This is a genomic window from Rhizobium sp. LARHSG275 (assembly GCF_052871115.1).
The window spans coordinates 286,836-334,715 of record NZ_JBIXJN010000004.1; the positions used below are offsets into that span (position 1 = coordinate 286,836).

The 47,880-nt window shown below is 58.8% G+C and carries 46 protein-coding genes and 2 pseudogenes (1 of these 48 cut by a window edge); 19 read left to right on the forward strand and 29 right to left on the reverse strand.

Annotated elements, in window-relative coordinates:
- The 7 genes in view from ACIPSK_RS06950 to ACIPSK_RS06980 are tightly spaced (at most 33 nt apart) and all read left to right on the forward strand, a layout consistent with a single transcriptional unit that may run on beyond the window.
- Positions 1 to 1,234, forward strand: partial view of an NAD-dependent epimerase/dehydratase family protein gene (locus ACIPSK_RS06950; RefSeq protein WP_017967238.1) — the 3' portion only. Its footprint begins 809 nt before the window's first position; 1,234 of the gene's 2,043 nt are visible here — the last part of the coding sequence; its start codon lies off the left edge, out of view; its stop codon occupies positions 1,232 to 1,234.
- A 23-nt stretch (positions 1,235 to 1,257) separates the two neighbouring features.
- Positions 1,258 to 2,337 (forward strand): glycosyltransferase family 4 protein, encoded by a 1,080-nt coding sequence (locus ACIPSK_RS06955; RefSeq protein ID WP_017967237.1) that lies wholly within the window; start codon positions 1,258 to 1,260, stop codon positions 2,335 to 2,337.
- Positions 2,334 to 3,464: a CgeB family protein gene (locus ACIPSK_RS06960; protein ID WP_017967236.1), complete on the forward strand. Its 1,131-nt coding sequence runs from the start codon at positions 2,334 to 2,336 to the stop codon at positions 3,462 to 3,464. Before ACIPSK_RS06955 ends, ACIPSK_RS06960 begins: the two co-directional genes overlap by 4 nt.
- The gene (locus ACIPSK_RS06965; RefSeq protein WP_017967235.1) at positions 3,461 to 4,549 is read left to right on the forward strand and encodes a CgeB family protein; all 1,089 of its coding nucleotides are present in this window, start codon (positions 3,461 to 3,463) and stop codon (positions 4,547 to 4,549) included. The genes ACIPSK_RS06960 and ACIPSK_RS06965 overlap by 4 nt, the downstream gene beginning before the upstream one ends.
- The gene (locus ACIPSK_RS06970) at positions 4,546 to 5,664 is read left to right on the forward strand and encodes a CgeB family protein (RefSeq protein ID WP_017967234.1); all 1,119 of its coding nucleotides are present in this window, start codon (positions 4,546 to 4,548) and stop codon (positions 5,662 to 5,664) included. The genes ACIPSK_RS06965 and ACIPSK_RS06970 overlap by 4 nt, the downstream gene beginning before the upstream one ends.
- A gap of 10 nt (positions 5,665 to 5,674) precedes the next feature.
- Entirely contained in the window at positions 5,675 to 6,730 is a 1,056-nt protein-coding gene (locus tag ACIPSK_RS06975; RefSeq protein ID WP_170258603.1) for a UDP-glucuronic acid decarboxylase family protein, read from the forward strand.
- A 33-nt stretch (positions 6,731 to 6,763) separates the two neighbouring features.
- The gene (locus tag ACIPSK_RS06980) at positions 6,764 to 7,525 is read left to right on the forward strand and encodes a TIGR04290 family methyltransferase (RefSeq protein ID WP_017967232.1); all 762 of its coding nucleotides are present in this window, start codon (positions 6,764 to 6,766) and stop codon (positions 7,523 to 7,525) included.
- Positions 7,526 to 7,569: 44 nt separating this feature from the next.
- On the opposite strand, the gene ACIPSK_RS06985 is transcribed toward ACIPSK_RS06980, so the two are convergent.
- The gene (locus tag ACIPSK_RS06985; RefSeq protein WP_446532717.1) at positions 7,570 to 8,967 is read right to left on the reverse strand and encodes a cytochrome P450; all 1,398 of its coding nucleotides are present in this window, start codon (positions 8,965 to 8,967) and stop codon (positions 7,570 to 7,572) included.
- 175 nt (positions 8,968 to 9,142) lie between these two features.
- Between ACIPSK_RS06985 and ACIPSK_RS06990 the strand changes: the two genes are divergently transcribed.
- Positions 9,143 to 10,243 (forward strand): flavodoxin family protein, encoded by a 1,101-nt coding sequence (locus ACIPSK_RS06990; protein WP_017967230.1) that lies wholly within the window; start codon positions 9,143 to 9,145, stop codon positions 10,241 to 10,243.
- Between the two features lie 58 nt (positions 10,244 to 10,301).
- Here ACIPSK_RS06990 and ACIPSK_RS06995 read toward each other — a convergent pair whose 3' ends face one another.
- Together ACIPSK_RS06995 and ACIPSK_RS07000 are read right to left on the reverse strand one after the other, a co-directional pair.
- The gene (locus tag ACIPSK_RS06995) at positions 10,302 to 11,102 is read right to left on the reverse strand and encodes an SDR family NAD(P)-dependent oxidoreductase (protein ID WP_017967229.1); all 801 of its coding nucleotides are present in this window, start codon (positions 11,100 to 11,102) and stop codon (positions 10,302 to 10,304) included.
- Positions 11,103 to 11,297: 195 nt separating this feature from the next.
- Complete coding sequence (locus ACIPSK_RS07000) at positions 11,298 to 11,825, reverse strand: sigma-70 family RNA polymerase sigma factor (protein ID WP_017967228.1); 528 nt, start codon at positions 11,823 to 11,825, stop codon at positions 11,298 to 11,300.
- A 471-nt stretch (positions 11,826 to 12,296) separates the two neighbouring features.
- Between ACIPSK_RS07000 and ACIPSK_RS07005 the strand changes: the two genes are divergently transcribed.
- Positions 12,297 to 12,797, forward strand: coding sequence for a YciE/YciF ferroxidase family protein (locus tag ACIPSK_RS07005; protein WP_017967227.1), 501 nt, complete (start codon positions 12,297 to 12,299; stop codon positions 12,795 to 12,797).
- Between the two features lie 944 nt (positions 12,798 to 13,741).
- Here the strand turns inward: ACIPSK_RS07005 and ACIPSK_RS07010 are convergent.
- Both ACIPSK_RS07010 and ACIPSK_RS07015 read right to left on the reverse strand, forming a co-directional pair.
- Positions 13,742 to 14,107 carry a hypothetical protein gene (locus ACIPSK_RS07010; RefSeq protein WP_017967225.1) on the reverse strand — a complete coding sequence of 122 codons (366 nt, stop codon included), beginning with the start codon at positions 14,105 to 14,107 and terminating at the stop codon, positions 13,742 to 13,744.
- Between the two features lie 422 nt (positions 14,108 to 14,529).
- Positions 14,530 to 14,838, reverse strand: a pseudogene (locus ACIPSK_RS07015) (ISAzo13-like element transposase-related protein); the annotation flags it as partial.
- Between the two features lie 290 nt (positions 14,839 to 15,128).
- On the opposite strand from ACIPSK_RS07015, the gene ACIPSK_RS07020 reads away from it, so the two are divergent.
- The gene (locus ACIPSK_RS07020) at positions 15,129 to 15,365 is read left to right on the forward strand and encodes a DUF6894 family protein (RefSeq protein ID WP_020486201.1); all 237 of its coding nucleotides are present in this window, start codon (positions 15,129 to 15,131) and stop codon (positions 15,363 to 15,365) included.
- A gap of 221 nt (positions 15,366 to 15,586) precedes the next feature.
- On the opposite strand, the gene ACIPSK_RS07025 is transcribed toward ACIPSK_RS07020, so the two are convergent.
- The 11 genes from ACIPSK_RS07025 to ACIPSK_RS07075 all read right to left on the reverse strand — a co-directional run bounded on the left by ACIPSK_RS07025 (position 15,587) and on the right by ACIPSK_RS07075 (position 27,509).
- Entirely contained in the window at positions 15,587 to 16,330 is a 744-nt protein-coding gene (locus tag ACIPSK_RS07025) for a hypothetical protein (RefSeq protein WP_446532718.1), read from the reverse strand.
- A complete protein-coding gene (locus ACIPSK_RS07030; RefSeq protein ID WP_446532719.1) occupies positions 16,327 to 17,886 on the reverse strand; it encodes a hypothetical protein in 1,560 nt (519 codons plus the stop codon). Before ACIPSK_RS07030 ends, ACIPSK_RS07025 begins: the two co-directional genes overlap by 4 nt.
- Before the next feature lie 127 nt (positions 17,887 to 18,013).
- Positions 18,014 to 18,763, reverse strand: a complete 750-nt coding sequence (locus ACIPSK_RS07035) for an SDR family oxidoreductase (RefSeq protein ID WP_170258897.1) — start codon at positions 18,761 to 18,763, stop codon at positions 18,014 to 18,016.
- On the reverse strand, positions 18,760 to 20,082 hold the full coding sequence (locus ACIPSK_RS07040) for an FAD-binding protein (protein ID WP_446532720.1): 1,323 nt from the start codon (positions 20,080 to 20,082) through the stop codon (positions 18,760 to 18,762). Before ACIPSK_RS07040 ends, ACIPSK_RS07035 begins: the two co-directional genes overlap by 4 nt.
- Before the next feature lie 7 nt (positions 20,083 to 20,089).
- A complete protein-coding gene (locus ACIPSK_RS07045) occupies positions 20,090 to 20,521 on the reverse strand; it encodes a GtrA family protein (protein WP_170258902.1) in 432 nt (143 codons plus the stop codon).
- Between the two features lie 10 nt (positions 20,522 to 20,531).
- Complete coding sequence (locus ACIPSK_RS07050) at positions 20,532 to 21,986, reverse strand: UbiA family prenyltransferase (protein WP_446532736.1); 1,455 nt, start codon at positions 21,984 to 21,986, stop codon at positions 20,532 to 20,534.
- 734 nt (positions 21,987 to 22,720) lie between these two features.
- A complete protein-coding gene (locus ACIPSK_RS07055; RefSeq protein ID WP_170258906.1) occupies positions 22,721 to 23,062 on the reverse strand; it encodes a hypothetical protein in 342 nt (113 codons plus the stop codon).
- Between the two features lie 630 nt (positions 23,063 to 23,692).
- Positions 23,693 to 25,219 carry a SulP family inorganic anion transporter gene (locus ACIPSK_RS07060; protein ID WP_446532721.1) on the reverse strand — a complete coding sequence of 509 codons (1,527 nt, stop codon included), beginning with the start codon at positions 25,217 to 25,219 and terminating at the stop codon, positions 23,693 to 23,695.
- A gap of 4 nt (positions 25,220 to 25,223) precedes the next feature.
- Positions 25,224 to 25,928, reverse strand: a complete 705-nt coding sequence (locus ACIPSK_RS07065; protein ID WP_026154458.1) for a carbonic anhydrase — start codon at positions 25,926 to 25,928, stop codon at positions 25,224 to 25,226.
- A gap of 190 nt (positions 25,929 to 26,118) precedes the next feature.
- On the reverse strand, positions 26,119 to 26,421 hold the full coding sequence (locus ACIPSK_RS07070) for a putative quinol monooxygenase (RefSeq protein ID WP_170276244.1): 303 nt from the start codon (positions 26,419 to 26,421) through the stop codon (positions 26,119 to 26,121).
- A gap of 71 nt (positions 26,422 to 26,492) precedes the next feature.
- Positions 26,493 to 27,509 (reverse strand): NADP-dependent oxidoreductase, encoded by a 1,017-nt coding sequence (locus tag ACIPSK_RS07075; RefSeq protein WP_446532722.1) that lies wholly within the window; start codon positions 27,507 to 27,509, stop codon positions 26,493 to 26,495.
- Between the two features lie 104 nt (positions 27,510 to 27,613).
- Here ACIPSK_RS07075 and ACIPSK_RS07080 point away from each other — a divergent pair, with 104 nt between their 5' ends.
- Positions 27,614 to 28,504 carry a LysR substrate-binding domain-containing protein gene (locus ACIPSK_RS07080; protein WP_446532723.1) on the forward strand — a complete coding sequence of 297 codons (891 nt, stop codon included), beginning with the start codon at positions 27,614 to 27,616 and terminating at the stop codon, positions 28,502 to 28,504.
- A gap of 313 nt (positions 28,505 to 28,817) precedes the next feature.
- Here ACIPSK_RS07080 and ACIPSK_RS07085 read toward each other — a convergent pair whose 3' ends face one another.
- The 4 genes from ACIPSK_RS07085 to ACIPSK_RS07100 all read right to left on the reverse strand — a co-directional run bounded on the left by ACIPSK_RS07085 (position 28,818) and on the right by ACIPSK_RS07100 (position 31,046).
- Positions 28,818 to 29,630, reverse strand: a complete 813-nt coding sequence (locus ACIPSK_RS07085) for a hypothetical protein (RefSeq protein WP_446532724.1) — start codon at positions 29,628 to 29,630, stop codon at positions 28,818 to 28,820.
- A 140-nt stretch (positions 29,631 to 29,770) separates the two neighbouring features.
- Positions 29,771 to 30,556 carry an aminoglycoside phosphotransferase family protein gene (locus ACIPSK_RS07090; RefSeq protein WP_446532725.1) on the reverse strand — a complete coding sequence of 262 codons (786 nt, stop codon included), beginning with the start codon at positions 30,554 to 30,556 and terminating at the stop codon, positions 29,771 to 29,773.
- A gap of 20 nt (positions 30,557 to 30,576) precedes the next feature.
- Complete coding sequence (locus ACIPSK_RS07095; RefSeq protein ID WP_170276241.1) at positions 30,577 to 30,807, reverse strand: hypothetical protein; 231 nt, start codon at positions 30,805 to 30,807, stop codon at positions 30,577 to 30,579.
- Positions 30,808 to 30,827: 20 nt separating this feature from the next.
- Positions 30,828 to 31,046, reverse strand: coding sequence for a DUF982 domain-containing protein (locus ACIPSK_RS07100; RefSeq protein WP_017967204.1), 219 nt, complete (start codon positions 31,044 to 31,046; stop codon positions 30,828 to 30,830).
- A gap of 396 nt (positions 31,047 to 31,442) precedes the next feature.
- Between ACIPSK_RS07100 and ACIPSK_RS07105 the strand changes: the two genes are divergently transcribed.
- Both ACIPSK_RS07105 and ACIPSK_RS07110 read left to right on the forward strand, forming a co-directional pair.
- Positions 31,443 to 31,748, forward strand: a complete 306-nt coding sequence (locus ACIPSK_RS07105) for a DUF982 domain-containing protein (protein WP_017967203.1) — start codon at positions 31,443 to 31,445, stop codon at positions 31,746 to 31,748.
- A 734-nt stretch (positions 31,749 to 32,482) separates the two neighbouring features.
- Positions 32,483 to 32,631 (forward strand): annotated as a pseudogene (locus ACIPSK_RS07110) (transposase); the annotation flags it as partial.
- A 500-nt stretch (positions 32,632 to 33,131) separates the two neighbouring features.
- On the opposite strand, the gene ACIPSK_RS07115 reads toward ACIPSK_RS07110, so the two are convergent.
- The 3 genes from ACIPSK_RS07115 to ACIPSK_RS07125 all read right to left on the reverse strand — a co-directional run bounded on the left by ACIPSK_RS07115 (position 33,132) and on the right by ACIPSK_RS07125 (position 35,881).
- Complete coding sequence (locus tag ACIPSK_RS07115; RefSeq protein ID WP_446532726.1) at positions 33,132 to 33,716, reverse strand: nuclear transport factor 2 family protein; 585 nt, start codon at positions 33,714 to 33,716, stop codon at positions 33,132 to 33,134.
- A gap of 128 nt (positions 33,717 to 33,844) precedes the next feature.
- Positions 33,845 to 34,729 carry a helix-turn-helix domain-containing protein gene (locus ACIPSK_RS07120; protein WP_446532727.1) on the reverse strand — a complete coding sequence of 295 codons (885 nt, stop codon included), beginning with the start codon at positions 34,727 to 34,729 and terminating at the stop codon, positions 33,845 to 33,847.
- A gap of 243 nt (positions 34,730 to 34,972) precedes the next feature.
- The gene (locus tag ACIPSK_RS07125; RefSeq protein WP_170255462.1) at positions 34,973 to 35,881 is read right to left on the reverse strand and encodes a LysR family transcriptional regulator; all 909 of its coding nucleotides are present in this window, start codon (positions 35,879 to 35,881) and stop codon (positions 34,973 to 34,975) included.
- 103 nt (positions 35,882 to 35,984) lie between these two features.
- Between ACIPSK_RS07125 and ACIPSK_RS07130 the strand changes: the two genes are divergently transcribed.
- On the forward strand, positions 35,985 to 37,445 hold the full coding sequence (locus ACIPSK_RS07130) for an LVIVD repeat-containing protein (protein WP_446532728.1): 1,461 nt from the start codon (positions 35,985 to 35,987) through the stop codon (positions 37,443 to 37,445).
- Between the two features lie 83 nt (positions 37,446 to 37,528).
- On the opposite strand, the gene ACIPSK_RS07135 is transcribed toward ACIPSK_RS07130, so the two are convergent.
- The 4 genes from ACIPSK_RS07135 to ACIPSK_RS07150 all read right to left on the reverse strand — a co-directional run bounded on the left by ACIPSK_RS07135 (position 37,529) and on the right by ACIPSK_RS07150 (position 41,154).
- Positions 37,529 to 38,056 (reverse strand): nuclear transport factor 2 family protein, encoded by a 528-nt coding sequence (locus ACIPSK_RS07135; RefSeq protein WP_017967198.1) that lies wholly within the window; start codon positions 38,054 to 38,056, stop codon positions 37,529 to 37,531.
- 18 nt (positions 38,057 to 38,074) lie between these two features.
- The gene (locus tag ACIPSK_RS07140; protein WP_446532729.1) at positions 38,075 to 39,022 is read right to left on the reverse strand and encodes an alpha/beta hydrolase; all 948 of its coding nucleotides are present in this window, start codon (positions 39,020 to 39,022) and stop codon (positions 38,075 to 38,077) included.
- A 138-nt stretch (positions 39,023 to 39,160) separates the two neighbouring features.
- Positions 39,161 to 39,937, reverse strand: coding sequence for an AraC family transcriptional regulator (locus tag ACIPSK_RS07145; protein WP_017967196.1), 777 nt, complete (start codon positions 39,935 to 39,937; stop codon positions 39,161 to 39,163).
- 131 nt (positions 39,938 to 40,068) lie between these two features.
- Positions 40,069 to 41,154, reverse strand: coding sequence for an alpha/beta fold hydrolase (locus ACIPSK_RS07150; protein ID WP_026154453.1), 1,086 nt, complete (start codon positions 41,152 to 41,154; stop codon positions 40,069 to 40,071).
- Positions 41,155 to 41,298: 144 nt separating this feature from the next.
- Between ACIPSK_RS07150 and ACIPSK_RS07155 the strand changes: the two genes are divergently transcribed.
- Positions 41,299 to 42,120, forward strand: coding sequence for a LysR family transcriptional regulator (locus ACIPSK_RS07155; RefSeq protein ID WP_017967194.1), 822 nt, complete (start codon positions 41,299 to 41,301; stop codon positions 42,118 to 42,120).
- A 101-nt stretch (positions 42,121 to 42,221) separates the two neighbouring features.
- Here ACIPSK_RS07155 and ACIPSK_RS07160 read toward each other — a convergent pair whose 3' ends face one another.
- A complete protein-coding gene (locus ACIPSK_RS07160; RefSeq protein WP_017967193.1) occupies positions 42,222 to 43,577 on the reverse strand; it encodes a hypothetical protein in 1,356 nt (451 codons plus the stop codon).
- On the opposite strand from ACIPSK_RS07160, the gene ACIPSK_RS07165 reads away from it, so the two are divergent.
- The 3 genes from ACIPSK_RS07165 to ACIPSK_RS07175 all read left to right on the forward strand — a co-directional run bounded on the left by ACIPSK_RS07165 (position 43,572) and on the right by ACIPSK_RS07175 (position 45,925).
- Complete coding sequence (locus ACIPSK_RS07165; protein ID WP_245268421.1) at positions 43,572 to 44,591, forward strand: LysR substrate-binding domain-containing protein; 1,020 nt, start codon at positions 43,572 to 43,574, stop codon at positions 44,589 to 44,591. The genes ACIPSK_RS07160 and ACIPSK_RS07165 overlap by 6 nt on opposite strands.
- Before the next feature lie 327 nt (positions 44,592 to 44,918).
- Positions 44,919 to 45,551: a DUF433 domain-containing protein gene (locus ACIPSK_RS07170; RefSeq protein WP_017967191.1), complete on the forward strand. Its 633-nt coding sequence runs from the start codon at positions 44,919 to 44,921 to the stop codon at positions 45,549 to 45,551.
- Positions 45,548 to 45,925, forward strand: coding sequence for a DUF5615 family PIN-like protein (locus ACIPSK_RS07175; RefSeq protein ID WP_017967190.1), 378 nt, complete (start codon positions 45,548 to 45,550; stop codon positions 45,923 to 45,925). Before ACIPSK_RS07170 ends, ACIPSK_RS07175 begins: the two co-directional genes overlap by 4 nt.
- A 580-nt stretch (positions 45,926 to 46,505) precedes the next feature.
- On the opposite strand, the gene ACIPSK_RS07180 is transcribed toward ACIPSK_RS07175, so the two are convergent.
- Positions 46,506 to 47,465, reverse strand: a complete 960-nt coding sequence (locus ACIPSK_RS07180; protein ID WP_446532730.1) for a LysR family transcriptional regulator — start codon at positions 47,463 to 47,465, stop codon at positions 46,506 to 46,508.
- A 107-nt stretch (positions 47,466 to 47,572) separates the two neighbouring features.
- Between ACIPSK_RS07180 and ACIPSK_RS07185 the strand changes: the two genes are divergently transcribed.
- Positions 47,573 to 47,880: cupin domain-containing protein (locus tag ACIPSK_RS07185; RefSeq protein WP_446532731.1), on the forward strand; the 308-nt coding region annotated here is incomplete at its 3' end.

Sequence of the window (47,880 nt, forward strand, 5' to 3'; positions counted from 1 at the left end):
GCCGCCGGACGTGCCGGTGCAGGAGGGCCTGTGGTTCGATCCGCGGCACTATCATCTTGGTGCCGTCACCCACGAGAATCAGCCGAAGCTGCTCGCGCGTTTGCTGATGGAAGGCGGCGTCGATCGGCTCGAGCAGGTCGCGCGGCTCGCCACGCCCAACCTCGACAAGGGAGCCGCCCCGATCGTCATCACCGGAGGCTGCGGCTTCATCGGCTCGAACCTCGCCGACAGCTACCTCCAGGACGGCGAAGATGTCGTCGTGCTCGACAATCTCGGGCGGCCCGGCGTCGACCAAAACCTCGGCTGGCTGACCGAGAGGCATGGGTCAAGGCTACATCCGGTGCTTGCCGACGTGCGCGACGCCAGAAGCATCGAGGCAGCCTTCGCCGACGCCAAAGCAGTCTTTCATTTCGCCGCCCAGACCGCGGTCACCACCAGCCTCATTCACCCGATCAATGACTTCGAGGCCAATGCGCGCGGCACGATCAATGTGCTGGAATCGGTGCGAAAGGCCGGTCGCCAGGCTCCGGTGATCTTTGCCAGCACCAACAAAGTGTATGGCGGGCTCGACGACCTTGCCATGCGGGAGGCCGAGGACCGCTACATGCCGGTCGATGAGACCGTCCGATCATACGGGATCGGCGAAGACAGGCCGCTTGATTTCTGCACCCCCTATGGCTGCTCGAAAGGCGTGGCCGACCAATATGTGCTGGACTATGCGAAATCCTTCTCCATCCCGACGGCCGTGCTGCGCATGAGCTGCATCTACGGCCCGCGCCAATTCGGCACCGAGGACCAGGGTTGGGTGGCGCATTTCCTGATCCGGGCGCTCGCCGGCGAACCGGTCTCAATTTACGGCGACGGCAAGCAGGTTCGCGATATTCTTCACGTCGCGGATGCGATTGCCGCCTATCGCGGCGTTCTCGATGGCATTGACGGGATCAAAGGCCGCGTCTTCAATCTGGGCGGCGGTCCGGCGAATGCCGTCAGCGTGCTTGCAGTCCTGCGCGCGATCGGCAGGCTGATTGGGCACCCGGTCGAAACCTCCTTCGACGACTGGCGATCAGGCGATCAGTATTTCTTCGTCGCCGACACCCGCAAGCTGCAACAGACTCTCGGCTGGAGTGCGCGTGTCGGCTGGGAAAGCGGACTGCAGCACCTCGCGGAGTGGCTTGTCGAAAATCGTTTCGGCGGCCGACCGCTCCTGCGCCGCGATCGGAGGGCCTCCGCATGATCCGTCGACGAGTCCGGATTTTGATGACCCTGGATGCGGTTGGCGGCGTCTGGCGCTATGCGATGGATCTCGCCGCCGGGCTTCGGCGCCAGGGGATGGAAATCGTCTTTGCCGGTCTCGGCCCCGCACCGTCGGTAACGCAGACCGCAGAGGCGAAAGCGCTGGGACAGCTGGTATGGCTCGATGCCCCTCTCGACTGGATGGCGTCGAGCAGGACCGAAATATCAGCCGCGCCTACCGAAATCTCCCGCATCGCCAGGGATTATCACGTCGATCTGCTGCATCTCAACCTGCCGTCCCAGGCCGCCGGGATCGACACGCCGCTGCCCGTAGTCGTCGTGTCCCATTCCTGCGTCGTCACCTGGTTTGCCGCGGTGCGCCGGACGCTGGTGCCGCCGGATTGGGGATGGCAGCGCGATGCAAACAAAGAAGGTTTCGACCGCGCCGATGCCGTCCTTGCGCCAAGCATGAGCCATGCGGATGCACTGCAAGCCGCCTATGGTCCGCTCTCGCGGCTGAGGGTGATCTACAATGCGAGCCGCGTCGGATCCGACCAGCGTCCAAAGAAGACTTTCGTCTTCGCGGCCGGGCGCTGGTGGGATGACGGCAAGAACGGGGTCGTCCTCGACAGGGCGGCAGCAGCAATGCCCTTGCCCGTCGTCATGGCAGGCTCTTGCTCAGGTGCCAATGGGCAGCGATTGCAGCTCAATGACGCCGACGATCGTGGGCCGCTCCCCTATCCGAAGACCATCGCCTTGATGCAGAGCGCGCAAATTGTCGTATCGCCGTCCGTTTACGAGCCCTTCGGCCTGACCGCTCTCGAGGCGGCGCGATGCGGCGCGGCTCTGGTGCTGTCTGATATCCCAACCTATCGCGAGCTGTGGGATGGGTGCGCGCTGTTCTTCGATCCGCATGATCCTCAGTCCCTTGCAGCAGCGTGCATGCGCCTCTGCGAAGACGAGCAATTGCTCGCCGAACTCGTGGTGCGATCGCTGGAGCGCTCGCGAGCCTTCAGTTTGGAACGCCAGGCGGCATCGATGCTCGAAACATACGCGCGACTGATGAACGACATTTTCACCCCGGCAACGGCGGAGCAATCATGAAATTCCTGTTTTACACCCATTCGCTTGTTTCGGATTGGAACCACGGCAACGCTCACTTCCTGCGCGGCATCATGCGGGAGCTGACACGCCGCGATCACCAGGCGCTAGCGCTCGAACCCGAGGAATCCTGGAGCCGGAGCAACCTGCTCAGCGATCAAGGGCCGAGGGCGGTCGAGAAATTTCACGAGACGTTCCCGCAGCTTCGTTCGCAAATGTACGGACCGCATTTCGATCACGAGGCGGCGATCGCCGAGGCGGACGTCGTAGTCGTCCATGAATGGACGGAGCCGGCTCTGGTGGAACGGATCGGCCAAGCCCGGCGCAGCGGCGCCGATTTCACCCTGTTGTTCCACGACACACATCACCGCGCCGTGTCGGCAAAGAGCGACATCGCCGGACTGACGCTTGAGGATTATGACGGCGTGCTCGCCTTCGGCGAGACGCTGCGGCAGCGCTATCTGCAGGCCGGTTGGGGCAGATCGGTCTTCACCTGGCATGAGGCGGCTGACGACGCGCTGTTTTATCCGAGGCCGGAGATCGAAAAGACAGGCGATCTCATCTGGATCGGCAATTGGGGCGATGACGAGCGCTCCGCCGAGCTGATGGAATTCCTCGTCCGCCCCGCGCGTGAGCTCGGGTTGAAGACGACCGTTCGCGGGGTGCGCTATCCCAAACAGGCGTTTGACGCTCTTGAGGATGCAGGCATCGACTATGGCGGCTGGATCGCCAATGCAGAGGCGCCGCTCGCTTTCGCCGGCCACAAAGCGACCGTGCATATTCCGCGGCGCCCCTATGTCGAAAACCTCCCCGGCATTCCGACGATCCGTGTCTTCGAAGCGCTGGCCTGCGGCATCCCGCTGATCTCAGCACCCTGGCAAGATGCCGAGGCGCTTTTCAGGCCGGGCAGAGATTATCTCGTCGCCGAGAATGGCCGGGAGATGATGCACCGGTTGCGTGAGGTGCTGGCGGACGATGCTCTCGCGGCTGCGCTGGTCACATCCGGTCTCGAGACGATCCGGGCGCGGCACACCTGCCGGCATCGCGTCGATGAACTCTTCTCCATTCTGGAACAATGCGGCACGGCGGGCGTCGTCGGCCAGCTGCCAGCCAAGGAGGCTGCCGAATGAAAATCGCCTTTTACGGATCAAGCCTGGTTTCCGCCTACTGGAACGGTGCCGCCACTTACTATCGCGGCCTGCTGCGCGCTCTGGCGCAGAAGGGCTACGACATCAGCTTCTACGAGCCCGACGTCTACGAGCGGCAGAAAAACCGTGATATCGATCCGCCCGAATGGTGCAAGGTCGTCGTCTACCAAGGCACCGTCGAGGCGCTGAAGGAGGTGACGGCGGCTGCGGTCGAGGCCGATATCGTCGTCAAGGCCAGCGGCGTCGGTTTCGAGGACGATCTCCTGCTGCAGGAAGTCCTTCGCCATGCCAGACAAGGGGCTCTGAAAATCTTTTGGGATGTGGATGCGCCGGCAACGCTCTCAGAGCTGCGGCAGAGTCCCGAGCACCCGCTTCGCAAATCCCTGGGCCGGATCGACCTCGTCCTCACCTATGGCGGCGGCAACCCCGTGGTGGACGCCTATCGCAGCCTCGGGGCAGCCGACTGTGTGCCGATCTATAACGCGCTCGATCCTCAAACCCATTATCCGGTGCAGGAGGAGGCGCGGTTCACCGCGGATCTTGCTTTTCTCGGAAACCGTCTGCCTGACCGCGAAGCGCGGGTCGAGCAATTTTTCCTCGAGCCGGCTGCCCGCTTGCCACAGCAAAATTTCCTGCTCGGCGGGTCCGGCTGGAGCGACAAATCCATGTCTTCGAATACCGTTCACATTGGGCATGTCCCGACCCGTGACCACAATGCTTTCAATGCGACGCCGAAAGCCGTGCTCAATATTTCCCGCGCCAGCATGGCCGAAAACGGCTTTTCGCCGGCAACCCGCGTTTTCGAAGCCGCCGGCGCCGGCGCCTGCCTGATCACCGACTACTGGCAGGGCATAGACCTGTTTCTCAAGCCCGGTGACGAAATCCTGGTGGCGCGGGACGGCAAGGATGTCACCGATCTTCTGACCGGCCTGACATGGCCGCAGGCCAAGGCGATCGGACAGCGGGCGCTGAGACGCGTGCTTGCCGAACATACCTATAGCAATCGCGCCGAGACCGCCGATGCCATCTTCCGCGCCCGCGCCACGCGAGCGGAGGCTGCCGAATGACCAGTCCTCTTGATATCGTCATCCTCGGCCTCTCCTTGTCGTCGTCCTGGGGCAATGGTCACGCAACGACCTATCGCGCCCTCATCGGCGGCTTGCGCGCTGAGGGGCACCGGGTGCTGTTCCTGGAACACGATGTGCCCTGGTATGCAGCGCATCGAGATCTTCCCGACCCTGACTTCTGCCAGCTCGTCCACTACAGCGACATCGATGAGATGATCGAAAAACATGCCGATCGTATCAAGGCGGCGGACGCGGTCGTCATCGGGTCTTATGTGCCCTCTGGCGTGACAGTCATCGACAGGATCGCCGCCCTGAAGCCGCGGCGCCTTTGCTTTTATGACATCGATACGCCGGTCACGCTGGCGAAACTCGACCGTGGCGACGAGGAGTATCTGGCGCGCCGACAGCTTGCGACCTTCGACGGCTACTTCTCGTTTTCCGGCGGTGACGTGTTGGCTAGGCTCGAACGCAGATACGGCGCGCGCAAAGCGATCGCTCTCTACTGCTCCGTCGATGCGAGCCGATACAAATCGACCGGCGAAGCCTTCCGCTGGGATTTCGGCTATCTCGGCACCTATAGCCCCGACCGGCAGCCAACGCTGGAGCGGCTGCTGATCGAGCCTGCCCGGCAGCTGCCGCATCTAAGCTTCGTGGTTGCCGGTCCTCAATATCCCGGGGATATCGACTGGCCACCAAACGTCGAGCGGATCGAGCACCTGCCTCCCCCTGATCATCCGAGCTTCTACAGCCGGCAGCGTTTTACGCTGAACGTCACTCGAAGCGACATGATCGCAGCGGGCTGGTCGCCGAGCGTGCGGTTGTTCGAGGCCGCTGCCTGCGGCACGCCGATCATCAGCGACGACTGGCGCGGCCTGGACGAGCTCTTTGCCGACCGTCAGGCAATCATCATCGCCAAAGGATCGGGGGATGTCGTCGACGCCCTGACAACCACCTCTGCCGCAGGGCGTCGTGCGCTGGCTTCGGCCGCCGCGGCGACGGTGATGCAGCGCCATACCGGCGAGGTGCGGGCTCGTGAACTCGCCGCCGCCCTGCGAGAACTGCCAGAAGAAGGGGTGAACGACAGCGCCCCCGAACCTCAATCCATTTCAGCCTAGGAGACGCATGATGCTGCAAAGGACGCGAAACGGAAGAGTGAAGACTGTGCTGGTCGCCGGAGGAGCCGGTTTCGTCGGTTCGCATTTATGCGATGCGCTGCTGGCACGCGGCGACCGAGTGATCTGTGTCGACAGCTATATCACCGGATCGGAGGACAATGTCCGGCCGTTGATCAACCATCCGAAGTTTCGTTTGGTCGAAAAGGACATCTGCCATCTCCATAGCCTCGACGAGCCTTTGGACCAGATCTACAACCTCGCCTGTGCGGCATCGCCCCCACAATACCAGGCAGACCCGGTGCATACGATGATGACCTGTGTCGCGGGCACCGGCAATTTGCTTTCGCTGGCCGAACAGCATCATGCCTCGCTCCTGCAGGCGTCGACGAGCGAGGTCTATGGCGATCCCGTCGAGCATCCGCAGACGGAGGACTATCGCGGCAATGTCAGCTGCATAGGCCCGCGCGCTTGCTACGACGAAGGCAAGCGGGCGGCGGAAGCGCTTTGCTTCGATACGCTGCGGGCCGGCAAGGTGGACGCACGTGTTGCCCGCATCTTCAACACCTATGGGCCGCGTATGCAGCCGAGCGACGGGCGGATCATCTCCAATCTGCTGGTGCAGGCCATATCAGGCGCGCCGCTGACGATCTATGGAAGCGGCGACCAGACGCGCTCCTTCTGCTTCGTCAGCGACCTCGTCGCGGGCCTGATGGCGCTGATGGATGTCGATCCCAATCCGGGCGTCCCGGTCAATCTCGGCAATCCCGGCGAATTCACGATCAACCAGCTGGTCGATATGGTGTTGGCCATGGTGCCGTCGACATCCGTTGTCGTCCACAAGCCGCTGCCGGAAGACGACCCTCAGCGCAGACGGCCCGATATCTCACGGGCAAAAGAACTTCTCGACTGGCATCCGACGATTCCGCTTGCCGAAGGTCTTCGTCTGACCGCCGAGTGGTTCATCGCCGCGGCCCGTCCTGACGGCGGCTTCGATGGCGCGCAGGTCACGCGGCGGTCGACTTGGCGGCGTCGTGCAAAAGCCGGACGCACCGCGATCGGCGTCTGACATGCGAGCGATAAATGACAAAGGAGAGCCGAGATGGATGCAGCACAGCCGACGAGAGATCAGGAGCTGCAAAAGCGGATTCAGGAACTCGGGCCGTGGTTTCAGAATTTGAACATCGGCAGCCACATGACAGCGGCCGATCATTTCCTCGGAGATTATCCCACCTTCAAATGGAAAGGGTTCCAGCATGTGCTGCCGGCCGATCTCAGCGGCTTCACCGTGCTCGATGTCGGCTGCAACGCCGGCTTCTATTCCCTCGAGATGAAACGCCGCAACGCCGCCCGTGTCGTCGGCATCGATCCCGACCCGCGCTACCTGGCGCAGGCCCGCTTCGCGGCGGAACAATTGCAAGCGGAAATCGAATTCCGGCAGATGTCGGTCTATGACGTCGCCCGACTAGGCGAGAAATTCGATCTGGTAATCTTCATGGGTGTGCTCTATCACCTGCGACATCCGCTGCTGGCGCTGGATCTTCTTTATGAGCACGCCGTCGGCGACATGATGCTGTTCCAATGCCTCCAGCGCGGCGACGAGCGCATTCCCGACCTTAGGGAAGATTACGACTTTTCAGAATGGAACATCTTCGACCAGCCTGAATATCCGAAGCTTTTCTTTGTCGAAGAACGCTATGCATCCGATCCGACAAACTGGTTCATCCCCAACCAGGCGGCGGCCGAGGCAATGCTGCGCAGCGCCGGCTTTCGAATTGACGCCCATCCGGAACGCGAGGTCTATCTTTGCCGACGAGGCCAACGCCATTATGCGGTAGAGCCGCCCCTGGTAGTAATGATCTAAAGACTATCGTTGCTGCGGATCGCCACTGCGACGAGGAATGGATTTCAATGAGGCGGAAAGCCTGCCGCAGCATGCGGCGCACTGGCCCCAACCCGCTGCCTGCTTAGCCGTAGCCGAATATCGAAATGGTTGAGGGTGCCGGGCAGATCGTCGACTGTCAGAGATGGCTGAAGCAGCGGGACATCAGTCCCCGACAACAGCGTGCCAATGGCAAGGCTTGCAGTCGTCGGTACGAGGTTGTGGGCTGGACATATGGCAGCGCCGGCGCTGAAATGCACGAATCCGACCGCCGGCAACGCGTCGTTCGGTCCCCAGATACTCGGTTCCATCCGGTTGGCATAAGCCAACTCCGGATCCCGGTGAAAAAAAGGCGCGAAGATAACGACGCCAGTGCCGCGCGCCACGGTCCTATCGCCGGTTTTGATATCCTCCGTCAGCTCTCTGAGAATGACGGGGGTCGTCGGCCAGAGGCGCAGCGCCTCGAGCAGGCAATTGCGCGTGAAAGGACGATCAAGTTCGGGATCTTTGGCTTCGTCAACGGCTTTGGCCCAGTAGCTCGGATGGCAGGCAAGCAGCGCAAGCGTCCGGAAAATGGCAATTCCGGCAGCGTCGAAGGCAAACAGCCATTGGGCCACTTGGCTTTCCAAACCGAAATCGCTGCCTTTCGGCAGCCGACCGATCAGACTGCCCTCTCCCGGCTGGCGCAGATATTGGCCGAGCTGCTGGTGAAACTGCCGGCGCTTGCGCCGATCGATGGAAGCTGCAAAAGCCCAATTCGCCCGGCTTCGAAGGTCGTTCAAGGTCTTGGTCAAAGTGACGTCGTTGCGTGCGAGATCGCCGAGTACGATCCGGCGGACAATCCGGAACCAGGCTGGCGAGAAAGCTGACCAATCGAGTTCGTTCCGGCCGTCGGAACCGATGCCGTTCAAAACCTCCAGGAGTTCGGTATCAACGATGGCCTTGAAGCGGGCCGTAGATGGATGCAGCCGGTCCGCGCTTGCCAAAGCATGTTCATGGATCGGCCGAAGCTCGGCTCGCTGCGAGGCGTCTGAAATGAGCACGTTTTCCGGTTCGAAATGCGCAAGAGCGGCACGCTTCTCCCGGGTTGCCGTGGCAAATGGCTGGGGCGAACACTGGAGCACCGTCGAGACGTCGACAGGGTCAAGGATAAGCAACTGCGGCCGGAATGGTATAGGCAAAAGGAGGGGTGCCCGACCATATTTTTTCACCAGCCGCTGCATCTGCTTGACGGCGCCGGTATCCAGACCCTGCCGCTGTGCCAGGCGTTCCATAATCGGGCGACGAATGATGATGCCTTTGGCAGCCGTCGGAACCATGACAGCCGCAACCACGCGCAGTGTGTCGATCCAGCTGGCGCGATTTATGCGGGCGAAGCCGGCGGGTCTTGCATTGGAAAAGACGGCTTGGTTGCGAGAATTCATGACCGCAAAGCCCCTTGCTGCATGGGATATTTGATCGGCTTCATTTCCGAACCAGGACAACGGCCGATTGTTCCGGTCTGAATCACTGATCCTTGATACATGATGCAACTTGGACACAGCGGAACAGAAGTCGGCTCACCGCGTTGTGTCGAGCGCATAGATGCGTGGAGGCCCCATGCCTGACGAACCAGCCGCAGACGCACCTGACCTCGAACCGCGAAAAGGCAGCCCAAGCCCTCGCCTCGACGAGAGCGAATTCAAGACGCGTTTCCTGAGCCAGTTCATGGATGCAGCGTATCAGCCCCTGGAAGCCGAACTCGGCAAACTCGCCGCGGCTGCCTGGGATGCTTACGCCCATTCGCGAAAGAGCCCCATAACCAGAAAGGCTGGACCAGGCTTTGCCGATCCAGACTATGATCTCGCCGTGGATTGGATTGTGGCCAGCGGCGAAATTCGCGCTGCGCAAGCGCGCTTCGAGGACGAGCGCGCGCCATCGCGCGTCCTTCTCATCAACGGTTCGTCGCGAAGCGAACATACCTGTCCGGGCGAGCTTTCGAAAAGTTTTCGGATGGTCGAAATCGCCAAGGAGGTGTTCGCCGCCGCCGGCGCCATCGTCAATGTCCTCGACCTCAGTCGCATCGCTTCCGAATACGGCCGACAGATCCATCCGTGCAAGGCGTGCTTCTCGACATCGGCCGCACTCTGTCATTGGCCGTGCTCCTGCTATCCGAATTACTCGCTCGGACAGATCCACGATTGGATGAACGATATCTACCCAATGTGGGTCGAGGCCCATGGCATCATGATCGTCAGTCCGGTGAATTGGTACCAGACGTCCTCGCCGCTGAAACTGATGATCGACCGGCTTGTCTGCGCCGACGGCGGCAATCCGGATCCGACAAGCACGCATGGAAAACATGCCAAGGAGGCCAAAGAGCTTGAGATGCAGGGATGGGACTATCCTCGCCATCTTTCCGGCCGCCTGTTTTCGGTCGTCGTCCACGGCGATACCGAAGGTGTCGAGAATGTCCGCCACAGCGTTTCGAACTGGCTGACGTCGATGGACCTCATACCGGCAGGAGCATTGGCCGAGGTCGAACGCTACATCGGCTATTGGGAGCCCTACGCCACCAGCCACGACGCCTTCGAAAGAGATAAAGCCTTTCAGGAGGAAGTGCGCAATGCCGCCCGGACGCTGTTGGAAGGCATCACGTCACAACGCAACGGCAAGATGGTGACGGCGGGAAGGCGGTTGAAGCAGCCGCGTGAGAAATGAGCGGCAGCCCGACGGGTCTAGACGTGATTGCCGATCTCGTTAGACCCGTCGGGATAATCTACTCCTTGCCCGAACCTGGTTCAGCCATCTTGGCATGCTGATGCGCAAGAATGCTCGCCGGCGTCACGTTGGCAACGGCTGCCTGCAGCTTATTCTTCCAGCCGCTCACGACATCGCCTTCGCCGTCCATCATGGCGTCAAAGCCGATCTTGGCAACCTCGGCGGGATCATCCTTTTTGGCCTGTCCGACGGAGGTATCCATGAGGTCGGCGCGCCTGAAAAATTCGGTGTCGGTCGCGCCGGGCATCAGGCAGCTGACGGTCACGCCGGTCTCTTTCAACTCCTCGCGCAACGCGAAAGAGAAGCTGTTGATGAAAGCCTTTGTGCCATTGTAGACGGCCTGATAGGAACCAGGCATGAAACCGGCGATGGAGCCGGTCAGCAGAATGCGACCCTCGCCGCGGCTGCGCATCAGGTTGCCGATCTGTTGGACGAGATAAATGGTGCCGACGATGTTCGTATCGACGACTTTCCGGACCTGCGCAAAATCCTGGTCGAGGAAACCGTTGCCGAGGCCGCGCCCGGCATTGGCCATCAGCAGATCGACCGACCGCCCGGAAGCTTCGATGGCTTCCATCAGCCGGTCGACGCCTTCTTCGGTGGAAAGATCGGTTTCGATCGCCTCGACCGAAGTGCCAAATTCCTTGAGGCTCGCCGCTGCTTGCTGGATGCGTCTCTCGTCGGCGGCGATAATCACATCATAGCCTTCCTGCGCCGCGCATTTGGCAAGTTCATAGCCAATACCCGTCGAGGCGCCGGTGATCACCGCGAGACCTTTGCCAGGTTCATTCCTATCCATGTTTTGTCTCCTAGAGTTCGGAAAAGCTGCAGCCACCGAACCTAAAAAGAGAGGGTATGTTCCGGCGAGGGGCGGCGTCTCGAACGTGTGGTGCGGGAGCCTCGGTGGTGCGCCATGTGGCTCCCGATGTTCAGCCGCATAAAAGGACGGCTGTGTGATGATTGCTGATTGGCGGCTGGCGGAACAGGAGCGGCATCAGTCGATGAGTTGGTTCCCCAGCAGCGATTGCAGGGTTTCGCGGGCGCGGCTGACGCGGCTTTTCAAGGTGCCAACCCGGCAGCCGCAGATCCTGGCGGCCTCTTCATAACTCGTTCCGGCGGCGACCAGCGTCAGGGCACGGCGTCTGTCGTCGGAGAGGCGCGTCAATGCCTGTCGCAGTTCGCGCTCGCGAAGCGCCCACTCCTGGCTTGGCGCGATTGCGACTTGCTCCATCGTCACATCCATCCCGACCGGCTCGCGCTGCCGGCGACGATAGTTGCTGCAGAACGTATTTCGAAGGATGGTGAAGAGCCAGGATTTAAGAGAGGTGCCGGGATGGTAGAGATGAATTGAATTCAATGCCTTCAGCAGCGTTTCCTGCACGAGATCATCGATGTCGTCCTCACTGCGCAGGAACCTTCGGGCAAAGGCGTGCAACGCCGCTGTCAGTTCGACAATCTCCAGCTCGATCTGGGATGTTTCTTCGCAATGTGAGGCAGGACGCGGTGAAGATAGAGACGTCATTTTTTCTCTCCTGAGATGAAAAGGAAAGTCCCGAACTCCCGGATCGTTGCTGTGCGATATCGGACAAACATCTCGTTTCGCTCATCGGCAGACCTCTTCCAAAGCGACAGAACGCATGAAGATGCCGGGAACCGGTGGCGGATCGTCCACAGGCATCGTTGAAGGCGACACGATCCGGACTCGGAAACGATGATCCGGCAAAAATCGTTCCTGCGCGATGCCGCACCATATTAATAACATTCAGTTATTCGAAGAGTTCCGTGTGTACGGGGCCAAATCTCGTGAAAAAGCAGAGAATTGAGGAACAACAAACGGCGACAAATGTTTGAACTATCGCCGACTGGAACCCTTTAAGTCGGTCTCGTCCTTGGCCGGACCGAGATGGCGCCTCCGATATCGGGGCGTCATCTCCGCGCTGAAACGTTCGACCCAGCGAGAGCTCATTTTGTCAACACGCCATAGGAGGACTCAATGGCAACCGAGAAGACCCTGAACGATCTGTTCCTCGACACGCTCAAGGATATTTATTACGCCGAAAAACAGATCCTGAAGGCGCTGCCGAAAATGGCCCGCGCCGCCCAGTCGGAGGAAGGCAAAGCCGGTTTTCTGCAGCATCGGGACGAGACCCAAGCCCAGGTCGAACGTCTCGAACAGGTTTTTGAAATGATCGGCAAGCCGGCACGTGGCAAGACCTGCGAAGCCATTCAGGGAATCATTGCCGAAGCTGATGAGATCATGGAGGAGTTCAAGGGCACGGTTGCCCTGGATGCCGGACTGATCTCTTCGGCTCAGGCCGTGGAGCACTACGAGATTGCTCGCTATGGCACGCTGATCGCATGGGCAAAGCAACTCGGCCTCAAGGACGCCGTCCCGCTGCTGCAGGCAACACTTGCGGAAGAAGAGGCGACCGACAAGAAACTCACGCAGATCGCCGAGTCCACAGCAAATGCCAAGGGAAAGCGAGCGGCCTGATACGGTAACGCGCCTTCACGGCCGCCGCATGGCGGCCGTTTATCGTGCGGCTTTGCACCCGGCCTCGGCGATAGACGGCAAGCCATCATGCCCCAATGCTAGATGAGTTCGATATGAGCGTAATCAGTTTCGATAAACTCCGCGACAGGCGCGAACGGCCTGACCCTCAATTCGTCCGAACGGACGACCACGGGCAGGTAATGTATCTCTTCGCACTTGAATACGAGATGGGCCAATCGACTTGGTCTGCCAAGATCTGGGCCTATTCATTTGAAGATGCCGAAATGCGGGTGAAGGCAATGCGTGAGAGCCTTGCGGTCTGCGGGCAGATGCATGCGTCGATAGGCGCTTAGTCGACTGAAACGTAATCGATCGACAGTGGACAGCTAGGTCAACGGGGGGACCTCAATGCTGGCCAACGATGCAGCCAAGATTGCTGCCAGTTCATAATGCGCTTCTACTAAGCATTCAAGACAAAAAGGCATTGAGCGTCGCCGTCGACAAATTGCACGCTGACTTTGGCCATGGCCCGTGCCGAGTACATCAACGAGCGCAATTCCGCAATAAAACACATGAAGAGCGGAATTCCGCTCTTCAGTCGGCACTAGCGGCAATCGGTACCAGCGCGTTCCGCAAACTCGTTTGGGGCTGAGCCTTGCAATAGGTCGACGAGGACGGCTTCGCAATCGCTTGGGGATTCTTGCAACGCGCGATGACAGCCGCTGGACGATCATGTAGGGTCATCATCGGTCGGATTGGCTGTCTTAAGTTGGACCCCGCTCCAACGAACGTTTTAGTTGGATGCGAGTTAGGCGATTTGGGAGTTCGCGGATGCTTGAGTTGTCCAGTCTCGAATCAGAGTGCTTCTACTGGGCCACGCGCCGGGAAGTGGGAAGCGCCTGGGAAGTTGTGCAAATTTCGACCGTTTTCGGGGCCGCCCGCGACTATTTGTCGGGGTCGTTCTGCTGCATGAGCATCGATGCGGGATCGAAGGTGATGTCGTGGTCGATGAACTGGCCCAAATAGGTGTAGCCTGCGTCGACGCCAGCATTCTCCTCGTCATCCTGGATGTGCTCCGGCGTCTCGGCGGCCGCCTTCGGTCTTGGAGGCGTTTCGTCCGTAACCTCCGGATCGGCCGTCATTGCCGCTCCAAGCGCAAGCAACTGTTCTTTGGTGTGATGTGCCGGAGCCAGCTCACGGAAAATTCGCCCGAAACGGCCCTCGAAGAGCGACGACCTGCGGGCAACGTCTGCGCCCCTGAGGCCCATTCCGTGCGGGCTGAAGGGCTCCTTGAATGCACTTGATTTCATCGCACACTCCCTTTTGGCTAGATTTACTATGAAGAATTGCATCGAGTGTGGAAGCGAAGAAGCCGCCAAGCGCTCTCAAAGTTGCGCCTGTAATTTTTACAATCTGGCTAGAAAGCGCGCTGATTGTAGGTTTGTCAAGACTACAATTTAAATGGTGTTTTACTTTACTGAACCAACGAGCGCTTGAAAGCTTGGCGTACGCGACCACCTTACCTGCCCGACAACATCGCAAGACTGTGAAATTGCTTTTTATTATCGCCAGGATGCATATGTTCGTTCAAGGAAGGAGTTGCAAACAGCGATGCTTTTTCGGCGGTATCTTGTTATGCTAGCCGAGCATAGGTGGAAGACGTCGGTTATAGTTCCGAAACCCCAACAATAATTTCGATTGAACCATCAGGCGCTGAGGAAGCGTCGATAAATTACGACTCTGTTTTTTCCGGTCTCGGGCTAATTGTATAGTTCCATTCGCCGTGGAAGGTGTGGCGGAGGATATTGATCGCGGCCATTTCGGCGTCGGAGATTTTGATTCCGGCGGGATAGAGATTTTCATCGAGTTCGCAGCGAACGGTGAGGCCAGCGGTCGAGGTGGTCGCGGCGATCAGTTCGACAATGGTGCGATAGTCGGTGAGCGGTCGCCCCCTCCAGTTGCGCGAGATGAGTGAGAAGAGGCGATGTTCGATCTTGTTCCATTTGCTGGTGCCGGGCGGCAAGTGCAGGACGACTGCTGGCTGCCGAATGGTTTTTAATGTGGCAGTCTCAGCAGCCGCGATCGTACTCCCGCGGCGGGATTTGACCTCATGGTGACGATCATTTCGGCGACAAGTTATCCATCTCGAGTGTTCAAGTTCAAAAACCTATCTGCCGCCGCATCGCCTTTGAGGCCGACGCCGCGGTAGAAGCTGACAGAGCAGCTACTCGACCGGCCGTTGGCGCCGATCGGAGTCCTTTTGAGTGGAGTCGAGCCGGGGAACAACTTGTCGCTCGGGAGGTTGGGCGGCCGTCTTTAATGGAGCAAACCATGCCGAAGTATTTTTTCCACGTCCGCAGGAACGATGTCTTCGAGGAAGATCTGGAAGGCATCGACCTGGCCTCACCTGAACTTGCACGCGAGGAAGCAACCGCCGCCGCCCGTGAAATCGTCGCGGAGCGGATCCGCATGGGCAATCCCCTCGACGGAGACGTGTTCGAGATCATGACGGAAGACGGCACGTTGGTCGCGACGGTTCCCTTCCGGTCGGCGGCTCAGTTGACCTAGCGCCCTTGGCGCAGGTGCTCTGAAGCCCATAATGTCAAAATCGCACAGAGCGTGAAGCTCCCGAACGATAGGGATATCATCTCCCATTCGGCGGGGGCGATGCCATGACAGAATTGCGGCAGAGGCAGGTGAACAACAGGTTGTTGCGGCGATTTCCGGAGGATGCCTTCGAGCTTCCCGCGCCGCTCGTCGAGCCCGTCGAACTCCCTGTGAAACGTCCCCTAGTGCGACCGCGCGAACCGATAGAACACGTCTGTTTTATCGAGAGCGGCCTCGCCTCGATGGTTGCGGAAAGCGCCGACGGCAGAAGCGTCGAGATCCGCCACATCGGACGCGAGGGCATCTACAACGCTATAGGTGATCTTCGTGTAGAGCATGAACAATACGAGGAAGCTTGCACAGGCGGCATCAATGGCCTTGCTCTCAGCGCTGGATAAGCGGGGCAGGTACATGACCAAAAGAAGACCGAGCGAAGCCCAGCCCAGCCGATTGTAGAACATCGCAAATGTGAGATTGCCGATCCGTTCTCCAGGATTGGCAGGAGCCGCGACGAGCAAAAGCAGAAAAGCTGCGAACGGCAAACCGAGCGCCTTGTGCATGCGGCTGCCGAGGATCGCCGCGGCAACGGCCGCGAACAGAAGGATGACTATGGCCATTCCCACTGGCATCGCACCACCCATACTTCCCGAAAGGCCATAGCTGACAGCGGGAATATAGAAGGTGAGCGCTCCAAGCGACGTATGGAAATCCACGTTCGGAACTTGTCCCGACCAGATGCGATGCGCACCATCGAGAAAAACAAACAGATCGTTGACGTATTTGGAGGTGATCGTCTGGTTAGGCAGAGCGAGAAGACCTGAAAGCACCAGAGCAAATGGGACGATGGCGGTCCACCAGACGTATTGGCAGCCCGCCCCTGGCGATGCGCGTTCCCTCTCCGGCATCGACCTCACCGCCTGCGTCACCGCGCCTCGCTTTCCAACGCGGCCTGGCGTCGCTGATAAATCGTCCACTCCGGCGTTTTCTGCACCATGTCGAAATTCTTAGAAATGAACGGCCCATACAGCTCCTGTAACGGCAGACTATTGATGCCGGTCTTCGGCACCATCACAATCTTCACGTCGGCGAACAGTGCTTCTGGTGGAATATAGGCCTTCTCATTGATATTGCGGTTCCAGTGGAACCAGGCGGTGTCACCTGTCGGAGGGCGTATCCCGAGTCCCGCGGAAAAGGGGTTGACGAAATCGAGTACGAAAACCCGCTCGGGCGGAATTGGCAGGGCTTGAAGTAAAGCCCCACCGCTTTCGATACTGTCGAGGTAGCGCCGAATAAAATCTGGCTCCCCACCGGGCGGGTCGATTTCCCGGACGTCCTCAAATTGCGGAGGACCGAGAGGTTTGCCCACATTCTCCGCGGCAAGTGCGGTGTGGAGAGCGATCGCCGCTCCGTGATGGACGATGGGCGGCAACAGAAAGAAGATTAGAAGCAGTGGCAGCGCAGCTGCAAGACGAGCGGACCGCTCCATCTTCGCGCTTTGGTCGACAGATCGGAAGCGCCGTGCTTTTTCCGCCAGGACGGCCGCTCCGCAATAAAGGGTAATAATACCCCAGCTGTGGGCGTTCTGGTTGATAATTGCCAATCCTGCGACCGCGCAAAACACACAGTAGAGGAGGTCTCGAAGACTGCGGGTCTGCCACAAGGCAATCAATGAAAAGGCAGTGAAGACGACCAGATCCGAGGAATTCTCACGGATATTTTTCAGTACGCTGAAGACGTCATGATCACCACTGACCCGTGCGGCCGCCCGCAGATCCTCTAAGTGCTGAAGCGTGCCGCGCCAGAAGAACTCAATGATGATCATTGCGAGCGCGGTCAGAAGCAGGCTGAGCAGGATCCAGAAACGCTGCTGCCGGTCCAACAACAGGAAGATCAGAAACATTACGCCGCAGAGACCATAGGTCGCCTTCGTATAGAATTGGACAAGCAGAAGAAAGGCCGTCGCCAGACTGTCTGCAAGGTCGTTGCGGGCGGCTTTCGATCTCGGCTCCAGGTACATCACCAGGATGAGGCCGAGAGCGACCCACCCGATGCGATTGTAGAACATCGCGAAAGAAAGAAGCCGTACCGGACTTCCGAGATTGATCGGGACAGCCAGAATCAGGATCAGGAATATGCCCAAAGCGATGGCTAACGGCGAGCTGAGGCGCGAAAGAAGGATACGTATCATTGCAGGCATGAACGCGACGATCAGGAGCGCCATTCCCATCGGTATCGCGGCGCCGAAATTTCCGGACAGGAAGTAGCCCAGGGCAGGGATATAGAAGACCAACGGTCCGAGCGCCGTATGAAAATCACGGTTCGGCACCTGTCCGACAGCGATACGATGCGCTCCATCGATGAATATCAAGACGTCGTTGATGAAGGCGGTGTTGATGGTCCGTCCAGGCAGGGCAAGCATGGCGGCACAAATTGCCGCGACCACCAGGAGCGCAACTTGTGCAGAAAAAAGGCGGCGCCTCATCTAAACTCCGCCCTTTCCCAGAACAGGTCTTGATACGCATCGGTGCGAGGAAAATGCCGATCAACAAGATGGAACATGCCGACGAAACGGACAAGGCAATCTCTAGCTCTTATTCCCCAGGTATCGATCACAGCCGCAACCTCTTGAAGATCGGTTCCGGGATGCCTCGGACTATCGTCATGAGCGGATACCAAATCCGCCTGACATAGACGACGTCCCCTCCCTTGCCGCCCTCGGCAACGGCGAAAATCCTGTCAGCGACCTCTGCAGGCTCGGCGGTCAGCAGTGGCGGAAGCTTCATTCCGTCAGTCATTCGCGTTCGGACAAAGCCGGGTTTAACGGTGAGGACGCGAACACCGGCGTTAGATAGTCTGTTTCTGAGGCCGGACAAAAACGCCGTCAGGCCAGCTTTCGCGGCGCCATAGACATAATTTGATCCTCTCCCGCGATCGCCGGCGACCGAACTTATGCCGACGATGGTGCCAGACCCGCGCGCGGCAAAGCGGCTAGCCAGGAGGCCGAGCATCAAAGCCGGTCCTTCGAAGTTTGTCCGCATTATCATGGCGGCGTGTTCGAGTTCCCTTTCGGCGCGGGCCTGCTCGCCGAGTTCGCCGACGACGCAAATGGCCGTGTCAGGCAATGGCGACACGGTGCTCAGAAATTCTTCGAAGCGGCCGGTATCAAGAATATCCAGCTCATGGACTGCGACGGCTGCGCCGGTGCGCGTGACGATGTCATCGGCTTCGCGTTGGGCAAGCTCACGCCTGCGTCCGACCAAATGAATGCCCCACCCAGCCGCGGCATAGACCAGGGCAGTCGCACGGCCAATATCCGACGTCGCGCCAATCAGGAGCAGTGTCTTGCCGATGGCTTTCATAGGCCAAGCCTTTTTCCCAGCTGGGAACTAAAGTGACCGTCGGCTCCCGTTGTTCGCCGCACCTCTTTGAACGCCTGTAGTCGGGGGTAACCGGCTTCGAACGTATGACGGGATTGCCTTGCATCTTTGGCGAGATAGAGCCGCCCTCCCGCCGCGACAACCAGCTTATCAATTTCGTCTAACAACTGGAACACGTCGGGCGCGACCGGCAGGTCGAGCGCGAGGGTATACCCTGGCGCCGGAAATGACAGAAGGCCTGCGCCGCCCTTCAGCCTTTTCAGAACGGCCAGGAATGAGGCTTTTCCAGAACGAGCGAAACGATCCAGTATGCTGCTCAAAACCGGGAGCGCGTTTTCGTCAGGCACCACGCATTGATGCTGCAGGAAGCCGCGCTTGCCGTAGAGCCGGTTCCATTCGAGAAGACCGTCAAGGGGGAAGAAGTAGCTGTCCCAGTGGACCAACGAGGTTCGGGCTGCTTTGCGGGCACCCGCCCGATAGTAAAGATGGTTGAATGCAGAAACGCTGGCTCGGTTGAGCGTCCAACCAGGCAGGTCGACCGGTACTGAAAAACGAGCCGCCTTGAAGGGAGGCAATAGCGCTGCTTTTGGCATTTGAGCAATGTCACTCGGACTGGCGTGCTCGCCGGCAAAAATCAGCGAGCGGCCGAGCGAAGGGCCCCGCGAGAGGCAATCAATCCAGGCAACGGAATAGGTCGCGTCGTCAGTTTGCTTCAAGGCTTTTAGCGTATCGCCGAGATTTTCTGTAGCGACGGTCTTTTGAACAATCCACCCGGTACTGATGTGCCTCAGCTTAAAAGTAGCTTCAGCGATGATGCCCGTCAGACCCATACCGCCGAGCGTCGCGAAAAAAAGCTCAGAATTCTGGCTTCTGCTGCAGGTGAGGATCTCACCACTGGCAATAACCAGCTTGATTTCGCTAACGTGTTCGCCGAACCCACCGTCGCGATGATGGTTCTTCCCGTGCACGTCGGAGGCGATCATTCCCCCGACAGTGACGAACTTCGTTCCTGGGACCACGGGGGGAAAATAGCCTCGGGGGATGAACGACCTGAGAATGTCCGACAGCATGACGCCACCTTCGACCGTCAGGGAGGCATTCACCTCGTCGAACCTTTTCATCCGGCTCAATGCACCGCAGTTCAAAGTGAGATGCTCACCGATCGCGGCATCGCCATACGAGCGGCCGCTGCCGCGAGCAATCAGACCCGCGCACGATGACACCGTTCCAGGCAAAGCTTCCGGCAGCCTGCAATCAAGCACTTCAATATCGTGGCGCGGATAACGTCCCCATCCCTCCATCAGCCTGTCACGCCCCCTGCAACTTGAAAACGAATTTTCGGTCGAGCGCGAATTTCGAGACGTAGCCAATCGCCAGGCCGATTGCCCCGCCTGCGTACTTCGCAAGATCCGTTCTCCAGACTGTCCAGAAGGCAGTTTCGAACCCCCAGAATATGATCGTTGTCACGATGCTGAACAGGCCGTAGAGGACGATCTTGAGCAATTCGTCACCATGCGACTCGTATCGGTCAAAGAAGATCCACCTTTTGTCGAGGAAGTACTTGAGCCCGAACCCAGCGGCCGTGCCTGCCAGCATCGACGGCACCAGGCTCTGCGACGGGTATATCTTCACGACAGCCGCCTGCACCGCAAAATTTGTCAAAGTCGAGAGGATCGCGAACGCGACGTAGCGAACTGCGATTTGGGTCGACATCCCTTCACGCGCGTAATGGGAACGCATCTCGCTCACCTCATAACGCGGCGATCACAAAGGCGCCGGCAACGACCAGGGTTGCGAGACTCACTTTGTCTTTGATCGCAAATACGATCGGATCGTCGTGCATCAGTCCCCGATGGGCCAGCAACAGGATACGCGCAATCCAGCAAGCCAGGATTGGTCCCGCCAACCATAAAATCCCTGGCCGGGTGTAGAGATCCTGCACGCCGTCGCTTGCAGCGTAGAGAGCATACAATGTGAGCGCGTTCATCCCGGCCCCCGCCGCCAATGCGCCGATCATGCCCACGTCTCCATTCTTGTAATCGCGGCTCTTGGAGTCGGGTAGATTCGCGGCTCGGCGAGAAATGAGCTCCGTATATCGCTTGACGAGTGCAAGCGAGAGGAACCAGCTCATCATGAAGGCGAGCAGCCAAGGAGAGGGCCAAGCTGAAATCGCCGCCGACCCTCCTACCACGCGTGCTGTATAAAGGGCTGCAAGGGTCACAACGTCGAGGATCATTTTTCGCTTCAGAAAGAACGAATAGGCGGTGGTCAATGCAAAGTATCCGGCGAGCACCAAAATGAAGGCGGGTGAAATCGTGAGGGCAACCATAAACGACAACAGAAGGAGAATGGGGATTACCACGAGCGCGTGTGAGAGCCGGATATCGCCGCAACCCAGCGGCCTGCGGCATTTGCTGCGATGTGCGCGATCGTCCTGAAGGTCGACCAGGTCATTCAGCACATAGACGCTCGAAGCGCAAAGCGAGAAGGCGGCAAAAGCTAGAGCGGCATTGGCGAGACTATGAACATCGAAGAGCTGATTTGTCAGCAGCGGGATAAAGACCAGCGCATTCTTGACGTATTGATGCACCCGCAGCAACCGCGCCCAAGTCCGCCAGGTCGGCTTGTCGTGCGCAAGATGCTCGACACTGTCGCATTGGCGCGATAGTTGCCGAGCAACCCTGGCCGACGTCCGAATCGCGTATGATTTTCCAGCGTGACGCCATACAGGCAGGTCTGCGGCGTCGTTGCCAACATAGTCGAAGCCACCATGGCCAAAGGCCGCAACGAGCTTTTCCGCCTTCACCTCGGCGACGCAGTTAGTCATCTCGTCCGTTGCAAACCAACCGTTGAAGACACCTAAATGGTCGGAAACGCGGGAGACGAGGCGCTCGTGCGTCGCGGACGCGAGATAGACCTGACGTCCCTCTTCCCGCGCCGACTGGATCAAGTTCAGAACCTCGAGATCAAAGGGCAGGATAGCCGGATCGAAATCCGCCGGTGCGGAAAGACGGTGCTTGAGGCATGCCTTTCCCCGGAACGTTGCCAGGAAAAGGTCAACGATGGAAAAAGGGCGGCGCCTGAGTTCAGAGAACGCGGTCTCAATCAGGAGGTCGGATCGGACCAAGGTGCCATCGAGGTCGATGACCAGCGGTCGCGACGACTCCGAATTTTGCGGTGTCGACGAGCCGCCGAGCGATGATATCGTTCGACGAGGTGCAATCCACTCGTTCTCCTGGCCCGTCGGCAGAAAATCTCTTCGAAGCTCAAACTCCTGGCGCAATTCGCTCAAAGGATTTCCCTTTTTACTGCGGGTCGGTGGAAATCGCCGAACAACGGCCACGCCACTTAGTTCCATGACGCCCCAAACGCTGGCGTCCTAACGGTGCTCGACGTTCCTGCACCTCCAGTTTCATACAGGCTGCGGATCTTCCTGCGCGAAAGGAATTATCAATGCTCAACCTCGCACCTGCTCGTTGCCGTGGTATGACCTGGTTGCGCTGAGCGACGTACTCTGCCGGACGGAGTTTCGACGGCAGGAACAAACCGCTGATGTGCCGGTTTGGTGCCCTATACGCAAAGACCGGACGAACGAAGCGATGAACTTGGCACTTGTTCTTGGGACATTGACACTGACCTGCTGGATGGTCGGCGGGGCTATTGCCGTCTTCGGAAATGCCGAGCAATGTCACCCCCACCGTCAGCGGATCAGCGAGTTCGTCACTCTCGGCTTGAACATCCTTGGACTCGTTTGCGCAATCCTTATGGGAGCCGTTCTGGTCGCGTAGAAATGCCGAAACAGTTGAACGCTTGTTAGGTTACTGGAAGCTTCTCTTGGCGCAGCCAGCTTTGCCCACCGTGTCGTTAAGCTTGGTGCCTGTGGGGTCGCCTTCGCCATCTTTGAGACTACGTGCGTTGGCACATCCTACATCTAGGTTGTCAGCTGTAGATCCAGCTGGCGATCGCCACTGCCAGCGCAACAAGAGCCAGCGTGGTGATGAAGATGCGCAAAGGGTTAGAGCGCGTCGTCTGGGGTATGGTCCCTGCACTCCCGGGTTCACGCATGGCGACATCGTAGTTGCTTTGGCGATCGGCCGCTCCCCAGTTCTGAGTATGCAGCGCCGTCTCGATCTCTTCGTGGCTCATCGGCTGACCTGCGGCCTCAGCATCTGTTTCCAGGGGTGCGGCTGCAGGGTCAAATCCCGATCTGATGTCTCCACTGTCTCCTGATTGGATTCGACCGCGTACTTCGGCAGCGGTCTTGCCATCCTTCTTGATCATCGCGGTTCTCCGAGTTCGCTTGAAGTTGGTGCCGCGCCGTCGCCCCCGCTCAACCTCCAGATCGAGATCGAGCCCGCGGTGATGATGAGGCCGACAATGATGACAGCAGCCACATAGGACGAAAGCAGCCATCTGGGTGAACCTTGGTCCATTGTCGATTCTGCGCTTCCTACTGCTTGTAAGCTTTCAAAGCGTCCGCTCGCTGGGCGCCTGTCCGCCAAGACCTGGGTGACAGCACTCCCATGGATGACGGGCGCTGCGTTGGCTTGCGTGCTGTGACATCGCCGTTCCGATCCACTCCGCCAACATCAGGATGCCTGCGAGGCAAATCAGCGGCAGTGGAGCACTCTTGCCGTGCAGATGCCGCTAACATTCAAGCTCGGCAAAGGTTCCACTTGTTTCGGCTCCGGAGGCCAATTCGAGTGTTGCGGCCTCCGCGGATCGGCTCCGAGACTCGGCAACACATATCGAGTCGAGGACGAGGTAGGGGAATTCGAGGACTGAGCAAAGACGCTCGTGGCCATTCCAGCTGCAAGCAACCGTCTAATTACCCTCCAATTCGTCCGGCTGACGACGTCTGCGTTTAGAGACGAGCGACGGGAGAGCAATGGAGCTGCTCTCCCTTGCAGGTCAGGCGGCTTCGGCTGAGAATCGGTCAAACAGCGGCTTAAGGCGGGGATGACGGGCGGCCGTAGGCGCGTGGATCTCGACGATTCGTCCAGATTTCGTCTCGCGCCGGAGCCATTCGCTAATCGTCTCAGCGCTGGTATGATCCATGTAGAACAGATGTTTGCCGATGATATTGACTTTGCGGCCGTCGGGTAGCCCTTCGAACGTGCTGAGTAGCGCCGGCACGTCTTTGCAGGTGACCGCTCCGCGCAAACGGACATGAATTTCGTCGTCGATCTCAGCATGCCTGATTACAAGCTTTCGGCGCAGATAGGGGAGAATTTCCAGTATCGACAGCGCAAGGCCGAGCGCCACGCCAACCAGCAAATCCTGAAGGACAACCATTGCCACCGTCACTGCCCAGATTCCGACCGGTACAAAACCATGGTGTTCGAACAAGTGGCGGACATGGTGAAGGCTGATCAGCCGCCAGCCCGTGACGAGCAGTACAGCGGCTAGCGCCGTCAAGGGCACCATTGCCAGTATCACCGGCAAAAGCGCAACCAACCCCAGGATCCAAACGCCATGTAATATTGCCGAGGTGCGCGTGCGAGCTCCGGCCTGGATATTGGCCGATGAACGAACAATGACACCCGTGATCGGCAATGCCCCGAGCAATCCACAAAGACCGTTACCGACGCCTTGGGCGAATAGTTCCTTGTTGAAGCGGGTACGTTCTCCATCGTGCATTCGGTCGACGGCGGCCGCGGAAAGAAGCGTTTCGGCGCTTGCAATGACGGCAATCATCAACGTCGCTAAAATAATGCCGGGCTGCACAAGCTGGGCGAAATTCTCGGCCGTCGGAAACGAGATGCTGTCAACTAGAGAGGCGGGCACGTCCACGCGAGCTATCGGGAGTTCAAGGGCGATCGTCAGGACCGTGGCAGCAGCGACACCGACAAGAGCTCCCGGGACCAGCGACAGTGATTTCGGGCGGAATTTCTCCCAGCACACCATCGCAAGGAGAGCGATAAGGCCGACCAACAGTGCAATGGCCTCGTTGGTGACACTGGTGCCCGTTAACCGGCTGACGCTCTCGTCGATGGCGGTGACATTCTCTATGCCGCCTGCGGCGGGTTTGGCATCCATGAGAACATGGATCTGTCCCAGGATGATCAAAATGCCGATGCCGGCGAGCATGCCATGAACCACCGCCGGAGAAATCGCTCTGAACCACGAGCCAATTCTCAGGAAACCCGCCACGATCTGCAGAAGTCCGACAACGAGGAGCACAGGACCGAGCATGGCAATGCCATGCTGTTCGACGAAGCCGAAGACGATCACGGCAAGACCGGCGGCAGGTCCGGAGACCTGTAGAGGCGACCCCGCGAGCAGGCCGACAACGACGCCACCTACGATACCGGAGATCAGCCCCATGGCCGCGGGCACCCCCGATGCGATCGCAATGCCGAGGCAAAGTGGAATAGCAACAAGGAAAACCACGAGAGACGAAGCGAGGTCGCGTGAAACAGAGCCGGTGTTTGTCATGGCACTACTCCCCTGCAAGCGCTGCGGCAATCCGCGGCATGACATGCGGATGGCCTCGTCCTGTGAAGGCCACCGGCAGCTGCTCCCCCTCCTGTACCTCCGTAAACCTTGCCAGAACCCCGTCATACACCTGGACCTCACCCGTCTCGATGTCGAAGAACCAGCCGTGGAGTGTGATTTCGTTGGTCGCGAGCTTTGCCGCCACTGATGGATGGGTCTTCAGGTGGTCAATCTGCACGACAACATTTTCCATCGCTACCGCACGTACACGCTCAGCGTCGGAAAGGTCGTCGGGATAGGCTTGGCAAACAATCGAATAGGCCGCGTGGCTGTGCCGCAACCAGGCTGAGACGTTTGGCATTGGTTCCAGCATTTGTGGGTGGCACAGCCCTTTCATCGCCCCGCAATCGGAGTGACCGCAGACGACAATGTCACTGACGCCGAGCGCCAGGATGGCGTATTCGATTGCGGACGAGACGCCGCCGTTGAGGGTCGAGAAGGGGGGAACGATATTGCCTGCATTGCGGCACACGAAGAGATCGCCGGGGCCGGACTGCGTTATCGTTTCCGGCATCACGCGGCTGTCGGCGCAAGATATCATCAGCGCATGGGGCTGCTGGCCTTCGCGCGCGAGTTTGCGGTAGAGCGCCGAGTGGGTCGGGAACACGGCGCCGCGAAAACTGGAGATGCCTTTCAGGAGATCACCCATATTCGGATCCTCTTTCTGGCCGGACGTCGGAATATCTCTCGTCCGGCGGGTTGCAGAAGCGATCTGTTCGCACGTGCACAATAAGGGGCGGTGAGAACCCGATGAAAGAGGCTCTGCCATTTTTGCACTGCAACAATTTTTGAATGAGAAGTGATCCGGTCGCGCGCCAGGGTGACTATAGAAGCGAGGCTTAACTGTCCATCAGCCCACGTTCGTTCGAAGCGTCGAACTTGCGGACATCCCCATGCATGCGGCCCTGCCACCGGCCAACAAACGAGACGGTATCGGCGGCATCGAGATGAGCGCTGAGCGCTGTCTGGTCTGCCCATCGTTCCGATATGATCAACGTTCCGGCCTGTAGATCGTCCACCGCGGCGTCATAAGCAATGTTGCCGGGACGCTTTCGCGTGGCAATCGCAAGCTGCTTTAGGTCGGCGAGAAATTGCACCACGTCAGCGGGATCGACGTGTATGTGTCCGGCTATAATGAGCATGACGCCTCCTTCTGCTGCCGGCCGCCCTCCGACAGCCGACCGATGTGCTTTGACGGCCGGACTTGTGTTCGTTAAACAACCGAGAGCACAATTTTTCCTTGAATTCTTCCTTGCGACGCGCGCTGATGCGCATCTGACGCTTCCGCTAACGGATAGACGCTGTCGATCACGACGCGAATGGTGCCGTCGTCGAGCAATCGACCGGCCTCGGCCAGTTGCGCGCCGTTCGAGCGAACCTGTGTCGACGACACCGTTATCTCGCGCCTTGCCGCTTCCTCATGACCGGAAAAGCCCAGAGGGTTGACGAGATATAGCGCTCCGCCCCGCTTCAGGACCCTCAAAAAGCGCTCCATGTTAGGGCCGCCGACAGCGTCGATCACGAGATCCACATCCTGTACGGCCGCCTCAACGGACGTCGTGGTGTAGTCGATGAACTGATCAGCGCCCAGCTCGCGCAGAAGCGCCTCGTGCTTGCCGGAGGCGACAGCGATCACGCGCGCCCCTTTCCACTTCGCGACCTGAACCGCCAGGTGCCCGACGCCGCCACCGGCACCGTTGATCACAACGGTCTTGCCGTCGAGCGGGATGGGCGCATGAGGGAACGACTGGAACGGGTTCGGGGCATCGTGACCGAGTTCGACCAGAAACTGCCAGGCGGTGAGCAGGGACATCGGCGCACCGCCTGCCTGAATGTGTTCGATGCCCGCCGGCTTGATTGCCACTTCCGATGCGGACACGCGGACATACTCAGCATAGGCGCCGCTGCCTTTCATGACGTCTTCCGGGAAACGCACCATCGCAAAGACCTCATCGCCGACTTTGAATCCCGAGACGTCGTCGTCAACTGCCGCGAGCACCCCCGACACATCGGTACCAAGGATCAAAGGAAACACAGGATCGGGTTGCCATTCAGGCGGCAGCGCGCGATACCCATCACGCAGGTAGAGATCCGGTGGATTGAGGCTTGCCGCATGAACGCGAACCAGGACCTCACCCCTTGCCGGTGTGGGTCGAGGCGCATTCTGGTAGCGCAAGACTTCGGGGCCACCAAACTCGTGCAGCTGAATTGCTTTCATCGTCTCGGTCATCATAGCCTCGCTTTAAAGGTTCACTGTTCGATCAGAAGATAGCCCCGCCCCATACTGTTGATAATTGCGGTGTTGTTCGCTTTAATAGTGCCATGAAGGAACAAATGGGTTTGGAGAGGCTGGCCGGCCTTGTTGCGTTCGCGAAAGCAGGGTCTCTGGGAAGCTACACAGCGGCCGCTCGATCGCTCTCTATCTCTCCCTCGGCGATCAGCAAGAGCGTTCAGCGGCTTGAGCAGCATCTCGGCGTCTCGCTGTTCATGCGGACGACGCGCTCGCTGACCTTGACCGCCGAGGGGCGCGACCTGCATGAGCGCGCCTTGCGCCTGTTGCGCGATGCGGAAGAGATCGAGCAGGTGGCCAAGGCGGCGCGGGCAGAGCCCTCCGGCACACTGCGAATTGCAGCGTCGCTGCCGATCGGCCTGCATGTCATTGCGCCTGCGCTTGCCGCATTCCGGAAGCTGCACCCCAAGGTGATGATCGATTTGCGGCTGAGCGACCAAATGGTCGACCTCACCGAAGAGGGTATCGATCTGGCTGTCCGTATCGGTGAGCTCGGTGACTCGCGCCTTCTGTCACGCCGGCTTTCGCCGCATCGGCTCTGTTGCTACGCGTCGCCCGAGTATCTCGCTACGCGCGGCACCCCGGAGCATCCCGATGACCTTGAGGGGCACGAGACGGTCAATATGCGCTACCAAAGCACGGGCCAACTGTTTCGGTGGCCTTTCCGGATTGGCGAACGGGAGATCGAGATCGTGCCTTCTTCCGGTGTTGTCGTCGATGCAAGCGAAGCTGTTATTGCTGCAATTGCCGCTGGCGCAGGCGTCGGAATGGGCACGAGTTTTACGGCTACGCCGTGGATCAAGCGCGGCGAGTTGATCCCGGTTCTGTCCGAGTTTGCAGTGGACCGCCATAACATTACGGCCGTCTGGCCGGAGAGCCGCCGAACCAACCCGTCCATTCGCGCCTTCCTGAACATGTTGATCGAACTGGCCTAGCTGCGGGTGCTCGTCTGAAGCCCCTACCCTTCAGGACTGGTCCATCGCCTTCGACGGCGAGAAGCATTGTGCCAACTCACCAGGGGCCTTGTGTCGGTCATATAGGACAATTTCGGGAGGACGGCGTTACCGATTGCGGGCAATGCCTTTCGTCGCCGCACGCGGCCGTCTTAGCCGTATGCCCGCTGCACGGCGTCAGATGCAGGACATAATCACGGCGACCAACCCACGAGCAATGGGGCGTTGGCATCGATGCTCCGATGAATTTGCGATAACGGAGGCAGATATCATGCCGATCTCGCGTGAGACGCAGTCATCCCCCGCAGACATCAATTGCGGCCAGATCATTCTCGATGGGACGGTTCAGTTTGAATTGCTGATGCAGACCCACGACTTGGGCGCGATAGATGATCAATAGGGGGTTGAGTGCGCTGAGGATCATGTCCGCATCGTATTGGCAGTAAGAATCCGTAAGGGCTTGCTGCACATCTGGACTGGAGCGTCGGTCGAACCTAGCGAGGACGGTTGTCTCCGGGGTTCGGTCATTGAGCCAATCATCAGACTGCATTATGTGTTGGCGCAGTTCGTCCAGCAGGGTTTGAGAGTAAAAGAGTTCGCCGCGCTTGGCTCGCCTGTATGTCTCGTGCGCCGCCGCGAGCCCCTTGCTGATAGAGATATCGATCTCGTCTGTCGTTACGGCGAAGTTCAGCTCTTTGGAGCGATCAACGAGGCCAGTGACGATTTTTTCAGGATCGTAAAGGATAATCATGGGGAGCCGATACCAAGGTGAAGGCGTGAGCTTCTCAGTATCGAGATAGAAGACATCGAGCTTGTTGAAGGGTTGGAAATGTGAAACGCAGTGCCCAGTGCCGGGCATCCACTCGTTAAACAAAAAGCCCGGCCATTGCTGCGGTAAGTCCCGCCGATGCTCAACGAACCAGCTATGGCGTTCATGGCGGACAACAACTCGAAGGTCTATATCGGAATATGCGTCCGAACTTCCCGCTGCGAGCGAGCCGGAAACGAAAATGCCTTGCACATTTGGATCGACGCTAAAGTAATCGAAGGCCACCGAAATCAATCGGTCTCTCGCGACTGTCAGAGCTGTCAAATCAATGCTGGTCATGTGCCGATCCTACCAAAAGCGGGTATGCCCGCAACGGGTCGACGGAACGTTTGGAGCACTCATCACCCTACCGGGTAATGCATGGCAAGAGTTTGCCAATCCCGTTATGACTGGCCGTCGCAAGGGTGTCCGCAGATGTGTTATGTCAACGCTGCTTCCAAAACTCCTCGATGACGAAGCATCCACGATGCGCTTCGGGTTCGCCAGGTGATCGCCCATAGCGGTTCGACAGCGGTTGACTCTGGCATGACGACCGCCTCCCTGGCTTGTTCGGCCGCATCGTGGATCGCGAACATTACCAGCTTATCGAAGAAGCCGACGCGCCCCTTTCGAGGCAACCCGTAGCCGTCTAGCAGCAGGCGAACTTGATGCGCTCTCGTCTCCGCGGAACCCAAGCCGACCCGCTCGGCAAGATCGTCATCATAGAGCTGAGCATTCAACCAGCAAGCCTGAGCCAACTCAATGTCTACCCTGACTGGACCGGCGACTTCCCAGTCTATCAACGCAAAAGGCTGGTTGGAGCGACAAACAATATTCCAAGGCCCGGTGTCGCAGTGGCCTATTACGAAGGGTCCATCGCCCAGGCCGCGCCCGAACCAATCGCGCCAGATGGCGTTCGCAGGAATTGTGAAAGAAGCGGCAGCATCGTGTAATCGCCGCAACATCGAACCAATCTCAGTAAATGCCTCATCTGTCCACGGTGCCGGGTGGACAAAGTCACCTTCGATAAATGACAGCGTCTCGCGGCCGCGGTCATCGAACCCCGTCCCGACAATCAGCGGCGCACCAGTGAAGCCGCAAGTTTGCAGATGACGCAGGAGTGAAATGACAGTGGCAGACCACGGACCACCTTCGCGATAAACGACCTGATTGCGCCGCGTGACTGTCGTCCGGCCGCCACCTATCAGAGGGATTTCGTCGCCCATTTCACTCATCTGACATCAAATTAACGTGCGGCAGTCCGCGGCAGGCTATGCGATTGCGACCGTCCGGACGCAAGCCTCGCTGTCGCCCATGACGTCGAGACCAGCAGCACCGACAGGTTTGCATTATACCCTGTCAGCCCCAGCGCCTCAAAGAGGACAGTTCGGCGAATGTCGTGATAGGCCTGCCACTGTTCCGGCGTTGCCACCTCAACGATCCCGGCTATATCGGGTGTCGGGGACACTCCGTTCATTCATCTACCGCTCCAAAAATTCAGTGCACGGGCGCAAGAACCGGTATTCCGGCTTCCTCTGCAGCGCGAATAAGCGCGGCACGCGCTGTCTTGGCAGGGATATCGCCACGGATGGCATCTAGGCAGGCTTTGACAGCAGCGATGTATTCCTTTCCGTCATCTGTCGGCCATGCCACGACGAGAGCCTTGGCAAGCTCACCAAGTGATCGGACGAGCCTGTTCTTCTCTTCGCCACTCATCACAAGCACGAGCGTTCGCCATTTTGCTGCGAAAACTTGGACGCAGCAACAGCATTAAAACCTTCCCGTGCCCTTTCAACAACGATGAGGAACATTACATCGGCCGATGCCGGGTGAAATCCTGAACTTAGCTAGGCATGGCAGCCGGTAAACGCCAACCGGCCCGGATTGGCAAATGCTGAAGATGGTGCGGTCGCGCTCGATGGCGGCAACGAGCCACCGTCGGATCAACTTTGCGGAAGCAGCGTAGCCGCCACTGGCGAGCGCCCGCTCCTTTCCTGCGCCTACCTTCACATCCGGTCACGCCGGGTAACCAATCGTCAATTACGGTTTTGGAATACACGCGTATATTAGAACTTCGACGATTACGATCGCTGCCCGGAGGGATCGAGGACAATGGATTGGGACGCAACCTCTGCTTTCACACCCGTCGGGCTGGCTCTGCGCCGCCAGCCAGTTCACAGGATCATCCGAACCCTCGGCGACGCTGCATATATGCTGCTCAAGGACTGGCCTTCCGATGACGGCGAAGAATATGTCACTGCGGTGAAGGCTTGCGTCGATGCGATCAGCGGTCAGATCGCTCCGGAGCAATTTCGGGATGCGTTTCTGCGTGCGGCCGATGAAGCGGGCATCGCAGCGATAACTATCGTCACCAAGACAACAATGAAAACCGACTCGCAACGAAATATGAGTGCATAATTTTTGCATGGCACGCACACGCAGGCAGATCGACATCCCGGAATCAGGTCATTGTCCGCATGCGAGCTGAATGGAGGTTGCCGCTCGCCCCGGTAACCGGAGGTTCACCATCTAACCAAAGTATCTGTGAAGCAGCTGTCCCTTCCTGTTGATTTCAAAGAGATTTCAGGCTGATGTAGGTGCATCCAAACTATGGCTTCAGAATGCAGCGCTACCAGATACAAGCACTCGAGAACGGGTCGTGGGCGGTCATAGATCACCAGACCGGCAAGCCAATAGTTGACCAGCAATGGTCAAGCGAGAGAACGAGGCTGGAGGCTCAGGCCTTGGCCGATTTTCGCAATGGAATATCGGCCCCACCACCGCAGCAGATTTCCTCGCGGCTTCAGAAGATACGTCGTGCTTGGGCACTCCTCTCTGCGAAGCGGTAGACGAGATAGCCGCTTCGCGCTTCCTACCAAACCACGGATAGGGATGTCATTGAGCGTCGCATTGACGCACTCAAGGGGACGCCGATCTGGGACAAGAACGCTGGCCGCGATGTCGTGAGTGTTGGCGTGAACTGATGACGACAAGCCCTAAAAGCGGACCGGCGCACGCGTTAGAGAAGTGGCGGCCCTCGGTTGGACGCGGTAGCGTCTGGCGACTTCTTCCACGTCCTCAACCACCTTGACGTTGCCCCGTTGAAATAATCTATTTTGAAGTAAGCTCTGGCCGATTGAGAGGACCAGAGGATGAAGCGCAATCGTTTCACAGACGAACAGATCATCGGCATATTGAAGGAGCACGAGGCAGGCACGCCGGTCTCGGAGCTTTGCCGCAAGCATGGCGTCAGCACGCCAGCATCTATGAATGGAAGGCCAAGTACGGCGGCATGGAGGTGCCCTGGCGCGCAAACTCCTTATCGCGCTGTGGAAGTTTGTCACTGCGGGTGTTGTCATCGAGGGGGCTGTCATGAAGACCGCCTGACGACCAAAAAATTGCCGAACACACAAATCTTCCAGGACTGATCACTCCTGGCGGATCCAGGTGAGCGAACCGCCTCAAAGTCGGGCTTCAAATACCACGCTTTAGATTGGTCCCGTTCTCCTGAGCCTTGCCGCTACGCAAGCGGGATAATGGTGCTGCCGGACAAAACGGCGACCGTATGTATGTGAGTTTGAACCGGTGACGGAAACGTGCCGCGTCAAGCAAGGTGGCTCAGACCATGGGTTCGATACGAAATCGAAGGGGCACGCTATGAAGCTATGATTGATCTTGACGGCGAAATCCTCATGTGAGCTTTGAGATATGCTCGCCACCATTCATTCTGCAGCCTCCATACGAGCCAGAGCTTGCTGTCGCTTAGCAATTACGTCCGGATCGCTCTTGAAATACTTCCTTTTACCCGGCTTGCGCCCGCGCTTCTGATATCCGTTGCTCTATCATTCTGGCGTTCAAAGGCATGGAGGCCGCGACGACGCCTCTTCCTCGCACTTTCATGTTGATAGCGTGGTGGCCGGAATTCACGCGGCGATCTCGCCGAAATATTCGCGAAACTCGACCAGCCTCCCCGTCGGGCCGGCTCGCATGAAGATCGCATGCAGGCCAGTGTAGGGCGCGCCACCGATTGTCCCGCTGCCGCGATCGCAGACGACGACCCAGTCGGCGGCGAAGAGCTTGAGATCGATTGTCGATTCCGTGATCCTGCGCTTGATGCGCCGCGGTCCAGGCCGTCACTGCCCGCTTGCCCTCGGGCGGTCCGTGCCGACCTCGTTGTTCGCCGACGGGGAATTGGAAGGTCATCGTCTCATCGCAACAATCGAGGAATGCCGTCCAATCGCCGGAAGCCCAGCCGGCAAAGAAGGCGTCGACGGCCGCCTCAAGCACGCGACGAGCTCCCGGATCGGATGTGGCGCCCCAAGCTGCGGCAGTAGAGACGAAAAGGGCGCCACCCGAAGCAGTAACGGCGCGTCGCGTAAGTTTCATGTCGGTCTCCTGTTAGTTAGTCGCGTTCATCTGAGAACAGCCGAGCGGGGTCATCGTCTCTGTCTTCGCAGCGATACTGGATGTGGAGAGGCGTGCTGCGGCTTTCTTTCAGGAAATCGGCAGCAATGTCAGGATCCCGGAGGAAAATGCATCCGATACACCCGAGGGGTCATGCCCCTGAGGCGCCGAAATGTCGTTGTGAAGTGACTCTGACTTGAAAAGCCGAGCCGAAAGGCAATGGTGCTGATCGACAAACCTGTTTCGCGTAGCAGCGTCTCTGCTCGCCACACACGTTCCTCGATCACATATGCATAGGGCGCAAGGCCGGTCGTCGCTTTGAAGCGGCGTGCGAAACTGTCGACGGCCATGTCTGCGACGGCTGCCAGTGCGCTCAGCGAAATGTCGGAATTCATGTGTGCATCGATATAGTCCCGAACGCGACCAAGCGCCCGACGGCTGAGGCAGCCGTGGCCCTGAACCGGGTTGTGCTCCCTGTTCAGGATTGCCACGCGGAGGCCAACAAGGGCGACCAGATGCTCGACATAGGCGGTGTCCGGCTTATGGCCGAGCGCCATCTCGTCGCGAAGCGAGCCCACGAGAGTGGCAATGACCGAGTCTTTCTTGTTCACCAGGATCCGCAAATCCCCCAAGTTTTCACATCCTGAAATCCTGGCGTCGGGATCGATCCATAAGGCCGAGTACGTCAGATCCACGTTCCGGTAGAAGCCGAATCGCTCGGCACCCGCGGGCACGAAGGTGAGCGCCCCGGGGCGATCCTTTCCGTCGTACACGGATTTTGCCTCATGCCGGATACACGTTTGAGACGTTCCGCCTTCCTCGGTCAGGACGACCAAATGATGAGGAGCTGTCCAGCAAAGTTCCGCCTCCCGGCACGCCCACCGCCGATTGTCGAAAACGATCGACGATCCGGCCCATGACGCCGTTTGCAGCGGCTCAGACCTCTCCTCCTGGCTCCGAATCCGTCCGTCACCAAGTAGCGGTTTGAATGACATTGCTGCATCTCGCTGGTTCATTAACGGAGCCGCACCGGCTTCGTCTTGAGCATCGTGTGCTGTCCGCCTCCGTGGCTGCGCATATGGGGCAAGCATCGGGCCTTGATAACCGCGCCGCGTTCAAGAATTTGTGAGACCGGCCAAAATCTGCCGGAGGCACAGAGGGAACACCGTGTCTTGAGCGCACTCGCCTGGCTGCCGGAGTGCATGCTGTAGCGCGGCGCTAACCAATCTGACGGAGGGTCATCGCTGTGCATGGGGAGTGGTTTCCATGCCAGCCGTCTCGCGCACGATGTTGAGGAATGCCCCGAGCACTGGCGAAGGCTGCTCGCGCCGATAGATGATGGAGGTGTCGATAGTCAAGTTTCGACCCTGAATTGGGCGATAGACCACACCCGGTCGTCGCAGATTCTCGAGGCAGGCGGGCAGCAACGAGACACCGAGTCCGACGGAGACCAATCCGATGATCGTCTGCTTCGGTGTTGCTTCTCGCATTATCCGCGGACTGAAGCCGGACGAACGGCACAGTCCGACAATCTCGTCATAGAGGGATGGATTGATGCTGCGCGGGAACTGGATCAAAGCCTCATGAGCAAGATCAGCCAGCGCTATCTCGGTTTCCCTGCTCAACCGATGCGTCTCCGGCAAGGCGACGATCAGCGGTTCGACCAATATGCTTTCGACCTGCAATCCCTTTTGGTTGACGGGAGGATGGACAAAACCGATGTCCAGTCGCCGCTCGGTCACCATTTTTATCTGATTGGGAATGCGCAGATCCGTCAGACTGAGCTCAATGTCAGGATAACGTGCGGTGAAGCGCTGCACGATTGCTGGCACCACGCTGTAAATGGCCGCATCGATGAACCCTACGGAGAGATGTCCGGTCTCACCCCGCTCGGCTTTGCGGGCAAGTTCGACCGCTTGCCCGGTTTGATAAAGCACAGCCCTCGCCTCATCGAGAAATACCCGCCCCGCCGCCGTCAGCTCTACTTTGCGTTTGGTACGCTCCAGCAGCCGCACGCCCATTGCCTTTTCGAGTTGCTGGATCTGCTTGGTGAGAGGTGGCTGCGATATATGCAGGCGTGCCGCAGCACGCCCGAAATGCAGCTCTTCTGCGACAGCCACGAAGGATTGCATCAGCTTGTGATCCATCTCATTATTTCCAAGATCGAATTATTCGCTCTCCGATCAATATTGGACAGAAAATACTGAAATTTGCAAAGTTCGGGCGGTCACAAGTTCGGGAGATACAGTCTTGAAGGATACCGATATTTCTCGCCGCCAAATACTGAAACTGCCGCTTCTCGGAGCGGCGATCGCCGGAACATCGCAATCCGGGATCGTATGTGAAGCGCTCGCTCAGCCTGTCCCCGCGACGTCACCGGCACCTGCGGGCGCTTTTGCCCATAATGTCGAAGCATTGGGGTACACTGACCTCGATCATCGCCCAGCCTTCAAGATGGCGATCAGACAGGTCGGAGAGCGCTGGTATCTCTACACCGGTCATTTCTGGCACTCCGGCTGGAGCATTGTGGATGTTACCGATCCGGCTAAACCGCAGGTCGTGAAATTCGTACCCTATCCTGGCTCGAACACATGGACACTGCAGATCGATCTTTCGGGCGATACCATGGTGACCGCGCTGGAAAAGCCTTTTGCAAATTTCGGTGGCGATCCCGACGCGCCATTTGGCGAGGGCGTCCTCATCTGGGATATCGCAGACCCAATCCATCCGAAACAACTTGGTCACTATCGCACCGGCGGTAATGGCACTCATCGCAATCTTTATCCCGGCGGACGTTACGTTCACCTCGCCGCGAACATGCCGGGCTATACCGGCAATATCTATGTCATTCTCGACATTTCGGACCGCTCGAACCCACGCGAAGCCGGACGTTGGTGGGTGCCGGGCCAGCATCAGGCCGGCGGCGAGAGCCTAGCACGCGTTGAGTCGACCGGAGCCGACCGGGAAACGTCGGACCGTTACCGGATGCAACTGCGTCCGCAATGCATGTGCGGTGCGTTTTGTGCCAGTACGGGCGAAGATATCTCGTTGCATGGTCCGCCCTACGTCGTCGGCAATCTTGCCTACCTGCCTTATGGCGCGGCGGGTATTGTCGTGCTCGACATCAGCGACATCTCGCGGCCAAGGCAAATCGGCGGCCTGAGTTTCAGCCCGCCCTTCCACTCTCGCTTTGGTGTGCACAGCGTCCTGCCGATCCCCGAACGCGGCATAGCCTTCGCCAATTCGGAGAACGTCACCTATGGGCGCGGTCCGATGCATCATGCGTCGATCGTTGATATTTCCGATCCAAGTGCTCCCTTCCTGCTGTCGCTTCTACCTGAGCCGGTGCCTCCACGAGAGGTGCCCTATTCAGACTTCACCAGCCGCGGCGGTTGGCGGGGACCGCATAACATCAACCATCACCAGCATCATCCCGACGTAGAGAAGCAGGGAGATCTGTTCTACATCGCGCATTTCAACGCCGGCCTGAGGATCTACGACGTCTCAAACGTGCGGCTTCCCCGCGAGGTTGGCTATTTCATCCCGCCGGAACCGGCGCGTCGCTATGGCCCAATGCCGGAAGACAAACTGGTCTTACAGACCGAAGACGTGGTCGTGGACCGGCGCGGCTGCATTTATATCAGCGATAAGAACCAGGGCCTCTGGATTCTCCGTTACACTGGCCCCCGACCCGAGGCCGACCGGATATGATTACCAGGTTCCCCCGGATAAAACCGCCGCTTCAGCTCATGCAAAAGCAGCCACGACCCGCACCGAAGCGCCATGCCTGATGGCTACCGCTGCTGTCTCCGGCTGGCCAGCTCGACCAAACGGCGATCGCCGGTCTCGTGCGTGTGGGTCATGGTCAGCGCTGTGACCTTCCAGGCATCCCCTGCCCTGCTGAGTTCATAGCGATAGTGGCCCATCAGCACCCACATTGCCTCGTCGATGCGATGTGTCGCCTGAAAGTCGGCTTCGGCGACGGCTCGATCACCTTTGCTCTCAATAATCGTGTGATTGGTCACAAGATGCAGCGTTTGATCGAAACCCGGAAGAAAACTGGACCATGAGGCGACGACCTCGTCGCCGGATAGAGTTGACGGTTTTCCACCCCATAGGCTCGTATAGTCGAGCGTAACCTCGTCCGCGAAGGCGTTGCGAACACGGCTCCATTGGTGCCGGTCCGCTCCGGCCGCAATGTCCGTGATCACGGTGATGATCTCCACCCGATCTTCGACGGCGATATCGACATTCCCGGCCCTTGCCGAGACCGTCGCTGATAAGCTCAAGGCAATTGCCATCATCAGTGTTGTCGTTTTCATAGCTCTTCCCTCTGGCCCTCACAACTCTTTGCCGAAGCGCTCAAAATGCGCCGCAACAGCATCGGCGGCCGCAGCGACCGGTTCCGGTCGGTCGTAAAAATCGAACTGGCTGACGTTATCCAGCCACAGCTCGAACGAGTGCCCTGGGAGACGATTGAAAAAGGCGTGTGCACCTTGCGGTACGGCTGCGGCTTCCGAATGGACCATCAGTGTCGGTTTGTGGAGCCGATCTGCGATCACCACCGAATCATAGGTCAGCCAGGGCTCCCACGATGCGAGATTGAACTTGTTGTCGTATTCGGGGATGAGCCCGCGATCCATCTCGGTATAGTACGGCACTTGGAACATCAGCGCGGTTCGGTCCGTCGCGCTAGCTGCGAGGATCACCTGTGGCTTTCCGGCTGCCTCGGATGCTTCCGCTCGCTGCGAGGTCTCGATCAGGCGATGCACGCCTTCTTCGCCACCATAGACCTGCCGCACGATGTCGGCGTCATGCAGCCACGGCGCCACCAGCCCAACGCTCGCAATATTGGCGCTGACGGATGCTGCTGCGGCCATATATCCCGCAGACGCGCAAATTCCGAGCCCGGAAATCCTTGCAGGGTCGACCTCGGGCAAGGTCGCCATAAAGACAGCAGCGGCAAGAATATCGGAGATCTTTGCCGTCGGCTCCTCCTTAAAGCGAACGCGGCCGCCGGATTGGCCCCAGCCACGAAAATCAAATGCAAGAGCGACAAATCCCCGCTCAGCCATTTCCCTGGCATAAAGGCCAGACATCTGCTCCTTGATTGATGTCCAAGCGCCGGTCACGACAACGCCAGGGAATCGCTCATTGGCGGAACGGCCGGTCGGAGCATAGAGCGTACCGACAAGGGGTTCCCCCTCATTTTCGAATCTCACCTGTCTGGTTTGGACCTCCCCGAGCGCCGTCGAGGTAAGTAGCGCTATGCACAGCGCTGACAGCACAAATGTTCTTTTCACGATAGCCTCCTTCGTTCGCTGGTGTCGAAGAAGCATCGCAGGAACGGTAATGGAGCGACGGAGTGAATCTTGGCGGATTATAGGTAATTGTTGCGATTCCCGGCCGTCTTGGCGAGACCGCCGCTACTGGCGTCGATAGACGGATGGGTTAACTCTCGCATACCTCAAAAAATGTCGGCCGAAACGAGACACGTCGTCATAGCCCACCCTGAAGGCAACTTCGACGACTGGAATGCCCGTGGTACGCAGCAGCAGTTTGGCCCGCTCCATGCGTTGCTGAATTACATACTGGTGCGGTGACGAGCCGAAAGCCGCCTTGAACGCCCGAAGGAAGTGATACCGGCTCATCGCCGCCTGCGCCGCCAGCACCTCTAACGAAACGTCCTCGGTGAGATTGTCATGAATATAGGCGGCGGCACGGCCCAGCCTCTTGTCGTCGACCGATATAGGCAGGGACTTGCCTTGCCGGAGCACAAGGCCGAGATGGGCGGCCAATGCCAAATGCATAGTTTCGCGATAGAGCGGGGATGTGCCATCGAGCCGAAAAGCCGCATGATGTGCCAGTTGCACCAGCAATGGGTCAAGCTGACCGATCACCGGTTCGAAGCCGTGAGACAGATCGAGCTCGATATCGCTCAGCAATGCATCCGTAAATTCCGTAAAAAGATAGGAGTGAGCCTCATCGTATTCGCAGATGCCTACAGATCCCGACGGCAGTATCCATCCCTCATTTTCCTTCAGGGGTATATGCCGCTTTCGATCCGAGGCTATGGCAACTCTGTGCGTTTGTTGGGGAACGAGAAATATCCCGATCGCCAGGCGCGGCAACCCGAATGCTCCGCCGCCTGGCGGAACATTGATCCTTTGCGCAGTGAGGGGAACACCATCAGCGTCTTTCATGATTCACATCATACACGATACGGGTATCGACAAAATAGAAGGCTCAGATGCCGCATATGCCCTTAAGCGGAGACGCCGAGAGCTGCGAACGTGATCGCGGCCAAGGATACAAACTTCCATCTCGTGCTCGCTCAGTCTCCTTTCGGCGGGATTGTTGATGGATCGAGGAAGCGCGTCACAGCGGCCAGGAATGTCGCTCGGCCGGCATGGTCGCGGTCGAGATGCACAAAGTGCGTGGCGTCGGAGATCGTCGCGAGCCCCGCCTGGGGTGCCTCGTCGACGAGTGCTTGTGCGTCCTGCGGTCGGCTCCAGAAATCCCGGCTGGCGCGGATGACGAGCACCGGCATGCCGAGCGCGGAAGCCGACCACTGCCGCTTGCCGATGGCCAGTTCGAAGCTGTCGGCCATCGCTCCGCTCGGGGACCGGAAACTCGGCGGCTGGCGACTGTCCGATGTTGGATCCGAAGCCAACGCCGCGTCCGCATAGGCTTGTGCCACACGCTCATCCCGCCAGGCTGGCTTTTCGGGTATGGGAATGCTGTTGTCCCATGCCGGAAAGAGGCTCGCGCGCGTATTGAGCCTGTAGGCGCCGAATGCCGAAACGTTGAAGCGCCCCGGTCTGAGAGGATCTTCGAGAGGAGAGCCATGACCGAGGGTTTCATGTTCGCTCGTGCCGCCATAGAGGGTATTGTAAAGGACAAGCCGCTCGACCATCTGCGGAGACTTCGCCGCAAAGGCCCCGGCCCAATGGCCTCCCGTTGCCCAACCTAAAATGCTAACCTGGCTGTTGCCGCTCCACTTGAGGACTGCGTCTACCGCCGCTGCAATGTCCGCCACGGCGTCATCAGTCCGCATCAAGGGTGCAGAGCCGGACGGGTCTTGCTCCATCGTGTTGGGCCGGCTCGAGGCTCCGTAGCCGCGCAGGTCAAGGATATAAACGAGATGTCCGGCCACCGCGAGGTCGGCGGCAAGAGATCCGCCAGGAACCGGTAGATCAAAGGATGCGACACCTGGAACACGTGCGCCGTGGATCAGCAGAACCACCGAATGGATTTCCGTCGAGCGATCCGCACGCCGCACTTCCCGGACAAAGAGACGCTCACCGGCAGGAAGGTCAACAAAGCGATCTGTTCTGATAATTGTTGGTTCCGCAGCAAATACTGCTTCTGTCGCAAGGAGAATGGCGCTCGCCAGCGTGAAGATAGATAGGTTGATCATCATCTGTCCATGAGCTTTAGTATTTGAACAAAAATGCGCGGATAAGACACACGAATCCATGATGGATCTGACGATTTTTGATATTGTCACGGTATGGAACTCCGTCACCTTCGCCATTTCCTCGCCGTTGCTGAAGAACTGCATATGGGCCGCGCGGCCGACAGGCTCGGTATGGCGCAACCCCCACTCAGCCAGTCGATTGCCCGGTTGGAAAAAGAACTCGGCGTTCGCCTGTTCGACAGAGCGAACCGGCGCCTCGCACTGACGCGGGGAGGGGTGGCTTTTCTCGATGAGGCCCGGTCCTCCGTCCGGCATGCCGACGCTGCCTCTGCCCTTGCCAAATCAGCGGAACACGGCACTGCGGGCGAAATCAGGATCGGTTTTGTCTCCGCGGCCCTTTACGAGCATCTGCCCCGATGCCTGTCGCGTCTGAGGCAAATGCATCCAGATGTTCAGCCCAGGCTCCTCGAAGTGTCGACAAATGAGCAACTGGATGCCCTGGCGGAAGGAGCCATCGACATCGGCTTCGCACACCCCCCGCTTGGTACCGGCGATCGACTGGACATAGTGGAGTTTCCAGGCGAGGCGAACGTTGCCGTCCTGCCGGAAGATGGGGGAACCGGAGGTGTAAGCCTGGCGCAAATCGCCGCACTTGGATTGATCCTCTTTCCTGCGACCCAAGGACCGGTGCTCCACGCCCGCATCATGGATAGCTTCACCCAAGCCGGCATCGAGGTTCGGGTTGTCCAAGAAGCAAACCGCGCGCTTACCATGCTTTCTCTGGTATCAGCGGGGTTGGGTGCGGCTCTCCTCCCGCAATCTGTTCAGCGCATTGTTTTCCAAGGTGTGCGCTATGCGGAGATCACGGATGCGACGCTGCCGACCCTGTCGCTCTGCATGATCGCGAGACGCAGGCCGCGGCTCCCTATCGTTGACCATGTATGGCAGATCTTTTCCAAGGCTTAGAATTGTTGTTTCCGCAGGCCTGCCAGTTGTCTGGATACATCGGCAATGGACAACGGAAATCCACCGATGCAATTTCTGTCCGCGTCGACAATGTGTCGATCTCACGGTGCCAGATCGACGTGATGCACGCCGTGCGGCAGCGGAATGCGACCAAGACGCTCCAAAGCCGGCCTCTCGCCCGTCACCACGCGAAAGACCTCCAGACCGGCAGTTGCCTCTTGTTGAGCGCCGTCGTGGCCTTGGAACACAGTGGCAAGAAAATGATCACCCGTGAGGTCAAAAGTGCCGCCTTCCGGCAGAACACCCTCGAAAGGGTAGTCGGCAACCTTGGCGATGGCTCCACTCGCCGGATCGAATGTCAGCAATGTTACCGAAGCGTCGCGTTGATAGCGGCGAGACTCGGGCGGGAAGGCTGTGCTCCGCATGTTGACGGTGGCAATGAGCGTCCCATCGGGGCTCACCGCAAGCCCTTCGGCCGCAACATCCGTCGCCGCGCCGCCGACGCGTTCATGGCGAGCTGTTGTCACCGGTCCCGACGGATCCGCCAGTCGAATGACGCTGACAGCGGAGGGAGTATCGGGAACGCGGCCAGCCAGATCGGTCGCAGCAAAGTTTCGGCCCCAGTCCGAAGTGATGTAGAAACCCCCGTCCGGTGTGAAACGCCCCACAAAGGGGTCGGCACCGACCTCCACCGACTTGCCCCAAGGGCGCAGCGCAAGTTTCTCATCCGCGTCCATTACTTCGAAGAAAGCGACGTGGTTCTGCGTGTCAATATTCACGGCAATGAAACGACCCGAAGGATGCCACTGAACATTGGTCGCGGTGACCCCGCCGCGCGGCGCGGCAGCATTACCCGCGACACCCAGCTCCGCGAGATCGAAGTGGGCCACCTCGCCGAAACCCCCGTCAGCATAGCGAACGATCTGCACGAAGCTTGCCTCGGGCGTGTTGGAGACTATCGCCACCCGCTCGCCATTCGGACTGACAGCAAGGGCTTCCGGGAAGGTTGCGACCTCCGTCGTGGCAGCGAGACGTGGATTGGCCTTGTCGGCAAGGTCGACGGCGAAGAGCCGGTTTCCTGCCGGCAGATCGCGCACCGTCACCCCACCTTCCCGACGCTCGCCGAGCCGCTCGGTTATGAACGCAGTTCGCCCATCGCGGGTGAGTGTGAGGATTTCCGGAGCAGAGGTAACGGAGTTCGATACCGGCAAGGTCCCTGTAGCGACAACACCGTCCGCGATTGAGAGAACCGTCAAGAGATCACGATGATTTGATTCTGGAGGTGCGAGCTGGCCCGTCGCGTAGGTCTGTCCGACGAAGTCGCCATCGGAAATAGCGGCAATGGTTCCAGCGGAGACACGACCTAGGAGATCCGCCGTCTCCGTGGCCGCGGCGGTCATGGAAAGCGTGCCGCCCAATGTGATGGTGAGTGAACCGATCAAGACTTTCAAATGCATTTCCGCCTCCTTTGTGGGCCGCGCAACCACACCCGGGACAACTCTTGCCACAACAGACACATTGGCTGTCATCCTGATTTGAATCCAATCGAAATACTGGACTCTGTGATTGGAAAATTGCATCAATCTTCAATGGATATCCGTTCACTCGCCTGCTTCGTCGCCGTTGCCGAGGATCTGCATTTCCGCAGAGCCGCAGAGCGGCTGAACCTCACTCAGCCGGCGCTCAGCCAACGCATTCGTGTGCTGGAAGAAGAAGTCGGCACGGCGTTGTTCGAGCGTGATCGGCGCCGCGTGGCGCTGACAGCGGCAGGAGTGGCGTTCCTTGATCCGGCTCGCACGGCCGTGGCAAGCGCGAACCTTGCCAAAACAAGAGCACTACGCGTTGCGCGCGGCGAAATTGGACAATTGCGGCTCGGCTTCACAGTCATAGCATTCTACGGCATGTTGCCCGAGGCGGTGCGTGTCTTCCGCACCCGCTATCCCGAGATGACGGTCGAACTCGCCGAAATGAATTCCCCGACCCTGGAACGCGCCCTGTCGGCCGGTGACATCGATCTGGGAATATTGCATCCGCCCATCACCGCACCCGAACTGGCCATCCGCACCTTGCCCAGTCAACGGCTCATGCTCGCATTGCCGGCGGCTCATCGGCTGGCGGAGCGAGAGACGATCGCGGTTCGCGATCTCGACGGCGAGCCGTTCCTGATCGCGCCGCGCACGATCGGCCCGAGCATCTATGATCGTGTCATCGCGCTGTTCCGGAGCCATGGCATCAGCCCACATATTGTCCAGGAGGTTACACCGATGACCACCCTCACCGGCCTCGTCGCGGCAGGCGTCGGCATGGGTTTCGTCACCGATGGTATTGCGACAGTGGCGCGACCGGGCGTAGTGTTCCGTCTCGTTTCGCCCGAACCGCCAGATCTGCCGATTGCCGCCGCCTGGCGATTGCCGGACCTTTCATCACCCGCCGCGCGCTTCCTCGACGTCGTTGCAGAGCACATCGACTAAGACGGGTTTGCTTACGGCAGGCCGCTTAAAGGTCTGTCGTAGAGCTTACGGTCGCCTTGATGGCAGCAGAACCGATAGCCCTGCAATTACAACACTCAGCGAGAGCCAATCTTGTGAAATTCCCGGCTCTTGATCTTCAAGGCATCCAAGTGACGATCCGGCGCAAGCAAGTCCCTCGCCTGGGCGGAAACACTGTTTCGTGTGACCGAACGGCCGCTTGAGAAGAAGTGCCCACCAATAAGCTGATTAGAAGCGAGATCGAAACGCTCGGTCGAGCTTTACCGGGGACGGCACCTGCATTATATATTCTCCTCAAGGAGAATGATTATGGCCAACGCATCGTACGCCTACACGCCCGCCGAGGCCGCAGCAGTCAGCGGGATCGCTGTGAAGTCGGTGCACAATGCGATCGACAAGCGGATCATCGCGACTCATCTCATCGGCGGCAAGGGTAGAGCGCTTACTGATGAGGATCTGCTTCGGTTGAAGCTCTGGTATGGCGTCGGATCGATCTTGTCCGCCGAGCGCCGCAAACGTCTTTTTGATACCATAGACCAGAACCCGAATGCCGATACCGTTAGGGCGGACGACTATCTTATCGTCGATGTCGCGCGGGCAAGGGAGCAACTGGCCGCACGTGCCGAGGCGCTTCGAGAAGCTGAACGAATGATCCAGAGTGTGAAGGGCGTCGTGGGCGGCGAGCCGGTGTTCAAGCGAACCCGTGTTCCAGTGCGAACGATTGCCGCGATGAAGACCCAGGGCGCAAGCACCGCGGAAATTGTCGAGGGTTACCCTTCGCTCACCGAGCGCATGGTGGAGCTTGCCGAGATCTGGGTTGTGGCCCATCCCGCCAGGGGACGGCCGCGGAAGCTCTCCGAGCAGGGCCTGAAGGTGAAGTCTGAGAAGCGTCTGCGAATTCGCAGCGAAAGTGCTGCTAAACCCTCCGGCTCACCTTCGTGAAGTTTCTTATTGATGAATGCCTTCACACGTCCCTCGTCGCCGTGGCGCAAGTGCACGGTCACGATTGCTTTCATGTGAATTGGCTGGGGCTGAGCGGCGAGACCGACTGGGATCTGATGCCTCGCATGGTAGCAGAGGATTTCACGTTCGTAACGAACAATGCGCGCGACTTCCGGAAGCTCTACGCAAAAGAGGCGTTGCATGCGGGTCTGGTGATAATAGTTCCCCAGGTGCTACCTGCGCTGCAACGAGATCTGTTTGCGCTCATCTTGCAGGACTTGGCAGGGGCACAGGATATGGTGAACGAGGTCGTCGAAGTGAGCCTCGATGGCGAGGACGCGGTTCTCACGCGCTATTCGCTTCCGGAGGCTTAGTCGCGCCCCCGCAACGCCCCGGTCTTCAGACCGTATCCTCGACAAGTATTCTCTGCCGACGGGGTTTCCGCTCGAGTCGATGAAGAGGCGACGACTGTCGCATCTCTAACTGGCCCAACTGTCGCATTACTAAATAGTCGCTACACAGTTCGAGTTGGATAACCGTTATTTATGGAACTGTGCCGGCGCGGAGCCTCATACTGTCGACACCGACGCATACGGCTGCCTCCACTCGAACTGCCGTTGACGGACGCTGGTTTCCCGTCACATCAAGGGAAGACCAATTTTGTCCGGTTTGCACTCACTTCGGCGAGCTCTATGCCCTTATCAGCGGTCTTCGCAGATTAGGGCATTGGAGAAACGGAGCGTCGCCAATAATTGCCCCCGATCCGTCACGTATCTCCATGCGCGGGGCAGAGATGACCCCTTGCAGCCTCAGCGATGAGTTCGCGATTATCGGCAAGCGCCTCCCTCCTCGCTTGCAGCAGGTTGCAGCCGCGCGAAATCCGACGTTCAAGTAAGCCTCGATATGTAATGGAGCATGGGCACGTTCTTTGCCGATCGACGCGGGAAAGCACCGTCAGCGCGCTTCATTTGGCAGGGACTGCTCGCCGACATTAAGTGGCAGCAATATCTCGGCGATCAGGTTCCGAATCCAACGATGGGCGGGGTTGCCTGTCGCGCGCTTGTGCCACACGCCGACGATGAGGGCCGGCGGAAGCGGCATGGGAGCGTTATAGAGGGAGAGCCCGAAAAGATCCGCCAAGCGCTCTGCCAATTGTCGAGGGACGAGTGCAATATGATCACTCTCGCTTACAGCTCGGCAGACGCCGAAGAAAACAGGAACCGTCATGACCACCTTCCGAGTTCGTCCGATCTTGGCCAGTGCCGCATCACCCATGGCTTTTGTTTTTCCTTCAGGCGAGAAGAGGATGTGCCCGAGATCGCAAAAAAGATCGATCGGCAAGGTTGCGCCAGATTTTATTCCGGCTGCTTCGATTGCTGCGTTTCCTTTTCGGGCGATAGTTATGAAGGACGACCGGAATTGCGCATGTCGGTCGATCCAGTCTGGAAATTCTGCATCAGGAATGAGAGCCATGTCGGCTTCATACCGCTCAAGAGAGTCGATGTAGCTGTTTGGGACGAGGTCGACCAATTGCACCCGAATACCCGGAGCACGTTGGTGAATCTCACGCGCCAGCCGCGGCATCAGCATCTCCGCAAAGAAATCGCTTCCTGCAAGCTTGAAAGTGAGGCTGGCGCTACCGGGATCAAAAGAGGTGCTACTGAACAGCGCCTCCATCCTGTCGAGCGTCTCACGAAGAGGCATGGCTAAACCTCTTGCATAATCCGTCGGGCGCAAACCTTGGCCATGACGGACGAACAGCTGATCATCGAGCGCATGACGCAGTCTTGAAAGTGCGCCGGAAACCGCTGACTGAGACATTCCCAGTTTCTCACCGGCCTTCACAGTCGACCCTTCCCGCAACAAGGCGTCGAGCACACGTACAAGATTGAGATCAAAGGTCGCGAAATTCATTTCACCGATAGTTTCTATATGATCAAACGATTTTCTTAATAATGGATCGGATGGTAAAAACTACAACACGAAAGCGCTTTCGTTTCATCCCAACCGAGGAGGAAACGATGATTGATCTACTGGAATGTCCAGATACCATTGAATGGCTCGGTGTTTCTTACCGACCTATTCTGACGAATGCAGCAACTGGCGGAGCGATGTCCATCGTCGACAGCCTGTCTCCCGTCGGAAGCGGGCCGCCGCGACACATCCATGAAAGAGAGGACGAGACCTTCGTCCTTCTCTCCGGCTTGTGCGAGTTCTGGGTGGAAGGCGAGAGGTTCACGAAGAAGGCCGGCGAAACTGTCTTCGTGCCACGCGGAATGGAGCACACCTTCAGGGTTATCGGCGGCATGCCTTCGCGCCATCTGGTGAT

Coding starts and splice junctions, on each gene's coding strand:
- ACIPSK_RS06955 (WP_017967237.1), top strand. CDS start 1,258: ATGACCCTGGATGCGGTTGGCGGCGTCTGGCGCTATGCGATGGATCTC.
- ACIPSK_RS06960 (WP_017967236.1), top strand. CDS start 2,334: ATGAAATTCCTGTTTTACACCCATTCGCTTGTTTCGGATTGGAACCAC.
- ACIPSK_RS06965 (WP_017967235.1), top strand. CDS start 3,461: ATGAAAATCGCCTTTTACGGATCAAGCCTGGTTTCCGCCTACTGGAAC.
- ACIPSK_RS06970 (WP_017967234.1), top strand. CDS start 4,546: ATGACCAGTCCTCTTGATATCGTCATCCTCGGCCTCTCCTTGTCGTCG.
- ACIPSK_RS06975 (WP_170258603.1), top strand. CDS start 5,675: ATGCTGCAAAGGACGCGAAACGGAAGAGTGAAGACTGTGCTGGTCGCC.
- ACIPSK_RS06980 (WP_017967232.1), top strand. CDS start 6,764: ATGGATGCAGCACAGCCGACGAGAGATCAGGAGCTGCAAAAGCGGATT.
- ACIPSK_RS06985 (WP_446532717.1), bottom strand. CDS start 8,967: ATGAATTCTCGCAACCAAGCCGTCTTTTCCAATGCAAGACCCGCCGGC.
- ACIPSK_RS06990 (WP_017967230.1), top strand. CDS start 9,143: ATGCCTGACGAACCAGCCGCAGACGCACCTGACCTCGAACCGCGAAAA.
- ACIPSK_RS06995 (WP_017967229.1), bottom strand. CDS start 11,102: ATGGATAGGAATGAACCTGGCAAAGGTCTCGCGGTGATCACCGGCGCC.
- ACIPSK_RS07000 (WP_017967228.1), bottom strand. CDS start 11,825: ATGACGTCTCTATCTTCACCGCGTCCTGCCTCACATTGCGAAGAAACA.
- ACIPSK_RS07005 (WP_017967227.1), top strand. CDS start 12,297: ATGGCAACCGAGAAGACCCTGAACGATCTGTTCCTCGACACGCTCAAG.
- ACIPSK_RS07010 (WP_017967225.1), bottom strand. CDS start 14,107: ATGAAATCAAGTGCATTCAAGGAGCCCTTCAGCCCGCACGGAATGGGC.
- ACIPSK_RS07020 (WP_020486201.1), top strand. CDS start 15,129: ATGCCGAAGTATTTTTTCCACGTCCGCAGGAACGATGTCTTCGAGGAA.
- ACIPSK_RS07030 (WP_446532719.1), bottom strand. CDS start 17,886: ATGAGGCGCCGCCTTTTTTCTGCACAAGTTGCGCTCCTGGTGGTCGCG.
- ACIPSK_RS07035 (WP_170258897.1), bottom strand. CDS start 18,763: ATGAAAGCCATCGGCAAGACACTGCTCCTGATTGGCGCGACGTCGGAT.
- ACIPSK_RS07040 (WP_446532720.1), bottom strand. CDS start 20,082: ATGGAGGGATGGGGACGTTATCCGCGCCACGATATTGAAGTGCTTGAT.
- ACIPSK_RS07045 (WP_170258902.1), bottom strand. CDS start 20,521: ATGCGTTCCCATTACGCGCGTGAAGGGATGTCGACCCAAATCGCAGTT.
- ACIPSK_RS07055 (WP_170258906.1), bottom strand. CDS start 23,062: ATGATCAAGAAGGATGGCAAGACCGCTGCCGAAGTACGCGGTCGAATC.
- ACIPSK_RS07060 (WP_446532721.1), bottom strand. CDS start 25,219: ATGACAAACACCGGCTCTGTTTCACGCGACCTCGCTTCGTCTCTCGTG.
- ACIPSK_RS07065 (WP_026154458.1), bottom strand. CDS start 25,928: ATGGGTGATCTCCTGAAAGGCATCTCCAGTTTTCGCGGCGCCGTGTTC.
- ACIPSK_RS07070 (WP_170276244.1), bottom strand. CDS start 26,421: ATGCTCATTATAGCCGGACACATACACGTCGATCCCGCTGACGTGGTG.
- ACIPSK_RS07075 (WP_446532722.1), bottom strand. CDS start 27,509: ATGACCGAGACGATGAAAGCAATTCAGCTGCACGAGTTTGGTGGCCCC.
- ACIPSK_RS07080 (WP_446532723.1), top strand. CDS start 27,614: ATGGGTTTGGAGAGGCTGGCCGGCCTTGTTGCGTTCGCGAAAGCAGGG.
- ACIPSK_RS07085 (WP_446532724.1), bottom strand. CDS start 29,630: ATGACCAGCATTGATTTGACAGCTCTGACAGTCGCGAGAGACCGATTG.
- ACIPSK_RS07090 (WP_446532725.1), bottom strand. CDS start 30,556: ATGGGCGACGAAATCCCTCTGATAGGTGGCGGCCGGACGACAGTCACG.
- ACIPSK_RS07095 (WP_170276241.1), bottom strand. CDS start 30,807: ATGAACGGAGTGTCCCCGACACCCGATATAGCCGGGATCGTTGAGGTG.
- ACIPSK_RS07100 (WP_017967204.1), bottom strand. CDS start 31,046: ATGAGTGGCGAAGAGAAGAACAGGCTCGTCCGATCACTTGGTGAGCTT.
- ACIPSK_RS07105 (WP_017967203.1), top strand. CDS start 31,443: ATGGATTGGGACGCAACCTCTGCTTTCACACCCGTCGGGCTGGCTCTG.
- ACIPSK_RS07115 (WP_446532726.1), bottom strand. CDS start 33,716: ATGAAACTTACGCGACGCGCCGTTACTGCTTCGGGTGGCGCCCTTTTC.
- ACIPSK_RS07120 (WP_446532727.1), bottom strand. CDS start 34,729: ATGTCATTCAAACCGCTACTTGGTGACGGACGGATTCGGAGCCAGGAG.
- ACIPSK_RS07125 (WP_170255462.1), bottom strand. CDS start 35,881: ATGGATCACAAGCTGATGCAATCCTTCGTGGCTGTCGCAGAAGAGCTG.
- ACIPSK_RS07135 (WP_017967198.1), bottom strand. CDS start 38,056: ATGAAAACGACAACACTGATGATGGCAATTGCCTTGAGCTTATCAGCG.
- ACIPSK_RS07145 (WP_017967196.1), bottom strand. CDS start 39,937: ATGAAAGACGCTGATGGTGTTCCCCTCACTGCGCAAAGGATCAATGTT.
- ACIPSK_RS07150 (WP_026154453.1), bottom strand. CDS start 41,154: ATGATCAACCTATCTATCTTCACGCTGGCGAGCGCCATTCTCCTTGCG.
- ACIPSK_RS07155 (WP_017967194.1), top strand. CDS start 41,299: ATGGGCCGCGCGGCCGACAGGCTCGGTATGGCGCAACCCCCACTCAGC.
- ACIPSK_RS07165 (WP_245268421.1), top strand. CDS start 43,572: ATGCATTTCCGCCTCCTTTGTGGGCCGCGCAACCACACCCGGGACAAC.
- ACIPSK_RS07160 (WP_017967193.1), bottom strand. CDS start 43,577: ATGCATTTGAAAGTCTTGATCGGTTCACTCACCATCACATTGGGCGGC.
- ACIPSK_RS07170 (WP_017967191.1), top strand. CDS start 44,919: ATGGCCAACGCATCGTACGCCTACACGCCCGCCGAGGCCGCAGCAGTC.
- ACIPSK_RS07180 (WP_446532730.1), bottom strand. CDS start 47,465: ATGAATTTCGCGACCTTTGATCTCAATCTTGTACGTGTGCTCGACGCC.